The sequence below is a fragment of the Kiritimatiellia bacterium genome (genome assembly GCA_018001225.1).
In the GTDB taxonomy this organism is placed as follows: domain Bacteria; phylum Verrucomicrobiota; class Kiritimatiellia; order CAIQIC01; family JAGNIJ01; genus JAGNIJ01.
On sequence record JAGNIJ010000021.1, the window covers coordinates 1 to 57,671 of the forward strand.

The 57,671-nt window shown below is 67.3% G+C and carries 35 protein-coding genes and 3 tRNA genes (1 of these 38 running past the window's edge); 3 read left to right on the forward strand and 35 right to left on the reverse strand.

All coding sequences use genetic code 11. The features are described from left to right. The 5 genes from KA248_08420 to KA248_08440 all read right to left on the reverse strand — a co-directional run. Positions 1-2,913, reverse strand: a 2,913-nt coding sequence (locus KA248_08420) for a PAS domain S-box protein (protein ID MBP7829927.1), incomplete at its 3' end; no start/stop codon positions are given. A gap of 17 nt (positions 2,914-2,930) precedes the next feature. Beyond that, on the reverse strand, positions 2,931-3,866 hold the full coding sequence (locus tag KA248_08425) for a PAS domain S-box protein (protein ID MBP7829928.1): 936 nt from the start codon (positions 3,864-3,866) through the stop codon (positions 2,931-2,933). A gap of 13 nt (positions 3,867-3,879) precedes the next feature. Further along, complete coding sequence (locus tag KA248_08430; GenBank protein MBP7829929.1) at positions 3,880-4,323, reverse strand: response regulator; 444 nt, start codon at positions 4,321-4,323, stop codon at positions 3,880-3,882. 891 nt (positions 4,324-5,214) lie between these two features. Then, positions 5,215-9,954 carry a PAS domain S-box protein gene (locus KA248_08435; GenBank protein ID MBP7829930.1) on the reverse strand — a complete coding sequence of 1,580 codons (4,740 nt, stop codon included), beginning with the start codon at positions 9,952-9,954 and terminating at the stop codon, positions 5,215-5,217. Between the two features lie 464 nt (positions 9,955-10,418). Continuing rightward, a complete protein-coding gene (locus tag KA248_08440; protein MBP7829931.1) occupies positions 10,419-11,138 on the reverse strand; it encodes an NERD domain-containing protein in 720 nt (239 codons plus the stop codon). A 170-nt stretch (positions 11,139-11,308) separates the two neighbouring features. Here KA248_08440 and KA248_08445 point away from each other — a divergent pair. Then, positions 11,309-11,381: transfer RNA gene (locus tag KA248_08445), tRNA-Lys, on the forward strand. Positions 11,382-11,422: 41 nt separating this feature from the next. Here the strand turns inward: KA248_08445 and KA248_08450 are convergent. Together KA248_08450 and KA248_08455 are read right to left on the reverse strand one after the other, a co-directional pair. Further along, positions 11,423-13,480: a transporter substrate-binding domain-containing protein gene (locus KA248_08450; GenBank protein MBP7829932.1), complete on the reverse strand. Its 2,058-nt coding sequence runs from the start codon at positions 13,478-13,480 to the stop codon at positions 11,423-11,425. Positions 13,481-13,584: 104 nt separating this feature from the next. Further along, positions 13,585-14,979, reverse strand: a complete 1,395-nt coding sequence (locus KA248_08455; protein MBP7829933.1) for a DUF1570 domain-containing protein — start codon at positions 14,977-14,979, stop codon at positions 13,585-13,587. Between the two features lie 80 nt (positions 14,980-15,059). Here KA248_08455 and KA248_08460 point away from each other — a divergent pair, with 80 nt between their 5' ends. Further along, a complete protein-coding gene (locus KA248_08460) occupies positions 15,060-21,803 on the forward strand; it encodes a hypothetical protein (GenBank protein ID MBP7829934.1) in 6,744 nt (2,247 codons plus the stop codon). A 10-nt stretch (positions 21,804-21,813) separates the two neighbouring features. Here the strand turns inward: KA248_08460 and KA248_08465 are convergent, their stop codons facing one another. The 28 genes from KA248_08465 to KA248_08600 all read right to left on the reverse strand — a co-directional run bounded on the left by KA248_08465 (position 21,814) and on the right by KA248_08600 (position 56,324). Continuing rightward, positions 21,814-25,005, reverse strand: coding sequence for a hypothetical protein (locus KA248_08465; GenBank protein MBP7829935.1), 3,192 nt, complete (start codon positions 25,003-25,005; stop codon positions 21,814-21,816). Between the two features lie 69 nt (positions 25,006-25,074). Beyond that, positions 25,075-25,169: transfer RNA gene (locus KA248_08470), tRNA-Ser, on the reverse strand. Positions 25,170-25,240: 71 nt separating this feature from the next. Further along, positions 25,241-25,873 carry a biotin--[acetyl-CoA-carboxylase] ligase gene (locus KA248_08475; protein MBP7829936.1) on the reverse strand — a complete coding sequence of 211 codons (633 nt, stop codon included), beginning with the start codon at positions 25,871-25,873 and terminating at the stop codon, positions 25,241-25,243. Between the two features lie 4 nt (positions 25,874-25,877). Then, the gene (nadC, locus tag KA248_08480; protein MBP7829937.1) at positions 25,878-26,732 is read right to left on the reverse strand and encodes a carboxylating nicotinate-nucleotide diphosphorylase; all 855 of its coding nucleotides are present in this window, start codon (positions 26,730-26,732) and stop codon (positions 25,878-25,880) included. 65 nt (positions 26,733-26,797) lie between these two features. Then, a complete protein-coding gene (gene uvrB / locus KA248_08485; protein MBP7829938.1) occupies positions 26,798-28,876 on the reverse strand; it encodes an excinuclease ABC subunit UvrB in 2,079 nt (692 codons plus the stop codon). Between the two features lie 14 nt (positions 28,877-28,890). Beyond that, positions 28,891-30,000, reverse strand: a complete 1,110-nt coding sequence (locus tag KA248_08490) for a glycosyltransferase family 4 protein (protein MBP7829939.1) — start codon at positions 29,998-30,000, stop codon at positions 28,891-28,893. Next, complete coding sequence (locus KA248_08495; protein MBP7829940.1) at positions 29,997-31,502, reverse strand: hypothetical protein; 1,506 nt, start codon at positions 31,500-31,502, stop codon at positions 29,997-29,999. The genes KA248_08490 and KA248_08495 overlap by 4 nt, the downstream gene beginning before the upstream one ends. A 29-nt stretch (positions 31,503-31,531) precedes the next feature. Beyond that, on the reverse strand, positions 31,532-32,572 hold the full coding sequence (lpxD, locus tag KA248_08500; GenBank protein ID MBP7829941.1) for a UDP-3-O-(3-hydroxymyristoyl)glucosamine N-acyltransferase: 1,041 nt from the start codon (positions 32,570-32,572) through the stop codon (positions 31,532-31,534). 19 nt (positions 32,573-32,591) lie between these two features. Continuing rightward, positions 32,592-33,215, reverse strand: coding sequence for an OmpH family outer membrane protein (locus tag KA248_08505; GenBank protein ID MBP7829942.1), 624 nt, complete (start codon positions 33,213-33,215; stop codon positions 32,592-32,594). Between the two features lie 30 nt (positions 33,216-33,245). After that, positions 33,246-35,552 (reverse strand): outer membrane protein assembly factor BamA, encoded by a 2,307-nt coding sequence (gene bamA / locus KA248_08510; GenBank protein ID MBP7829943.1) that lies wholly within the window; start codon positions 35,550-35,552, stop codon positions 33,246-33,248. Beyond that, positions 35,549-36,964 (reverse strand): replicative DNA helicase, encoded by a 1,416-nt coding sequence (gene dnaB / locus KA248_08515; GenBank protein ID MBP7829944.1) that lies wholly within the window; start codon positions 36,962-36,964, stop codon positions 35,549-35,551. The genes bamA and dnaB overlap by 4 nt, the downstream gene beginning before the upstream one ends. 1 nt (position 36,965) lies before the next feature. Beyond that, positions 36,966-37,409, reverse strand: a complete 444-nt coding sequence (rplI, locus tag KA248_08520; GenBank protein MBP7829945.1) for a 50S ribosomal protein L9 — start codon at positions 37,407-37,409, stop codon at positions 36,966-36,968. Positions 37,410-37,433: 24 nt separating this feature from the next. After that, positions 37,434-37,682 carry a 30S ribosomal protein S18 gene (locus tag KA248_08525; GenBank protein MBP7829946.1) on the reverse strand — a complete coding sequence of 83 codons (249 nt, stop codon included), beginning with the start codon at positions 37,680-37,682 and terminating at the stop codon, positions 37,434-37,436. Between the two features lie 24 nt (positions 37,683-37,706). After that, positions 37,707-38,171: a single-stranded DNA-binding protein gene (gene ssb / locus KA248_08530; GenBank protein ID MBP7829947.1), complete on the reverse strand. Its 465-nt coding sequence runs from the start codon at positions 38,169-38,171 to the stop codon at positions 37,707-37,709. Further along, positions 38,158-38,511: a 30S ribosomal protein S6 gene (gene rpsF, locus KA248_08535; protein ID MBP7829948.1), complete on the reverse strand. Its 354-nt coding sequence runs from the start codon at positions 38,509-38,511 to the stop codon at positions 38,158-38,160. Before rpsF ends, ssb begins: the two co-directional genes overlap by 14 nt. Positions 38,512-38,521: 10 nt before the next feature. Beyond that, positions 38,522-39,094 (reverse strand): aminoacyl-tRNA hydrolase, encoded by a 573-nt coding sequence (locus KA248_08540; GenBank protein MBP7829949.1) that lies wholly within the window; start codon positions 39,092-39,094, stop codon positions 38,522-38,524. Between the two features lie 21 nt (positions 39,095-39,115). Continuing rightward, entirely contained in the window at positions 39,116-39,898 is a 783-nt protein-coding gene (locus tag KA248_08545) for a 50S ribosomal protein L25 (protein MBP7829950.1), read from the reverse strand. 18 nt (positions 39,899-39,916) lie between these two features. Continuing rightward, a complete protein-coding gene (locus tag KA248_08550; protein ID MBP7829951.1) occupies positions 39,917-40,843 on the reverse strand; it encodes a ribose-phosphate pyrophosphokinase in 927 nt (308 codons plus the stop codon). A 25-nt stretch (positions 40,844-40,868) separates the two neighbouring features. Further along, positions 40,869-40,939 (reverse strand) — tRNA-Gln (locus KA248_08555). 182 nt (positions 40,940-41,121) lie between these two features. Continuing rightward, positions 41,122-44,406, reverse strand: a complete 3,285-nt coding sequence (locus KA248_08560) for an N-6 DNA methylase (protein ID MBP7829952.1) — start codon at positions 44,404-44,406, stop codon at positions 41,122-41,124. A 37-nt stretch (positions 44,407-44,443) separates the two neighbouring features. Further along, positions 44,444-44,860, reverse strand: a complete 417-nt coding sequence (locus KA248_08565; GenBank protein MBP7829953.1) for a type II toxin-antitoxin system VapC family toxin — start codon at positions 44,858-44,860, stop codon at positions 44,444-44,446. Further along, positions 44,850-45,083, reverse strand: coding sequence for a type II toxin-antitoxin system prevent-host-death family antitoxin (locus KA248_08570; protein ID MBP7829954.1), 234 nt, complete (start codon positions 45,081-45,083; stop codon positions 44,850-44,852). Before KA248_08570 ends, KA248_08565 begins: the two co-directional genes overlap by 11 nt. 193 nt (positions 45,084-45,276) lie before the next feature. Beyond that, positions 45,277-47,964, reverse strand: coding sequence for a valine--tRNA ligase (locus tag KA248_08575; GenBank protein MBP7829955.1), 2,688 nt, complete (start codon positions 47,962-47,964; stop codon positions 45,277-45,279). Continuing rightward, positions 47,957-49,555, reverse strand: a complete 1,599-nt coding sequence (gene cimA / locus KA248_08580; GenBank protein MBP7829956.1) for a citramalate synthase — start codon at positions 49,553-49,555, stop codon at positions 47,957-47,959. The genes KA248_08575 and cimA overlap by 8 nt, the downstream gene beginning before the upstream one ends. Before the next feature lie 98 nt (positions 49,556-49,653). Next, on the reverse strand, positions 49,654-51,003 hold the full coding sequence (locus KA248_08585; GenBank protein MBP7829957.1) for an aspartate kinase: 1,350 nt from the start codon (positions 51,001-51,003) through the stop codon (positions 49,654-49,656). Positions 51,004-51,085: 82 nt separating this feature from the next. Beyond that, positions 51,086-52,372, reverse strand: a complete 1,287-nt coding sequence (locus KA248_08590) for a homoserine dehydrogenase (protein ID MBP7829958.1) — start codon at positions 52,370-52,372, stop codon at positions 51,086-51,088. Between the two features lie 203 nt (positions 52,373-52,575). Then, positions 52,576-53,556, reverse strand: coding sequence for an alpha/beta fold hydrolase (locus KA248_08595; GenBank protein ID MBP7829959.1), 981 nt, complete (start codon positions 53,554-53,556; stop codon positions 52,576-52,578). Further along, positions 53,553-56,324, reverse strand: a complete 2,772-nt coding sequence (locus KA248_08600) for a PAS domain S-box protein (protein MBP7829960.1) — start codon at positions 56,322-56,324, stop codon at positions 53,553-53,555. The genes KA248_08595 and KA248_08600 overlap by 4 nt, the downstream gene beginning before the upstream one ends. A 126-nt stretch (positions 56,325-56,450) precedes the next feature. On the opposite strand from KA248_08600, the gene KA248_08605 reads away from it, so the two are divergent. Then, positions 56,451-57,671, forward strand: partial view of an NAD(P)/FAD-dependent oxidoreductase gene (locus KA248_08605; protein ID MBP7829961.1) — the 5' portion only. Its footprint extends 30 nt past the window's final position; only the first 1,221 of its 1,251 coding nucleotides appear in the window; it begins with the start codon at positions 56,451-56,453; its stop codon lies beyond the right edge, outside the window.

The window sequence follows — 57,671 nt, forward strand, 5'->3', positions numbered from 1 at the left end:
GCCGTACACCGTGGAGAGGCCCATGCCGGTCCCCTTCCCCGCCGCCTTGGTGGTGAAGAAGGGCTCGAAGACGTGACGCTGGATCTCCTCCGACATGCCGGTGCCCGTGTCGGCCACCGAGATCTGAACGAAGCGTCCGACCCGCGCGTCCGGGTGCGCGGCGAGATCCTCCTCGGCGAAAGTCCGGTTGGCCGTGGAGATGTTCAACGAACCGCCCTCCGGCATGGCATCGCGCGCATTCACCGCCAGGTTCAAGATCACCTGTTCCATCTGGCCGGGGTCGGCGCGGATCGGCCAGAGCCCGGGCTCCATGTTGAGGTTCAGCGCAATGTCCTCGCCGATCATGCGCCGCAGCATCTTGCCCATGTTTTCGATCAACTCGTCGAAATCCACGGTCTTCTGCTCGAGAACCTGCTGCCGGCTGAACGCAAGCAGTTGCCGGGTGAGCGCCGCGGCGGACTCGGAGGCCTTCCGGACCTCGAGCATGTCCTCGCGCCGGACGGATTCGGGCTCGTCCGCGGAAAGCGCCAGGTCGGTGAAGCCCTGGATGGACTGCAGCAGGTTATTGAAGTCATGCGCGATCCCGCCCGCGAGGGTGCCGATCACCTCCATCTTCTGGGCGTGGGCCAGCCGCTTTTCGACGTCGAGCTCGCGCGTGACATCTCTTTTCACGGCCACGTAGTTGACGATCTTTCCGTTGGCGTCGTGGACGGGCGAGATGGAGGCGTCCTCCGTGTAGAGCACGCCGTCCTTTCTCCGGTTGACCATTCGTCCGGTCCACACGGCGCCCCTTGAAATCGTGTCCCAGAGCTGCCGGTAGAAGTCCTCGCCCTGGCGGCTGCTTTTGAGGAGGCGCGGGTTCTTCCCAATGGCCTCTTCCCGCGCGTAGCCGCTGACCCGCGTGAAGGCCGGGTTGACGTACTGGATGTTGCCCTGGACATCCGTGATGACGATGGCCTCGCCGGCCTGCTCGATGGCGGACGCCAGGCGCGCCCTTTCCGCCTGGCCCCTCCGCTCGTCCTCCAGGATGCTCAAGAGCACGGTCCGGGCGCGGTCGCTCTCGGCCGCCAATTGAACGGCTTTTTCCTCGGCGCGTTTCCTTTCCGTGATGTCCATGTCCATGCAGAATACTTCGCTGACCTTCCCTTTTTCGAAGACCGGGAACATGACGGAGTAGAGCCAGCGCTCCTCCCCGTTCCTCGCGGTCACCCGCCATTCCGCCGGCGGGGAAGACTGTCCCGTCCGCCAAATCTCGGCGATGGTATTCTGGCAGCCGGTCTCGGGGTCTTCCCGGAGCAGGTCCTGTATCCGTTTCCCCACGGCCTCTTCCCGCGTGAATCCGAACAGGCGGGCCGCGGCCTGGTTCCACTGCAGGATCGTCCCGTCAGGCGTATAGCTCTCCACGGCCACGAGGGGATTGGATTCCACCACTGTGGAAAACCGGGCCAGGGCTTCCCGGACCATCTCCGAGGCGTGCTTCTGCTCGGTGATGTCATCCAGGGCAAGGACCGCGCAGCGCTGCTTGTTCATCACGACGGAACTGGCCCGGTAGCTCAACCAGCGCGGGGCGGCATGGGATTCCACGACGACCTCGGCCTCGCCCTGCCGATTCTCGCGATGCTCATCCCCCGCCAGTGCGCTCCGGATGGCCTGGTTCAGACGGCAGGCCGGGCACAGTTCGGTGCTTCCGCAACCCCGGGGGTCCCTTGCCCGGTTTACGCACCGTATGAAATCGCCGCACTTCAGCCCGGCCAGGGAGCCTTCGTCCCGTCGGAACATCTGCTCCGCGATCGCATTGGAGAAGAGGATTCGCTCATCGGCGCCGAAGACCAGCATGCCGACGGGCGACGAGGTCAGCACTGATTGCAGGTTGTCGCGGCTTTCGATCAATTCCTGTTCCGCGCTTTTCTGGGCCGTCACGTCCGTTGCGACTCCGCACAGGGCCACCGGCGTCCCCTTCGAATCCCGAACCAGGGTGGTCCGGCAGTCCAGAATCAATGCGGTCCCGTCGGCCGCCCGGTTCAGCACCTGCCCTCGCCACTGGCCCTCTTCCAGCGTGCGGCGGATGATTTCCTTCTGCGTGGTTCCCTCGCGGGGGTCCTCGCCGTAGGATTCGACGGACTGCCCCAGCAGTTCCGCGCGCGACCGTTTCAGGATCCGGGTTTCGGTGTCGTTGACGTACGTAATGCGGCCCTCCAGGTCCGTCACCGTGATGGCATCGGCGATCTGGTCCAGGACCATCCCCTGGAGCCGAAGCTGCTCCTGGCCGCGCCGGACCCGGCGGTTGGCGCGATGCAGGCCGATCACGCCCAGGCCCAGCAGGAGCGCCAGGGCGGCCAGCGCGGCCGGCCACGCGGCCCGCGCCATCACGCTTTCTCTCCAATGCCGGGCCTCGATATCCATGCCGAAGACCGCCAGGAGGCGGCCGGTGTCCGGCTGTACCAGGGGGACAAAGGCGCTGATCCAGGTGCCCCATCGGTCTGTAAACGGCCCGTCGGTGCTTTCCTCCGCGCCGTCGAAAACGGCCGTGACGAATCGGCTCACTTCGTCATACGTTTGCCCGGGCGGTGAATAGTCCGGCGAGTCCGCGGGCTCGGAATCCACGAGGAAAAAGACCATCCCGTCCGCCCGGCGGCCCATCAGGTACAGGAACCGGCACCGCTCGTTGGCCTGCCGCATCCTGGCCAGCTGTTCCTTGAGCCGAACGTAGTCGGTTGAACCCAGGTCGGCCTCCGATCCCTGGAGGACGCGGATTCGATCGAGATTGATGGAGAGGGCGGCAATCCGCGCCCGTTCCAGAAGTTCCCGGCGCAGCAAACGGTCGGCCCGGCGATACGCCGAGACCGTGGCGCCCGCGATCAGGACGATCGCCGGGAGCGCCAGCAGCCACGGCATGGGATGCCTGAATTTCATCGACCCGGGGCCTTTCTTCAGCCGTTTCCCTCGTTCCCGTACTTCGGTTTCTCGCCCAGCCGCTTGAGCAATTCGTTCACCTCGGCCTTGAGCTCGATGACGCGCCCCTCCCTCCCCAGCGTCGCCGATTGCCACCGGCGCAACTCATCCAGCTGTTGCCGCAATTGCTCCTCCGCCTTTTTCCGCTCGGTGATGTCGTTGATGCTGGAGAGGATGTACTTCTCACCCCGGAAGGTGATAAGCCGGGCGGAGAAAAGGCCCATGACCGTGTCGCCGTTCTTTTTGCGGAACTGGAATTCCCAACCATCCACCCGTTCCCCGCGGGCCACGGCGCCGACCACGCGCTCGCGGTCCTCCTTCCGCACCCACAGGTTCATATCCAGCGACGCGCGGCCCAGGGCTTCCTCGCGGCTATACCCGGTGATGGAACAGAACCCGTCGTTCACCTCCGTGAACCGGCCATCCTCAAGGCGCGTGATCGTGATCGCGTAGGGCGACGTCTGGAACGCGAGGGCGAATTTCTCCTCGCTCTCCCGCATGGCCGCCTCGGCCCGGTCCCGGGCCTCCCGGACCTCCTTTTGCTGCAGGGCCTCCTTCACGGCGAACGGAAGGCGGGTCATGTTGTCCTTGAGCACGTAGTCCGCCGCGCCGGCCTTCATGCACTGGACGGCGGTTTCCTCGTTGAGCGAGCCCGTCAGCAGGATCAACGGCGGACGGGGATCCCACTGGAGCGCCAGTTGAAGCGCCCTCATGCCGTTGAAGCGCGGCATGGAGTAATCGGAGATCACCGCGTCCGGCCGGAATTCATCCAGGGCCTTCAGGTATTCCTCCTCCGTATCCACGCGCTGGAACTCGAAATCCAGGCCGCCGCGGCAGAGTTCCCGCTGGGCCAGCTCGGAGTCCGCGGGCACGTCTTCCACGAACAGGATGCGAATGCGCGAGGCCGCGTTCATGCCGGTTCCTCCATCAGCCGTTCGGCGGCTGGTTCAACAGGAGCCAGTATAACCCCAGGTCCCGCACGGACTCGAGAAACTTGTCGAAATCCACGGGCTTGACGATGTAGCTGTTGACCCCGAGCCTGTAGCTTTCGACAATGTCCCGCTCCTCCTTCGACGACGTCAGCACCACCACCGGGATCGTCCGGGTGCGCTCGTTGTTCTTGACGGCGCGCAGGACCTCCAGCCCGTCCACTTTCGGAAGCTTGAGGTCCAGGAAGATCACCCGGGGCCGCTTCTCGATATCCCGGTCCTTGAATGCGCCCCGCGCGAACAGGAAATCGAGCGCCTCGGCGCCGTCGCTCACGTGGGCGATATGGTTGGCCAGTTTGTTCTTTTTCAGCGCCCGAAGGGTCAACTCCGCGTCACTCGGGTTGTCCTCGACCAGGAGGATTTCGACTTCGTTTTCTTTCATGTCAGCGCCCTTTCATTCGCTCGGCGGTCGGGGCCGACCGCCCTCCAATCCTCGTTCATGCCCCTGATTCCGGCGGCGGGGGCCCGCCGCCCTCCATGTATGACACCCACGGTCTGGAGGGCGGCAGGCCCCTGCCGCCGTCCCTGGATCACCATCGAATCTCATGAATCACGCCTCGATATGGCCAGCCCTCCCATGTCGGCACCAATCCCTTGCGTACGGGATTCTGCCTCATGTAGGACAGTTTTTCGTCATAATGCTCCACGTCTCTCATCTGTGTGTCCCATACGTCCATTTGCCATCGACCCTTCAACGGCGGGTGGCATTGACTCGCCACCCGTTTCCAATATCGGCACCAGTGCTTGATGCTCTCCGGATGCACAACCCCGGGCGTACAGAAGAGATGAACATGGTCGGGCATGCACAGGAACTCGCCCACGCTCCATTGCGTGGCCTCCTGCCATGCCGCCCAGAGTGCGGCTACGGCCTCCGGGTTGTCGAGGAGATGTTCCCGGCCCAGAATACACGCGGTGCAGAGCGCGACGACAGGTTGATGGAACCGCTCGACAGGCGGAGGATGCGCCGGGTAGCACCGTTGGGGCAATGGGATCGCGTCCTTCATTGTCGTTCGTGTTGGAGGGCGACGGGCCTCCGTCGCCGCATCTTCGGCGGCAGGGGCCTGCCGCCCTCCATTATGCCTTTCATTTCGCTCGCTGTTTCCGTCGGTCAGGGCCGACCGCCCTCCATTACCCCTATTTAAGGCCCATGCCTTCTGGAGGGCGACGGGCCTCCGTCGCCGCATCTTCGGCGGCAGGGGCCTGCCGCCCTCCATTGTGCCTTTCGTTTCACTCGCTGTTTCCGGCGTTCGGGGCCGACCGCCCTCCATTACCCCTATTTAATGTCCATGCCTTCTGGAGGGCGACGGGCCTCCGTCGCCGCATCCCCCGCTACCCTCGGTACCGCAAAGTAAAACGTCGCGCCCTCGCCGACTTTTCCTTCCGCCCACACCCGGCCCCCATGCCGCACCATGATGCGCTGCACGATGGCCAGGCCGATGCCCGAGCCCTCGAACTCGGACGCCTTGTGCAACCGCTGGAAAATGCCGAACAGCTTGGCCTGGTACTGGGGATCGAACCCCACCCCGTTGTCCTTCACGAAGTAGACCTGCTCCCTGTTTCCCTCGCGTGCGCCCACTTCGATGCGTCGATTCTCGCGGGAGGCGCTGTACTTGAGCGCGTTGCCCAGCAGGTTGAACCAGACCTGGCGCAGGAGCGTAGGATCGCCGTGTGCCGACGGCAGATCGGGCAGTATGAACTCGCTCCTCGCCGCCTCGCCGGGAGGAACCAGTTCCCGGTACACCGAACGGGCCAGGCCCGTCATGTCCACCGGGACGGATCTCACCTCGGTCCGCGTGGCGCGGGACAGAGCCAGCAGGTCGGTGATGAGCCGGTCCATTTGACGGGTGTTTTCGCGGACCACGTTCAGCAGGCGCACGGCCTCGGCGTCCATCTTGCCGGTAAAGTCCTCCATGACGATGCGGGAGAAGCCGTCGATCGCCCGCAGCGGGGCGCGCAGGTCGTGCGACACGGAGTACGCGAAGGCTTCCAGCTCCTTGTTGGAGGCCTCCAGTTGGGCGGTGCGCAGCCGGACCCGTTCTTCCAACTCGGTGTTGAGCTGGCGGATTTCCGCCTCGGCCTTTTTCCGCTCGGTGACGTCCCACACGGTGGAGATCATCAGGGGCTTGCCGGGCACCGGGATATTTCTCGCGGTGACGTAGGCGGTCTCCCGGCCGGCGCGGGCGATCGGAACGTCGGTCCAGTACATCCGTTCCGGCTGACCGCTGGCGCAGTCCTCGATGATTTTCTTCCTGATCGCTTCGCGGAACTCCGGGTCCTCGTAAACGGCGCTCCAGAACCCGTCCGGCTTCGCCAGGGCCTCGCGCGTGGTCCGGTAGAAACGCGGAAAGTTGTCGTTCATATAGTGGAAGGACACGGAAGGGTCCACGGAATTGACGGCCACGCCGACCGGCAGGTTGTCGAGGACCGCCGTGGTGAAGGCCTCGTTCTGGCGCAGCGCCTCCGAGGCGCGCCGGAGTTCCGTGATGTCGGAGAGGATGCCGTTGATGCCGGCGGCGGGGTCGGCCTCGCGGCGGCGGCGGCTCGTGGAGCGCACCCAGCGCTCCGAGCCATCCCGCGCCAGCACCCGGAACTCCGAGGCGTAGTAGCGGCCCGCCAGCGAGTCCGCGAAGGAAGCCTGGACCGCGGACAGATCCTGCGGGTGAATGAATTCCGCGAACGAATGTCCGACGACCTCCTCCGGCGCAAAACCGAACAGTGCTTTCGCCGCCGGGCTGACATAGGTAAGGAGGCCTTCCGCCGAGACACTGAAGACCATGTCACTCAAGTTCTCGACCAGTTCCCGGTATCGCTCCTCGTTCGCGCGCAACGCCTCCACCATCCGGGTCCGCTCCGTCTCGGCCTCGATGGCATACAGGGCGAACCCGATGTCGCCGATGAGTTCCCGGAAGAGCGACTGTTCTTCCGCGTCGTCCGCCACGCCGCGCGGCAGCGCCACGACGATGACCCCGTAGTGGCGATCCCCGTGCCGCAGCGGGCCCGCGAGGGCCGCTGTGTCGCGGTAGGTCTGGGCCATCGGGCAATGCGCGCAGTTTCGCTCCGTGTTGTGCACGACCACGATGTCCGACCGGGCGAGGACCAGGCGGCAGCATTCGGGGGACTCTCCCTTCTCCATCTGCGTCCGCACCGCCGTGAACCCGTCCCCCAGGCCTGACTCGGCCGCCGCGCGCAGCCGTCCGTCCGAATCGGCCAGGCTGATCCAGGCGGAGCGGTACCCCCGGGTTTCGGTGAGGATGGCACACGCCTTTTGCACCAGGGCCTCCGGGTCCTTCTCGTGCGTGATCAACTGGTTCACGTTGCGGACCGCCCGGAGCACCTCGGTCAGGTGCCGGATGCGCTCCTCCACCTGCTTGCGCTCGGTGATGTCCCGCACGATCCCCGCCATGCGGCGAGCCTGCCCATTTTCATCGCGCTGGTGCCCCCCGATCGCCAATATCCACCGGATTTCGCCATCCCGGCGCCGGATACGACACTCAACACTCCAATCCTTCTGCGCTGCGATGGCGTCCTGAAACCGCTGGTTCACCCCGGCCCGATCCTCCGGGATGACATGTTCGAGGAACATCTCATAAGTCCAGTGCGGAAGGAGTTCCGGGTAACCGAAAATCCGATCATGCTCTAACGAGCGAATGGCGGCATGATTCATCAGATCGAGTTCCCATCCGCCCGTGTGGCTCTTTTCCAGCGCGAAATTCAACCGATCCCGGCTCTCGCGGAGCTGCTCCTCCGCCTGCTTACGCGCGATCGCGATACCGAGGCTGGCCGCCAGGCCCTCGAAGAAGTGAACCGTATCGGCCGTGAACAGGCCTTTTTTCCGGCCAGCCAGATGAAGCAACCCGATGATTTGGCCTCCTACGCGGATGGGGATCAGCGCCACCGACTGGAATCCTACGTGCAGACACCGGTCCCGCGGACGCCGCCGCGGGTCGTTCTCGTGCAGCGACGCGGCCAGGGACACGGCGTCGGCGGTCCAGAAACTGCCCGCCGGCGTGACCGAATCGCCGGACGGGCCGCACTTCTCCGAAAGCACGAGACCGCAGGTGCATTCCAGGCAGACCTGCCCGTTCTCGTCGCGGCAGAACCCGCCGTCATCCGATCGGGCCGCCAGGAAATTCTCCGCGACGACGAATTCGTCGGAGAGACCATCCGTGCCCAGGTATGGGAAATCCTCGCCCTGCTTCAGACGGATCCCCGCGGCGTCCAGCCCGGTCTCGCGCCTGATCAGGGCCATGACGCCGGCGGCGGCATCCTGCAACGGCATCGTCCTGTTGAGGATCTCCAGGACCCCCGCCGATAGGAACTGCAACCGCTCCGCCTGCTTGCGCTCGGTAATGTCCGCGGAAAGAACAAACACACCCTCCGGCGCGGGCTGCAGGCTCAACTCGAACCAGCCTCGGTCCCCATCCGGGTAGACGAACTCATTTTCCATCCGAATGGCGACCTGCTCGGCGCGGCAGCGTCGTATCTCTTCGAACAAGGGTGTTTGTTCGATGCCGGGATACAGCTCGGTGATGAGGTGGCCCTCCAACTCGGCGCGCGGCCGCCGGCCGTGGCGCGCCGCGGCCTCGTTGACGTACAGGTAGCGCCCCTCCGGCGAGAGGATCTGGCACCCCTCCATCATGCTGTCCAGCGTTCGCCGATAGCGCTCCTGGTGCCGCCGTTCCGCCTCGGCGGCTTCGAATTTCCGGCGATAGCGCAGCGCCTCCTGCCGCCGCCAGAGCGAGCCCATGACCGCGCCGGTTGTCACAAGCACCACGCCGATGATGGCCAGAAGTTCCCACAACCTCCACCGCAGGGACTCGACGAGTTCCGACCGGTCCATGCGGGCCACCATAAACCAGGGGGAATCGGGGATGGCGCGCACGCAAGCGATCACGGGCACGCCGCGGTAATCCCGGCCATCGATGATGCCTTCCTCGCCGAGGACTGCCCTGACCGCCGGCACAACGGTATTGGTGATCGAAAAGCGAAGGCGCAGCGCGGTGTTCGTGGCAAAGCGGAGCTCGTTCAGAAAGACCGCCTCGTCTTCCTCGCGGCGGACAAGGAGCGTTTCCGCCGTCCGGCTGGGATTGGGCCAGCGCGTCACGAGCGGGTACAGGTACGTCCGCGGATCTACGCGCAGCACAAGAAGCCCAAGGGGCTCGCGTTGAGTGGCATCAGCAAACAGCGGCACCAGGACCGACAGGTGCACGGGCTCGTCCGGCGAATGCCGGTGAAAGTCCATGAATCCCGGGGAGCCCCGGCGGAAGGCCTCCGCGACCGGCGCTTCGAAATCCGGCATGACATCTGGCGTCGGGCCGGGCATGGCCAGGCGCGGCCGGCCTTCGGCATCCAGCAGAAATACGCTTTCGTATTGATAGGCCGATTGCACGTGGTCCAGCCAGGTCTGCAATCGGATCTGCGAATCGCCCTCCGCGGGATTCTCCAGGTAGCGCTGGACCAGGCCGGAGAAATTCGGATTGTTGTGCAGGACGGCCGCATCACCGAGCCGTTCGCGGCGCCACTGTGCGATGTCAGAGACCTTCAGGTCGGCGATAGCCGAAAGCTGCTGCTCGATGGTTACACGGAACTGCTTTTCCAGCTTCCGGTAGTACTGCAGCCCGGCAAAGATCACGCCCACGGACAGCGCCAGAAAAACCGCCAGGAAGTGGCGGGCGGAAGGCTTCGCCTCGAGGGACGGCGGAGGAGACGGAGGCACGGCCATTCTCATCAGCGCCAAGCCGAGCCCGATGAAAGCCAGGCTGGTTGTCATGGCGGGGGGAATTGTCATCCCCCCGTACAGAACCGGCGTGCCGTACAGATAGGCCAGCAGCCAGACCAGGCTTATGCCTGACACCGCGCACGCCAGCCACCAGGCGGCCGCCAAACAAACGCGGGGTTCGGGTGCGGAGGTCGAATGGCACAGCAGGGCCAATGAAACCAGAAGGAAGCATGCCGCGGTGAACGAGGACATGTGCCCGATCGGAATATTCCCGAACTGGACGTCCAATTGCATTCCGAGGCGTTCCGCGGCGCAATGGATACCGAGCGAGGACAAGACGAGCAGCGCGCCCGAGACGACAGCGCCCACCACGGCGAGAGCCCTGCTGATCGGCAAGCGGCGGGGAAACGCTCGCCCGCGCAGGCCTATGGCTGCCGCAAACAGGAGAAATAGAACGGCCGTGCTGGGGGCCATCGGAATCCGTTTAACACCCAGGGAGGCCAGACGGGGCCGGCCCGTCACCCAACCGGCCAGCGCCATAAAGGCCAAGGCGGCCGCCAAGCCCGCACCGGCCAATTCCCATCGCCGGATTACGGGCTCTTGCGGTTGTTCATCGCCGGCCATGATCGAGCCCTCCCGCCGAGGCTGACAGCCATAGCACTCGGGCTATATCGTTTATTTTGGGATTCGATCCGTGGCGTGTCAATTGCATCCGGCACTTTTACGTAATGCTTCACTCATGTACGCGCTTCGCTTCATTACAGGGCTTCGCGCAGGCGGGCGGTGGCCTGGTCGATCTTCCGGCTCGAGTAGGTCCGCCCGGCCGACCACGTCGCCACGTGCCGGACCGCCGCCTCCGGGTCCAGGATGGGCATGGACGCCGCCGCGACCCGCCACTCCGTGCCCGGCGAATCGAGGACCAGGAGGGGCCGGATGTCGGGCCATTCGACGCCGCCCCGCTGGAAGTACCGGTCCACCGCTTCGACCTGTTTCCGGAGATCCGCCAGCGGATTGGACACGCGGAACGGCTTGCTGCCCGGCGCCGAGGTCACGGTCCACCAGGCGTCCTGGTCGGCCCCTTCCACCGCGCCCCGCCAGAAACGCACTTCGATCACGAAGAGGCCGCGGGGCGTGATCACCAGCAGGCGCACCGGCACTCGCCGCCCGCCCCACGGCAGCCCGATGTCCTCCAGGATGAAGCACTCCTCGCCCAGCGCGGTCTTCAGCCGCTCGGATAGACCCGGACCTTCATGCCACCGCGCGTCGATGGCCCGCCTTTGACTCTCCAGCTTCTGTATCCTCACGGCGTGCCCGACACAGAAGAAAGCGGCCAGGCTGCCGATGACCAGCAGCCCCGGGCCGTGGGATCTGAAAAGAAGAACGCCGGCCACAAACAGGTTGAGGGCCACCAACGCCTCCGCCATGAGCATGGCGTGGACAGGCCGGAAACGCCCCCGGGGAACGCGATGGCGTCTCACGATAAATTCATCGGTCAGGACGCGAGCCATAATCTCCCCCACGCCGGATCGCTGTTTTCTTTTTACACGGCGGCGACGTGCGGGTCAATCGCGGGCCTCTGGACATCCGACACCCAAATGATATTTTGACAGGCAGAAGCGATTGCCCTATTTTCCGCGACGATTTGCGGGGGCCGGTAGCTCAGTTGGTAGAGCACGAGCCTTTTAAGCTTGTGGTCGTGGGTTCGATCCCCACCCGGCTCACTTCCCTCCAGGCGAGTTCGCAAGGACGGCACACCCGCGTGTCAGCGGGGCGTTTCGGCCGGCGCGGCCAGGGCCTCGGCAATGGCCCGGTTCAGGTCCGCCAGCGAAATGGGCTTGCGGAGGATGGGAATCACGTCCTCGGCGAATTGCTGCGCCACCTCGGGCGTGCCCGAGAGGATCAGGCAGGGCAGCGTCCACCCGCGATTCCGGACCTCGTGCAGCAGGTCCATGCCGGTCATGTCGGGCATGGACAGGTCGGTGAGCAGGATGTCGGGCCGGTCCAGTTCCATCCGCTCCAGCGCCTCGCGCGCCGACGAAACGACTTCGACCACGTGGCCCACCGACCGCAGCATGGCGGACATGGTCTTCAACACGCGGGGATCGTCGTCCACCACCAGGATTCTCCGCGGGCCCGGACCGGCCACGGGGCGCGGCGCCTCGGCCGGCGCCGCCGCCCGGGCGGCGATGGGCAGCAGGATGGTGACGGTGGTCCCCTTCCCCGGCTCGCTGTCGATCACGATCTTGCCCTGGTAGTCGCGGACGATACCGTGCACCATGGCCAGCCCCATGCCGGTGCCCTTCTCGCCCTTGGTTGTGAAGAACGGATCGAGACAGCGCGCCTTGACTTCGGGCGTCATCCCGCAGCCCGTGTCCCGGACCTCCAGCGCCACCCATTCCCCGCGCGCCGAGGTGGTCAGGTTCAACGTGCCGTCCCGCTCCATGGCGTGAACGGCGTTGATGATCAGGTTGATCAGCATGTCCCGCAGCTCGGACGGCGAGCCTTGGACGAAGGGAATCTGGCCGAGGCGGGTTTCCACGGCGATCCGTATGCCGGCGGATTCCGCCTGCGTCTTCCAGCTCGGGCGGCTCAACTCCACGGCGTCGCGGACCACCGAGTTCAGGTCCACGGGATCGTGCCGCGTGTCACCCTGCTGCGCCCGGTAGAAGGCCTGCATGCGCTTGACGATGACCGCGGCGTCCTGGGCCGCCGTCCGGATCATCTCGAGGCTGTGCTGCACCTCCGCGCGATCCCCGCCGCCGGCCGGCTTGAGCAGCATCAGTTCGGAATAGCCGAGGATGGACAGCAGGCAGTTGTTGAAATCGTGGGCGATCCCGCTGGCCATGCGCCCCAGCGCGTGCAGGCGCTCCTGCTTGATGGCCTCCTCGTGGGCCTTGGCCACCTCGTGGAGGGCCTCCTCCAACTGCCGCGTCTTCAGGCGGAGGTCGCGGGTATAGATGCGCACGACGCGGCGCATGCCGAAGCCCAGCAGGGCCAGCAGGAGCACGAGCAGACCCAACCCGATCAGCGCGTTGCGCATCCAGGCCGGGTAGCGGGGCGCGGCCCCCGGCTCTCCCAGCCAGGCGCCCAGGATCTGGTAGTAGATCGACGAGCGATCCTTCTTCAGGCGCGCGAGCCGCCGGTCCAGGGCGTCCAGCAGCCGGCCGTCCGACGAGGCCGGCGCGGCAAAGACCAGCTTGGTGGGCTGGAAGATGATGGCCGTGGGCGACACCCGGTAGCGGCCCGCCTCGCGCCCGCCGAAGAACCGGTTGACGATGCCGGCGTCCGCTTTCTTCTCCTGCACCGCGGCCAGCACCTCGTCATGGCTGGCCAGGACCGTCATCCGGACTTCGATCCCGAGATCGGGCAGCAGTTCGCGGACCACCTGCTGCTGGATGCTCTCGTCCAGGACCGCCACGTTCAGGCCGTGCAGGGCCTCCAGGTCCTGGATCGCGAGGCCGGGCCGCGCGTACACCTCGAGCCATGAGGAAAGGACGGCCACCTGGCTCAACTTGAACCGAGCCGCGCGCTCCGGGGTATACGCCACGTCCGGCAGAAGATCCAGCCGCCCCTCCTCCAGCGCGCGGACATGGTCCGCCCAGTTACCGACCATGAAATCCAGTTGCCAGTTCTCCTGGGAGGCCACGTGTTCCAGGATATCGACGAAGAGGCCGTCGGGCTTGCCCTCCGGATTGATGAAGATCTTGGGGGGATTCTGGTAGACCCCCACGCGCACGGTGCGGGCTTCCTCCGAACGGCTTTCCGCGCCAGACAGGGCCATCGCCAGCGCCACGACGGCCCATCCCCGTCTACCCGGCATGCTTGGCCTCCATGCTTCCACCTCCACCCTGCCCTTGCGGGCGCGCGCCGGCGCCCGGTTACAGCCATCCCTGTTTTGGAGTTTAAAGCACGTCCCTCCGCCGATCAAGATTGCTTTTCCAGGACGAAGGCCAGCCATCGCTCCCACAGTTCATTCGGCTTGAGCCGCAGGAAGCGGCAGAGCACGGCCAGCTGCCCGGCCTTCCGGATCGCCTGGAAATTATTCCTGTCGCGCAGATAGCGGAGATAATCGAAAAACGAATTCCGGTATTCAGGCTGCATGAGGAAATAGACCAGGCCCCAGGACTGGTCGTAGGCGAGCCCGATCCGCTCGTGGACGCCGAACGACATGAGGCCCGCGTCGTCGCGCAGATCGACCAGTTCCTCCAGCCCGATCAGCCTCCCCTCGTCCAGCGCCTCCCGCAGCGAGCGGAGCCGGAGGGGATCCTCCGCCCCCAGCGGCAGGGTTTCGCAGAAGGTCGCCAGCCCCTCGATCAGCCACTCGCCCTCGATCCCGTGCCGCGAGTGAATGCCGTAATCGTAGAACAACTGGTGCGCGCCCTCGTGGCGGATCGTCGTCCGCGTCTGGGTCTCGGCCAGCCGTTCGATGTCCTGCTCGGTTTCCCGGCGCCACTCGCGCAGCCGGGCCTCGACCTCCGGCGAGAGGCGCCCGGCGCGGTGGCGCGCCTCTTCTTCCTCCACCTGGCGGCGGAGGTCGGCGACGCGCTCCGAGGCGCGCTGGTTGAAGAGCACCAGCCGGTCCAGGCGCGGGCTGTAGAACCCGGCCGTGCTTTCCATGCGGGGCGCGTGCTCCCGCTGGTAGGCCCGGAAGGCATCCTGCCGGGAAAAGAACAGCACCTGGATGCTTCGATCGCGGCGGGTCTCGACCATCAGGCCCCGCCACACCTCCACGAACTGCCCGTGCAGGACTTCCAGGATTTCCACCATCTGCTCGACGCGGAAAAAGGACTCGTCGGTCAGGAGGCTGAACGGGGGGCGCCGGTAGAAATTCAACTCCGGGAAGTCCATCTGGAACCGCACGTCCCGGTAGGAGATGTCCGGGGCCGGCGGTTCGAGCTGCTCGATGGATTCCAGCCGGCGGCGGGGGATCACCGCGGTGACCTCGGCGCTGTCGCCGTAGGTGCGGACGAAGACCAGCTCGTCCCGGCGCTCCTCCACGATCCGGCCGCGGAGCGTCTGCCCGTCGGTGAAGACCAGTTCATGGGTCGACTGCTCGGCCCGGACCCGCTCCTCCATGCGCCGCCGGGTTTCCCGTTCGGCGTCCGTCCACCGATCCTCGGGCTTGTCCTCCGGGACGGCTTCGTCGCCTTCGCCGTACCAGCGGAAGGCATGGGCCATCCAGCGCCCCGGATCGGTTTCCAGGAACTGGTAGAAGCGCGGATCGCCTACCCGGTTCCAGTACAACAGGAGCAGCGAGCCGCCGAGCAGCCCGGCCAGGACCGCCGTCCGGACCCACCGCCATGGATGCCTGCGCCGCATAACTCGTACAATGGAGCAGGATTCGTTCCGGTTCAACTCCCGGCTTGCGGGCCCGGCGCCGACCGCCGTATGCTGTAAGCATGAAGGCGCGATGGCCACGCGGGGGCGCCCGGGCCTTGGTCCTGCTGTCGCTTTTGGCCGCGGCCAGGCCGAGTTTCGCCGGGGGCCGCGTGGTCTACGAGAAGACCATCGTGGTGCTCGATCCGGCCGAACGGCTCGGCGAGGCCACGGACCGGTCGAACGAGCCCGGCGCGGTGGAGGACACGGAGGAACTCGTGGCGGATGTCCCGGGCGGGACGGCCTGGACCTCCGCGACCGAAGCGCCGGGCGCGGACAACCTGTTTTACGAGGACTTCGAGGGCGACTTCCCCGGCGCCCGCTGGTCCCTGTCCGGGAACCCGACGTGGAACGACACCAGCTTCCGGTCGTACGAGGGAATCTGGAGCGCCTGGTGCGCATCGGGCGGCACGAACGGGCTCAACCCCTCCGGCCCCTACACGAACAGCATGAACGCCTGGGCGACGGCCGGGCCGTTCGACCTGTCCGACGCGGCCAGCGGGCAGGTCTCGCTGTGGTCCTGGATCAAGACCGAGAGCGGCCAGGATTATTTCAAGTACATGCTCTCCACGAACGGCGTAAACTACTCGGGGTACCAGATCGCGGGAGTCGCCACGACCTGGACGGAGCGCACGATCCCATTCACCAACGTCCCCACCTACGGCAACATCCTGGGCTGTTCCAACGTCTGGCTCGCCCTGATCTTCACGAGCAACGCCGCGACGAACGACGCGGGTGTGTTTGTGGACAACGTATCCATCGAGGCCGCGCGCCCGAACATCACGCCCTACCAGCCAGCCGGCTGGAGCGATGGGATCGTGGTCTCCGCCGTCAGCGGAACGACGACCGGCAGCGCGATCTATGCCGGCGACATCGCCTACATTGACTATGCCTACATCAACCAAGGCGGCGCCTCCGTCCAGGGCCGGGTCTATTCGGAGTTCTACGTCAACGGAAGCCGGGTCCGCCGCTCGTACTACGACAACCAGCCGACCAACGTATGGGTCGCCGCCTACGACTTCGAACACACCTTCCCCGCCGCCGGGACGTACACGCTGGAGCTGGCCTGCGACGCGGACAACGACGTGGCGGAATCCGACGAGGACGACAACCGGTACGCCACCGGCGCGACGGTCCAGGGCAACGAGCGTCCCAACCTCACGCCCTACCAGCCGGCCGGCTGGAGCGACAAGCTCGTGGTCTCGCCCGTCACGAATACGACGACCGACGGCCCGCTCTTCTCCGGGCAGACCGGCTACGTGGACTACGCTTACATCAACAACGGCAGCGCGGACGCGGCGGAGACCTTCTACGTGGAGTTGTACGTCAACACCACGCAGGTCCGGCGCGCCACGAAGGACGGGCTTAAGGCGGGTTACTACGCCGCCCGCCTGGACGTGAGTTACGTGTTCCCGACCGCGGGCGCGTACACGGTGCGGTTTATCGCCGACGCGGACAACGACGTGGACGAGTTGAACGAGGGCGACAACCAGTACCAGCGGTCGGCCAGCATCTCCGCCTCGGGCCTGCCCAACCTCCGGCCCTACCAGCCGGCGGGCTGGAGCAACATGATCGTCGTCTCCTCCGTGCCCGGGACGTCCATCGACGGCGCCGCGCTGTATCCCGGGCAGACCTCGTACATAGATTACGCCTACGTGAACGATTCCCAGGTGGACATCACGAACACGTTTTATGCCGAGCTTTTCGTCCACACCACCCTCGTCCGGCGCGCGAGCCGGTCCGGCCTGCTGCAAGGGAACTACGCCTACAAGACCGATTTTGAGCACGTGTTCCCGACCGCCGGCACCTACACCGTCAAGCTCGTCGCCGACGCGGACAACCATGTCCCGGAATCCAACGAGGGCGACAACGAGTTCCAGCGCAACCGGTCCGTCGGAGCGGATCTGCGCCCCAACGTGACGCCCTACCAGCCGGCCGGTTGGAGCGACAAGATCGTGATCTCCAGCCGGAGCGGCACCTCGACCGACGACACGATTTACGCGGGCAGCGAAGTCTTCGTGGATTATGCCTACATCAACAACGGCCAGAGCAACATCACCGGGACCTTTTACACCGAGTTGACCATCGGGGGGAATCTCGTCCGGCGCGGCTCGATCGGCGCGCTGAACCAGGGCCAGCACGCCTACAAGCAGGACGTGAAATATACGTTTGCAAGCGCGGGAACCTACACGCTGCGGGTGGTCTGCGACGCGGACGGCGACGTGGCGGAATCCAGCGAGGGGGACAACGCCTACCAGCGCAGCGCGACCGTCTCGGAGCCCCTGCGCCCGAATCTCACGCCCTACCAGCCCTCCGGCTGGAGCGACAAGATCGTGGTCTCCGGCGTGGCGGGGACGCACACCGACGGCGCCGTGACGGCGGGCGCGCCCGCCTACGTGGACTACGCCTACATCAACAACGGCACGGCCGACGCGACCAACATGCTGTACGTGGAACTGTTCGTGGACGGGGCCCAGGTCCGACGGGCCTCCGTCAGCGGCATCAAGGCCGGGTACTACGGCTTCAAGGACGACTTCGCCTACACGTTCACGAACGGCGGGACCTACACGCTAAAGCTCGTGGCGGACGCCGACAATACCGTGGCGGAATCGAACGAGGCCGACAACGAGTACGAGCGCGCCGCGCCGGTCTCCGGCGGGGCGCCGGCGATCCGCGTGGAGCCCGAGAGTTTCTACTTCACCGGCCCGGGCGCGACGGCCGCCGCGGCGGCGGCCGCGCCCCGGCCCGACCACTGGATGGCCTTCGGCCGCGAACCCGACGCGGATTACCAGCCGGCCGTTTCCCTTGCGGCGTCTGACGCCGACGGGCTGGAGATCCAGTTCAGAACCCCGGGCGTGACTGCCGCGCGGACGACGGAACAGGGCCGCGATTATCACGTGCTGCAACTGGGCCGTTCGCATGGGGATATGCCGACCGGCCATCCGGATCTGCCCGCGCTGCGCCGGTTCATTCATGTCCCCAGGGGCCGGGCCGCCGCCGTGGAGTACACGCTGGGCGATCGGGTTGAACTGGACAACTGCGAGGTCTATCCCGTGCAGGAGCCGCAGTACGATACCGCGGGCGCGCGGGAGCCGGCGTTCGTCCGGGACGAGGCAGCCTACGCCCGGGACGCCTGGCTGCCCGCCGAGCCGGTCCGGCTGGACGAGCCGGAAATCCTGCGCGGGGAGATCCTGCAGCGGCTGACTGTGTATCCCTTCCAGTACAATCCCGCCCGCCGCCTCCTGCGGGCCTACCCGGATATCGCCGTCCGCGTGACGTTCTCGGGCGCGGAGCGGACCCGCGACGAGCGGCTCCGGTCGCCGGCGTTCGACCGCCTCCTCGCGCGCTTCGCGCTCAATCCGGCCGCGGAAGACGCCGCGCCGGAGCGGCCCGCGGCAACGACGGCGGCCCGGGTTGGCGCGGACTACCTCATCATCAGCGCGCCGGCTTTCGCCACGCAGGCCCAAGCGCTGCGCGACCACAAGATCGGCCGGGGCATCAGCGCCACGGTCAGGACCACGGCCGACACGGGGGCCACCAGCGCCCAGATCAAGTCCTACATCCAGAACGCCTACAACACCTGGTCCCCCGCCCCGACGTACGTCCTGCTGCTCGGCGACGTGGAGACGATCCCCACGACGTACCAGACCACGAGCGAGCGCGGGACGGATCTCTACTACTCGACGGTCGACGGCTCCGACTACGTGCCGGACCTGTTCCTCGGGCGGATCTCCGTGGACACGGCCGCCCAGGCCGACATCGCGGTCCGGAAGATCATCGCCTACGAGAACGACCCGCCCACGCGGGCCTCCTTCTACCAGAAGGCCGCCATGGTCGGCTATTTCCAGGACGACAACAAGGACGGGTACGCCGACCGGCGGTTCCTGCAGACCTGCGAGGAGACCCGCGCCTACCTCGCGGCGCAGGGCTACACGGTGCAGCGGATCTACTACACCAAGAGCACCGTCACGCCGCGCTACTGGAACAAGGGCACCTACGCCAGCGGGCAGGCGATCCCGGCGGAACTGCTCCGGGCCAACGGCTTCGCCTGGGACGGGGACGCGGCGGACATCGCGGCGGCGATCAACGGCGGCGCGTTCCTGGTCATGCACCGCGACCACGGCATGGACCGCAACGGCGGCTACTCGGCGACGGGCTGGGGCGATCCCCGCTTCACACAGGCCGAGGTGGCCCAGTTGGCCAACGGCGAGATGCTGCCGGTGGTCTTGAGCGTCAATTGCCAGTCGGGCTGGTTCGACGGCGAGACGGACCACGTCGGCGACCGGAACTACGAGAGCTTCTGCGAGCTGTTGCTCCGCCGGGAGAACGGCGGCGCGATCGCCGTCTTCGGCTCCACGCGCAACAGCATCAGCGGGTACAACGATTTCATGGCCATGGGCTTCCTCGATTCCGCCTGGCCCGGGTTCCTGACCGGCGCGGCCAATGCCTCCGGCGCGGACCGGCGGCTCGGGGCGATGCTCGTGCACGGGAAATTCGCCATGGACCAGCTCTGGGGCGACCGGTGGGGCAACCGTAAGATGGAATACGAGCTGTTCCATCTCCACGGCGATCCGAGCCTGTCGATGCGCACGGAGAACCCGTCGTCGGACGACTCGTTCGTCATCTACAACGACGGGGACGCCGACCTGCTGATCACCAACATGGTCAAGCGCGACGGCCAGGCCTGGCTCTCGTTCGACCCGGGCGCGCCGATGACGATCCGGCCCGGCCAGGCGCAGGCCGTGCAACTGGCCGTGGACTGGGGCGCGGCCCTGGTCGGCGGAACCAACGACCGCATCGTGATCTACCACAACGACCCGGCCCGGAATCCGTATCCCTCGGGCGTGGACGTCGGCATCCCCGGCCGCCCCCCCGTGCTGCGCGTTTCCGAGCTGAGCCTGGCCCCGTCCGTAACGGCGGGCGCCAACGCGTCGTCCCTGTACTTCCAGGTCTGGAACGACGGGCTCGGTACGATGAACTACACGGTCGCCAGCAACGCCTCCTGGCTTGCTGCCGTGCCTTCCTCCGGCAGCAGCACGGGCGAAGCCGACACCCTCGAGGCGCGGTTCCAAACGGCCGGCCTGGCCGCCGGCAACTACGAAGGCACACTGACGCTCGCGGCGTCGGGGGCCGACCGTTCCCCGGCCGCGGTCCAGGTGCACCTGACGGTGCACCCGCCGCAGCCCGCGATCCAGCGCGACCCGGTTTCCCTGTCGCGGACCATCCGGACCGGCGAAACGGCCGGCGATGACAGCTTCGAAGTCTGGAACTCGGGCGGCGACGCCATGTACTACACCGTGTCTAGCAACGTCAGCTGGCTGTCTGTGGAGCCGACGTCGGGACTCAACACCGGAGCGCGCGACACGATCCTGATCCGCTTCCACACCGCCGGCCTGGGCACGGGGCTGCATACCGGCGGCGTGATCGTAGCCTCCGCCGGGGCGACCAATTCGCCCCAGGCCGTCGCCGTGCAGGTCACCGTCGTCGCGGCCGACGACGTCTACGAGGAGAACGACTCGCTCGCGACGGCCTACGACTGGACGTACGACGGGGCGGGCGCGCCGCTGAATGCCGAGCGCACCTGGTTGAGCGGCCGGGAAGGCCCCGCCCTCCAGGCCGACGAGGACTGGTACCGCATCCGGGTCGAGCCCGGCTACGAGCGGGTGTCGGTCACGTGCCTGTTCGTCCACGCCGACGGCGACATCGACCTGGCCCTGTGCGACGACGCGGGAACCGAACTGGCCGCCTCCCGCGGGTCGGCGGACGGCGAAAGCCTGTCGCTCACGGTGCCGGCGCCCGGTTATTACTTCCTGCGGATCTTCGGCGCCGGGACCGGCAACGAGTACGACCTGTGGTGGAACGGGTTCGACGCACAGGCGGTGCTCGCCGCAGGCGTCTCCAGCCTCGCGCGGACGGCGGACCAGGGCGCGGACGCGGACTCGCAATCGTACGAGACCTGGAACGGCGGCGGCGGGGACCTGCCCTACGAAATCCTGGAGAATTGCCCGTGGTTGAGCGTCATGCCAACCAACGGGAGCAGCGCGGGCGAACGCGACGAGATCCAGGTGCTGTACGCGACGGCCGCGCTCGGCGCCGGCGCCCACGCCGCCGTGATCACGAACCGCGCGCGGGCGGGCGCCAGCAACGAGGTCCTGCTCTCCGTCCTCCTGACGGTCCGGCCGCCGGACGACCCTTACGAGACGAACAACGCCTGGACGACCGCCTACGACCTCTCCGCCCAGCCCGCCGCGTGGTTGAGCGGCTTGGGCGGTCCGGGCGTCCAGCGGGACGACGACTGGTACCGCATCGCCGTCCCGCCGGGCTACGAGAACGTGATCATCACCTGTCTCTTCACGCACGCCGAGGGGGATATCGACGTCGGCCTCTACGACGCGGCCGGGCAGCGGCAGTTTGTGGCCGAGGGCGTCGCGGACAACGAGATTCTCGACGGCGACGTGCCCGCCCCCGGCACGTTCTACATCCGCGTCTACTACGACGACGCCGGCAACACCTATGACCTCTGGTGGAACGCCGCGATGAGACAGACGCCCATCTCGACCCTGGGCCGCACGGGGACCGCGACGGGTGTGCAGTTGCAGATCGAGACGCAGCCGGGTTGGCGCTACGACCTGCAGTATTCCACCGGCCTGCTGCAGGGCGCCTGGAACACGCTTTCCACGAACGCGGGAACCGGCGCGCCCATCGCGCTCCCCGACACCCACGCCGTCCCGCCGAGGTTTTACCGGGTGCTGATCCGTTCGCCGTGAGAAGCGCCGTTTAGCGGAAGCTCACGTCGAACCAGCGCTGGAGCACCGCCGCGCCTTCGGACTTGATCTCCACGAAGATCTCCCCGGCGCGGGCTTTCTTCCTTTCGACCGGCAGGGAAAGCGTACGGACGGAATCCGGGGCCAGTTCCTCGACCCGGCGCCCGCCCTTGTGATCGCCCTGCCACTCGATCTCCAGGGGACGCGGGCGGTTGGAATAGTTCTGAACCCGGATACCGATCGCGGCCCGGTCCCCGCTTCCCTCGACCCGGCGCGCGGGCGGGTCAAACACCAGCGCGTCGGCAATCCGCGGCTTGAACTGGCGCACGCAAACCTTCCGCTCGGCGCCGCGCGAAAGAGTCCATTGGACCTCCAGCCAGGGATCCTCCGCCAAGTCGTCGGCTTCGAAATACCCGGCCAGGCGCTGCGCCTCGCCGGTCGCCACCCCGGCGGCCGCGCCATCCAGCGGCCGGTACGCGCGGCTGGAGAGGACCTTGAGTTCAGCGATGTCGAGCGGCGCCTCGCCCCGGTTGGCCACTTCGACCCGGACCTCGTTGCGGTCGCCGCGGACGGCGGGCCCGGGAAACTCCACGTTGCAGTACGCGCCCCACTCGAGTTCCGAGCGAATCGAGGCGAGATTCGTCAGGCCGGCCGACGCTTCCCTTCGGCCTCCGGACCAGGCGCCGAGGAAGTCCAGTTCCTGCTGCATGTCCGACGCCGTGAACCCGTCGAGCGCCGTGATCTCATAGGGCATCAGAGCCACGGGCGCGGCGGTTTCTCCGGACGGAATAACCCGAACATACCCGTTCCGGGGGTCGAGAAGAAGGCCCGGTTCCTTCGCCGCGGGCCAGTGAATTGTTCCTCGCACGCGTTCGGCCGAGGTGTTGCGCAGCGTGACGTGTCCCGACGGCTGGCGCACGTTGCCGAAATACTCGCTCCACAATTCCTCCGGCCCGGCCTCCACGGGACCGGATGGACACCAGCCCGCCGTCGCCAGGCGCCGGATCAGAGGAAGATCGCGCTCCAGCACGGCGCGGAGCGCCGCGTCCGACCGGGCCTCCTCCCAGATCCGGTCCGTACCGCGCGCCCGCTGGAAGAAGCCTGGCAGAAAGCCGCGGAACATGCACCATGCCAGGTGCCGCGCGAGTTCCTCGGAGGACAGGGACGGCGCGGGCTCCTTCCGCGCGGCCACGACGGGCTTCCGGCCGGCCATCGCCCGGATCGCGTTGGCGGCGCCCTCCCGCGCCGGATCGCACTCGATACCCGGCCACGCGGCGAACTCCGCAACCACCACGTCCAACAACGGCGCCGCAAACGGCGGGGGGATGTCCGGCAGACGCCCGGCGACATAGCCGCCGGACGCCCGGACCGCGGCCGACCAGAAAGCCAGGTCGGCGCAGCAGGCCAGCGGCGAGGCCAGTCCCGGCAGCCAGCGGCCGGACGCGCAGGTCGCGGGATGATCCGCAATCCCTAGCGCGGCCGCATTGAAGTCGAGGGTAGCGGGCGCCGGGGGCGGCTCGAAGAACAGGCCATGGACCGGCGCGGTGTGCATGACCGAGCGATAGAGCCGCCAGTCGGCCATGGCGCGGTTCAGCGGGGCCGCGGCATTCGGCGCGAGGCGCGGATCCGCGCTGACGCGGAGGAACAGGCCCGTGGCGCCGCCCCGCCCCGACTCCTGCCAATCCAGCTTGCCGTCCGGGCGCCGCGATCCGCCGACGAGCGCGGCCGAGGCCAGTTCGCTTTCACGTCCCGATCCCGCCGTCAGCATCTTCAGGAGACCCTCGCTGCGGTTTTCATCTTTCGCCAGGCGGGCCGGGACATTCAGTCGGTAGGACCAGGGTTCCAGGCGGAGGAACGACAGGCAGCCGGCCGGCGCGCCTTTTTCGTCGCCGCCCACGTCGCGGAGCAGGTCCGGCTCCTCGCAGGCCAGATCCAGCGTTCGGGGGTCGGTCGCGCCGGAGAACGGCCGGCCGAACCCGCATACCGGGGCCTGCCGCAGGAAGAATCCGGGATGCTCCTGGTAAAACCGGGTCAGCGCCTTCCGGAACCCGTTGGTCGCCTGACCCGGGAAGACGCGGAATGTGCAACGGAAAAAGGCCCGGCCGGGAAAATTGGATGTGCGCGGCGTCAGGGCCAGGTCGTAGGCGATCCCGAAGAACGGCCTCGCGGGATCGGCCACGATCTCAAAGGACCGCGGTTCGGCGGGATCGGTTTCCGCCATGAAGCACTCTTCCTTCCGCGTGACCACGCCGAAAGGAAAAGCGGACAGGCGCGCGGGGCCGGATGACGAAGACAGTGCGCGCCGGAAGCGGAAGTCCTCGTGCCACACCGCCTTTTCCAGGTCGGTGCGGAGCCCCATATCGAGGCGCAGGCACCGGGTGCGGTCGGCCTGAAGCCAGCCCGTCGCGGAGATTTCGCGTGCGGCATCCTGCTGGAGGATCAGCCCCCACTCCACGTCCAGCGCGCGGCCCGTCCAGCGCACCCGGTTACTGCTGGCCGTCACTTCGGCGGGCTGCAGGTCCGCCTCGCGGCCCGTGGCGGCATCGGTCAGCCGCGCGACCAGGACCGCCCCGCAGGATTCCGGCAGCGACACGGGGCCGGGCCCGTCGACGGGTTGCCCGTCCCAGGAATCCAGCAGGGCCGGCAGCGTACGGGACAACGTGGCGGGCGGCGGCCGGAGCAGGTCCGCGATGTCCTCGGGCTGCAGCGCGGTGGTCCATCGGAAAGGCGGCAGCGAATCGAAATCGCACGGCTCCATGTCGGCCATCGGGTAGCGGTCCTCCGCGGCCCAAGCATCGGAGAGGATCTCGACGGCCCAGGCACCCTGCCCCTTCGCCGCGCGCAGGGGGATGAAGCAGGTCAGGGTATCGGCCTCGACGAAAGAAACGGCCGGCTCCACGGCATCCCATTTCCAGCCCTGGGCGCGGGGGGGATAGCGATAGAGCACTTGGTTTTCGAGCATGTAATCCGCACCCGTCGCCATCTCGCCGCGGACCGGCCCATCGATGTCGAGCAGGATGCGCACGCGGTCCGGGGCCACCGGCCGGGTCAAGGCCAGCTTGAAAACCAGGTCGCCTTCCTCGCCTCGCATAACTTCGACGGCCTGCACCCGGGGCGGTGCAGCAAGGAGTTCCTCCCCGGCCCATACCGTTCCGCCCTCCGCCAGGACGGCGGCCAGTATCCAGGCTCGATTCAAGGCGATCATGAGCCGCCTTTTCTCACATTTTGCGGCCAGCGGCGAATGAAAAACAGCATCGGAATGAATACAACATACTGGCGGAGAGGGGGGGATTCGAACCCCCGATACCGGATTTGGTCCAGTATGACGGTTTAGCAAACCGTTGCTTTCAGCCGCTCAGCCACCTCTCCCATTGCGGGGCCGCGTACTTCGTCGTGGAACTTACCGGAGGTCCCCCACGTGCGCAAGCGGCTTTTCGCCGCTATTCCAGCACGGGCATGACGGAGGTGCCTGTGCGAAGGCTCCAGTCCCGCAGGAGCGGCTGGCGGCGGCCGGCGCGAAAGCCGGCGTACACGCGGCCCAGCGACTCGAGGACCAGTCCGGCCAGCCGCCGGGGTTCCGTATCCACGCCTTCCAGCCGGCAGGACGTGGCCTTGTTCCTCAAGTCCTCCGGCCAGTCGGCCCGGTCCTGCGTGACGTTGATCCCCAGGCCGATAACGGCAAATTCCACGGACTCGGCCTCGATCCGGGGTTCGACAAGGATGCCCGCGATCTTGCGCCCGCGCGCGAGGACGTCGTTGGGCCATTTCAGCGTGAGGCTCCCCACCCCGGCCCGCTCCAGCGCTTCGGCGACGGCCAGGGCCCCGATGACGCCCAGCCAGTTGGCTTCGTACGCGGGGATGGCGGGCCGCAGCAAAACAGAGAGGTAAACGCCCTGCCCCTCGGCCGATAGCCACGTCCGGCCCTGCCGTCCCCGGCCTTTCTCCTGCCGCCGGGCGAGGATGGCCAAGCCCTCCGGGGCGCCCTGTTCAGCCTCCCACTTCGCCACGTCGTTGGTGGACGTGACGGAATCGAATTCCTTGAAGATAAAAACGAGGGGCGGACGCTCGGCCATCGCGCTATGCTCCGATCGCGAACTCGAGCGAGAAATCGGCGGCGGGCGCGGAATGGGTCAGCGCACCGACGGACACGGCGTCCACCCCGGCGCGCGCGACGGTCTCGACGTTTGCCAGGGTGATTCCTCCCGAGGCCTCGATCCTACAACGGCCCTTCGCCAGGTCCACGCACCGCCGCAGGCGTGCCGGGTCCATGTTGTCCAGGAGCACCCAGTCCGGTGCGGCGGGCAGGACCTGTTCGAGTTCGGCTTCGCTCTCCACCTCGATCTCGATCACGAGGCCCGGGAAGCGGCGGCGCGCCTCTTCCACGGCCCCCGCCAGCCCGCGGCCGCCGCGGCGCGCCCACGCCGCGCGGTGGTTGTCCTTGATCAGCACCCGGTCGTACAAGCCGACGCGATGATTGACCCCGCCGCCGCACCGGACGGCGTATTTCTCCAGGAAGCGAAGCGTCGGCGTCGTCTTGCGCGTGTCCAGGACCTGCACGCCGTACGGCGCCGCCTTGCGGGCGAACTGCCGGGTCAGCGTGGCGATGCCCGACAGGCGTTGCAGAAAGTTCAGCGCCACGCGCTCGCCGGCGAGGATGGACCGCGCGCGGCCCCGCAGGACGAGCGCCTCCTGGTCCCGCTCCACCGGATCGCCGTCCCGGGCCTTCGGCCGGCACTCCAACCCGGCATCCACCTGCCGGAAGACCTCCACGGCCGCCGGGAGGCCCGCGACGACGTACGAGCCGCGGGACAGGATGGCTGCCTCGGCCGGTTCCTCCGCGCCGACCAGGGCCTCGGACGTGCAATCACCCGGGCCGAGGTCCTCCTCCAGCGCGCGGCGGACGAGGTCCGCGAGGCGCGGATCGGAAGCCAGGTCTGGAAGTTCAGTGGTCACGGTCGAAGGGTATCATCGGGCGGCGGGCGTCGCAAGCGACGCCCCTACTTCTTCCGGCGCCTGCGGCCGACGGTATATTTCGTCAGGGCGGGCGCCTTATTTTCCTTTCTCGAGACCCCGGGAACGGATGAATCGCCTGTCTCCTTTTTCTTCTGCGCCGCCTTGAGTTCGTAAAGCTGGTCGCGCAGCAGCGCGGCGCGCTCGAACTCCAGCGCCTCGGCGGCCTCCATCATCTCGCGCTCGATGTCCGCCATGACCTGCGCGGCGTCGTACTCCACGCCGGCCTCGCGGATCGCCTGCGACTCGACCTCCTTGGCGGCCTCCTGCTCCGCCAGGCTGTCCTGGATGGCCTTGACGATGCTCTTCGGCGTGATGCCGTGCTCCCGGTTGTAGGCCATCTGCTTCTCGCGGCGCGCGCGCGTGATGTCAATCATGCGCTGCATGGATTCCGTCACCTGCTCGGCATACAGGATCACCTGCCCGTTCACGTGGCGCGCGGCGCGGCCCGCCGTCTGCACGAGCGACGTCTCGGAACGCAGGAACCCCTCCTTGTCCGCGTCGAGGACGGCGACGAGCGAGACCTCCGGCAGGTCCAGGCCCTCGCGCAGGAGGTTGATGCCCACCAGGCAGTCGAAGTCCGCCTTGCGCAGGCCGCGCAGGATCTCGACGCGCTCGATGGTGTCGATCTCCGAGTGCAGGTACTTCACGCGCAGGCCGATGTTGTGGAGGTACTCGGACAGGTCCTCGGCGGTCTTCTTGGTCAGCGTGGTAACGAGCGTGCGCTCGCCCTTCTCCGCGCGCTTCCGGACCTCCTCGATCAGGTCGTCGATCTGGCCGGCCAGCGGCCGGACCTCCACGGGCGGATCGAGCAGGCCGGTCGGGCGGATGACCTGGGGGACCGGCGGCCACCCGACCTGGCGCTCGAACGGACCCGGAGTGGCCGACGTGAACAGGATCGGCCCGGTCGCGGCCATGAACTCGTCGAAGTTCATCGGCCGGTTGTCGAGGGCCGACGGCAGCCGGAACCCGTGCTCGACGAGGACCAGCTTGCGCGACCGGTCGCCGTTGTACATCCCGCGGATCTGCGGCACGCTGACGTGGGACTCGTCGAGGATGGTCAGGAACTCGCCCTGGAAGAAGTCCAGCAGCGTCGCCGGCCGCTCGCCCGGCGAGCGGCCGGACAGGTGGCGGGAGTAGTTCTCGATGCCGCTGCAGTAGCCGACCTCGAGGAGCATCTCGATGTCGTATTCCGTGCGCATGCGCAGCCGCTGGGCTTCCAGCAGCTTTTCCGCGGCCTCGAACTTCTTGACCTGCTCCTCGAGCTCGGCGCGGATGCCGGCCAGGGCGCGCTCGATCTTGGCCTGGGGCATGACGAAGTGGCGGGCGGGCGAGATCATGACGCCCGGCAGCTCGGCGAGCGTGTGGCCGGTCAGCGGATCGATCCGCCGGATGCGCTCCACCGAGTCGCCGAAGAAGTCGATCCGCACGCCGTCCTTGCGGTAGGACGGGAAGACGTCCACCGAGTCGCCGCGCGCGCGGAACGTGCCGGGCTCGGTGGAGAGATCGTTGCGGCTGTACTGGATGTCCACGAGCTTGCGCAGCACCGCGTCGCGGTCCGCGGTCTCCCCGCGCCGCAGGTTGACCAGCATGTCGCGGTAGTCCTCGGGCGAACCCAGGCCGTAAATGCAGGAGACGGAGGCGACGATGACCACGTCCCGCCGGTTCATCAGGGCGTCGGTCGCCGCGAGCCGCAGGCGCTCGATCTCGTCGTTGATCGCCGAATCCTTCTCGATGTACGTGTCCGTCTGCGGGATGTACGCCTCGGGCTGGTAATAGTCGTAGTAGCTGACGAAGTACTCGACGGCGTTGTCCGGGAAGAAGCCTTTCAGCTCGGCGTAGAGCTGGGCGGCCAGGGTCTTGTTGTGCGAGATGACCAGGGTCGGCCGGCCCCAGCGCCGGATCACGTTGGCGATCGTGAACGTCTTGCCGGAGCCCGTGACGCCCTCGAGCGTCTGGAAGCGTCGCCCGTCCGCCAGCCCGCGGCAGAGGGCCTCGATCGCCTCCGGCTGGTCGCCGGTCGGGTCGAACCCGGATTTCAGATGGAAGACGGGAGCCGTGTCCATGCGGGCATGGTAGCCTAAACGGCCGCCGCGTACAAACGGCAGAGCCGTTCTCCGAGTTCCCGCTCCACCCCGGCCCCGTAGCGCCGCTCGAAGGCCCGCCGCCCCATGGCCCGCCGCTCCTCCGGATTCTCGAGCAGGGAAACGAGAGCCCCGGCCAGCCGGGAAGGATCGCGGGATTCGACCAGGAGTCCCGTTTTACCGTGCTCCACGGCCTCGGCCAGCGCGCCCACACGCGCGGCGACGACCGGCCTGGCGAAGCAGGCGGCGATCGGTTCTACCCCGCTCTGGCTGGCCTCCACGTACGGGAGCACGACCACGGCGCATCGCGCGAAGAAGCGGGCCAGCTCGCGGTCCGGGATGAAACGGTTGTGCAACTCGACGCGGTCGCGCACCGGCGCCAGGAGGCCGGCCCAGCGGTCCAGCGAGCCCTGCCCCGCGATGACCAGGCGCGCCCGCGGGACGCGCCGGAGGATCTCCGGCATCGCCGCGAGCATCACCCCGACGCCTTTGTACTCGTGGATCCGGCCGAACAGCAGGATGTCGAACGGCTGCTCCGCGGCGTCCCCCGCCCAGGCGCCGATGCGCGAGGACATGATCACCGGCAGGACCTCCACCCGGTCCGGGGCCAGGCCCCAGCGCCGCACGGCCTGCTCCTTCAGCGCATGGCCGTTCACGATGAAACGGCGGGCGTGCCGCAGCAACGCGGACAGCTTGAACCCCTCCACCGGCCGGCGTTCGCCGAGATGCGGGTAGACGTCGTGCAGGGTGGCGATCACGGGTACGCGCGCGGCGAGGCCGGGGACGAAGAGCGGGTACGTGATGTGGCCGGAGTTCACGTGCAGGACGGTCGGGCCCCAGGCCAGGATGTCCCGCCGGACGCGCCGCGCGAGCCAGGGCAGGCGGGCCAGCGCCGGCGCCGCGCGCCAGGCCAGTTCCTGGGGCGCCTCGTAGCGGAAGCAGACGACACCGGGATCGAAGAGGTCCGGGTCGCTGTCCGCCGGGCCGAAGCTGGCCACCGCCGCGTCCGGCCGGGCGCGCCGCACGGCATTGGCGATGCCGGCGGCGTAGTGGGCCATGCCGCCCCGGTGCAGGCTTAGCACGGCCAGGCGGAGCGACTTGCTCATCCGGGCTCCTCGGCGGGGCACGCGCCGGAACGACGTAACGCCTGCCAGATATCCCGGGCTTCGTAGCCGCGCAGGCTGCGCGAAACGAACACGCTCCACGCGAACAGGACCGCCCACACCGCGAGCGCCGGCCAGGCGAAGTCCGGCCCCCTTTCCCAGCGGATGAAGGCTCCCAAGCCGGCCGTGATCAGCAGCGGCGCCGCCAAGCGCCGCGCCCGGAGGGAAACCTGCCATTGCCGCCACGCGGACGCGATCGCGTAGGCCATGAAGGCCAGCGTGCCGCCCAGCAGGGCCAGGACGGTCTCCACGCCGGACCCGCTCCGCCCGTACGCCAGGAACAGCGGGACAAAGACCGCGTACATCCAGAAGGACGCCTTCAACACCACTCCCGGCGTCTTCATGAGTTGTCCGACCAGGGCGTACCGCATGCCGACCCAGAACGCCAGGGTCATGCCGAACCACAAGCTGATCACGGGGATGGCCGGGATGAAATCGGGGCCCCAGGCCCACGGCACGGCCCAGTCGGCGACGGCTAGGAACAAGCCCGTGACCGCGAGGATGAGCACGCCCCCGAGGCGGCAGAACAGGCTCTGCCAGACGACGCTGCGCTGGAGCCCTTCCGTCTCGTGCATGAGCGTAATCGAGGGCCAGAGCGCGCCGCCCGCGGTGCCGAGCAGGCCCAGCAGGATGTTTTGCAGACGCACGGCCAGGCCCACGCGCCCGATCAGCAGACTGCTCATCCCCGCCAGGCTCATGAAATACGGCGCCATGGTGACGTAGGCCATGGACGCGGTGTGGGCGAGGGCAAGGATCGCCCCGAAGGACGTGATCTCCCGGAGCCGGCGCCCCGGCAGCCAGCCCCGCGGCCAGCGGATACAGGGCGCGGCCAGCAGCCAGGACGCGGCCGCGGAGAGGCCATCGCCCAGCGCGCAGGCGGGCGGCACGAGCCGGAACCCGCCGAGCGCGTATCCCGCGGCTACCAGCGCGGGCACGAGGGCCGTGAACAGGATGTTGAGGACCACGATCCGGCCCGTGCGCCGCTCGGCGTACAGCAGCAAGTAGGGCGCGAGGCCCGCCACGCGGGCCAGGACGCTGAAGGCCAGGTACGCCGCCGCGGGCGTGTTCATGACCGCGCTGCGGCTCGCCATGATGAGCACGAAGCCGGCCGCGGCGGAGACGGCCCCGACACCCAGCCGCATGACGGCCACGGACTTGAAGATCAGGCCGGCTTCGAGTTCCTGCCCCCGCGCCCGGGCCTCCACGTAGTATTGCGAGAGGACCGCCGGCGTGCCGAGGGTGCACAGCAGCGCGATGAAGTCGATGACGCTGCGGAACACCGCCCAGTTCCCGTAGTCGCGCGAGCCCAGGAGCCGCGGGACGGCCAGGGCCAGGACAAAGGATAGGACGGTGCTGACCACCTGCCCGGCCCCGATCAGCGCCACGCCGCGCGCGGCCCGGGAGGCTTCGCGCGCCCGCTCCGGGCCCGGTTCAGGAATGGGCATGCCCACGGAAGCTCCCCGCCCCGGCCGGCTCAAGCGCCGCGCGTTTCCAGGGCCTTCAGGCGCGCCTCGAGTTCGACGACCTTCTTCTTCAATTCCGGCAGCCGCGCCATGTGGGCGTGCAGTCGTTTTTCCTCGTCGTGCGGAATGGCCGGGAAGCCGGACACGAACGACTGCGGCGGAATATCCTTCGTGACCACCGACCGGGCGCCCACGATGCAATCCCGGCCGATCTGTATATGGCCGACCACCCCGACCATGCCCGCCAGGATCGTCCGCTCGCCGATCTCCGAGCTGCCGGAGATGCCGACCAGGGCGACGATCACCGCGTTGTCGCCGATGACCACGTTGTGGCCGATCTGCACGAGGTTGTCGATCTTGACGCCGTTCCCGATGCGCGTGCGGCCGAATCGCGCGCGGTCGATCGTCGTATTGGCGCCGATCTCCACGTCGTTACCGATCTCGACGATGCCGATCTGCGGGATTTTCTCGCGGACGCCTTTCTCGTCGACGCTGTAGCCGAAGCCGTCGCTGCCGATCACCACGCCGTTATGCAGGATGACCCGGTCGCCGAGGCGGCAGGCCTCGCGGACGGTCACCTGCGGATAGAAGCGGCAGCCGGCGCCGACCTTGGCCCCGTGGCCCAGGTAGCAGCCGGCGAACAGGACGGTCCCCTCGCCGATTTCCGCGCCGGGCTCCACGACCACGTACGGCCCGAGGCTGACGTTGGCGCCAAGTTTCGCGTCCGGGGCGACGATGGCCGTCGGGTGCACGCCGGGCGGCGGCACGATCGGCGCGGGGGCGTACTCCATGGCGATCCGGGCGAACGTCTTGTCCGGGTCCTTCGCCCGGAGCACGCACGGCGCGGCACAAGGGCGGTCCCAGTCCTTCGGCACGATGACGGCCGAGGCGCGGGTCGTGGCGGCATCCGGCGCATAGCGCATGTTCGCGAGGAACGAAATCTGGCCCGGCTGGGCCTCGCGAAGACCGGCTACGCCGGTGATCGTGATGGCCCCGTCGCCCTCCAGGACGGCGTTGACGCGCTGCGCCAATTCTGCGGTGGTCCAATTCATGTCCTTCTCCCGGAGGCGTCTACTTGTCGGCCGGCTTTGCCGCCGGCTCCTCCGCGGGCGTGGCGTCCTCGGTCTTGTTGAGCTGCTCCAGGATGATGTCGGTGATGTCGCTGCGCACGTCCTGGTAGAGGACCATCTCGACGCCGTTGAAGCTCTGGCCCGACGAATCGATCACCGTGCTCAAACCCTGGGTGCGGGCGTACGTCTGGATGGTCTGCTGGATTTCCTCGACGATCCGCTTGCGCATCCGGCGCGTCTGGTCGTCCAACTGCTTCTGGCGCGCCTCGTCGAACCGGCGGATCCGGGTCTCCATGTCGCGGGTCTCGATCAGTTTTTCCTCCGCGGCGTTGCGCTTCGCGGCCCGGGCGTCCTCGCTCAAGGCCGTGTTCTGGGCCTCGTCGCGCAGGGCGTTGAACTGTTCCTGGAGCTTCTCGAATTCCGTGGTGAGCTTCTTGCGCTCCTCGTTGAATTCCTCCGCCTGCTTTTTGAGCTGCTCGTCCGCGAGCTTGGTCTTGTAGAACTCGCTGAAGGCGCGTTCCATGTTGACGAATACGATCGGCGGGGTCTCCGCCCGCGCCGCCAGGTTCAGGCCCCAGCCAAGGGCCAATCCGATCGCCGCCAGTCTCCGCATCGCGCTGCTCATGGTTCCTCCGTGGTGTGAAAGGGCCTCCGCTCAATACTGGTATCCGAGCCAGAAACTGAAACGCCCGCTGCTCCGGTCGTTCACCGGGTCCGCGTCGATCGGCCAGGTGTAGTCGAGCTGGATCGGGAAGCCGGGCAGGTCGAACCGCACGCCGAACCCGAGCCCGGAATTGAGGTCGGGAAGTGTATCGTCCTGCCGATCCGTGGACCAGGAATCCGGCCAGACCATGCCGACGTCGTAGAAGAACGCCAGGCGGACCTTCTCGGCCACGGGCATGGTGTATTCCGCCGTGAGGTAGGCGGCGGTGTCGCCGCCGATCGGGTCGCCGTTCTCGTCGTGCGGGCCGACGTCGCGGTACTTGAAGCCCCGGATCGTGCGCGGCCCGCCCAGGAACTCCCGGTCGAACAGATGGACCTTGTCGGAGTCGCCGTATTCCTCGACCACGCCCGCCCAGCCGCGGAGGTTGAACACGTGGTCGAACCACAGGGGGAAGTATTGCGAACTGCGGGCCTCGAAGCCGTACATGTCCGTGTCCGCCCCCAGCAGGCCGCCGGCGACCGTCCCCGAGATGCTGCTGCGGTTGCCGCGGCTGGGGAGGAAGGGATGATTGCGCGTGTCGCGGACCAGTTCGAGCGTCAGGGAGCTCTTCTTGTAGATGCCCTCTTCATCCCGGATGATCTGGGAGGCGTTGGTGGAGACGTCGTAGATGTCGATCTGCTGCAGGCCGTAGGAGAGGTTGACGCGGCTGAACGACCCGAGGGCGTGGCCGAGCGTGATGCGGCCGCCGATGTTCTTCTGGTCGTAGAGGCTGCTGTCGTAGCTGTTCTCGTGCCGGAAAAGGTCCAGGCCCAGCGAGAGGCGCCGATTCAGGAACCACGGTTCGATGAACGACATTTCGTAGTCGGAGCGCTTGGTCCCGACCTGGGCGCGCAGTTTCAGCTTCTGGCCGCCGCCGGTCAGGCCCGGCCAGTCGAACAGGTCGAAGTTGCCCTGCGAAAGCTCCACGAAGCCGATCAGGTCGTCCACGCTGGAGAAGCCGGCCCCGGCCATCAACTGGCCCGTCCGCTGCTCCTCCACCTCGATGTTCAGATCGTACCAGGCCGGGTCATCGGTCGGCGACGGGTAGCTGTTGACGTACTCGAAGTAGTTCAGGTTCTGCAGGCGCCGCTCGCTGGTCCGGACCTTGACGGTGTTGTACAGGTCGCCCGGGTACACCGCCAGCTCGCGGCGGATCACCTTGTCCTTCGTCCGCGCGTTGCCGCGGATGCGGATCTCCCGGATGCGGACCTCGCGCCCCTCCTCGACCGTGAACCGGACATCGGCGACATGGGTCTTCGGATCGGCGAGAATATCGGCGTCCACCGCGGTCCGGATGCGGCCCCGGCTGCCGTACCAGTCCTCGAGGGCCTGGGCGTTCTTGCCGATCTCCGTGCTGGAGGCCGTGTCGCCGGGTTTCAGGCGCACCGAGGCCTCGACCTCGGCCGGCGGCGCCGACGTGATCCCGGCATAGTCGATCTTCCCCACCCGGTACGTCGAGCCCTCGTCCACGCCGATGCGAACCCGGAGCCCGCGCCGGCCCAGCGGCGTGACCTCGGGCTCGCCGATCCCCGCGTCCAGGTAGCCCCGCCCGCGGTACAGCTCCCGGATCCCCTCGCGGTCCGTCTCCAGCGCGTCGGGATCGTAGGTGCCGGCCCCCGTGATCCAGGAAAGCCAGTTCGCGCGCCGCTGCTTCATCACCTTCAGCAGTTCCCGGCTCTTGACGTGCCGGTTGCCCTCAAACTCGATCCGCTTGACCGTGGCGCGGCGGCCCTCCTTGACGGTGATACGCACGTTGATCCAGCCCGGCTCGTCGGCGGGCGCGATCTTCCACGTCAGCCGCGCGTCCGGGAAGTACTTCTTGCGGTACGTCTCGATCACCTTCTGCGAGCGCACGGCCAGCAGGGAATCGTCCGCCGCGTCGCCCGGCCCGAGTTCCATGAGGGTCCGCACCTTGCGGTTCCCGAGATCGTCCGCGCCCTCGATGTCCAGGTCCCGGATGCGGGACCGGCCCTCGACGACGAAGAACACGGCGACCCCGCCGGCCCCCGGCTCCGCCTCCACCGACACGCTGGAGAACATGCCGCTCTGCTGCATCGCGCGCAGGTCGCGCCCGACGGCCATGGCGTTGTATTCCTCGCCGGGCCGGAGCGTGGAGAAGGCCATCACCGCGTTCGTGTCCACCCGCCCGTGCCCCAGGACCCGGACGCCCACCTCGCTCACGTTCGCGGCGCGGGTCACCCCGCCCGCGAGCAGGAGGCCGAGGACCGCGATCCAGCGCTGCCGGGAAAACCGTCTCATGGGGGGGCCTCCCTGTCGCGCGCGCCCGGGGCTTCCTCCTGGTCGACCCCCGCCGCGCGGGTCTCAAAACGCGTGAATTCTTCTACGAAATTGAGTTTCACGATCCCGGTGGGGCCGTTGCGGTGCTTGGCGACCTCGACGACCGCCAGGAGCTGGTCGTCGTGGTCCGGGTCGTCCGGGTACTTGCAGGGGCGCCGGAGCAGCAGGACCACGTCGGCGTCCTGTTCGATCGAGCCCGAATCGCGCAGGTCGGAAAGCTTGGGGATCGCCGTGCTGCTCCGGGTCTCCGGGGCGCGGCTCAACTGGCTCAAGACCAGCACCGGGATCTTCAGTTCCTTGGCCATGCCCTTGAGCGCGCCGGAGATGGCGGCCGTCTCCCGCTGCCGCCCCTCGGAGGCGAACTGCGGGTAGTTGAGCATCTGCATGTAGTCCACCACGATCATCTCGATGCCGAAACGCCGCTTCATCCGCCGGGCCCGCGAACGCAGCTCGAGGACCTCCAGCCCGGCCGTGTCGTCCAGCAGGATCTTCGCCTTGTTCAGCGCCGACGCGGCGTTCATCAGCCGGCCGTGGTGCTCGGTCGAGAGATAGCCGCCCGCGAGCTTGTGCCCGGGCACGTCGGCGTGGGAGCAGATCATGCGGCGCGCGAGCTGTTCGCGGGACATTTCCAGGCTGAACACCGCGACCGGGCGCGGCTCGTGGTCGCCGCCCTGCCCCAGCGCGATGTTCTGCACGATGTTCAGCGCCAGGGAGGTCTTGCCCATCGAGGGCCGCGCGGCCAGGATGACCATGTCCGTCGGCTGCAAGCCCAGCAGGATCCGGTCGAGGTCGTGGAAGCCGGTCGGGATGCCGGTCAGCCCCTTTTTCAGCGCGTAGATCTTCTCGATCTCCTGGACCGCCTGCTTCATCAGGTCGGGCCACGGCGTCACCTGGCCGCGCTGGGCCTCGCCGATCTCGAAGAAGGACTGCTCGACCTTGCCCAGGATGCTGTCCGCGCTCTCCTCGGAGCCGTAGGTCGAGTCGATGGCCTCGCGCGCCCGGTCGATGATCAGCCGGAGCAGGTGCTTCTGCCGGACGATCTCGATGTAGTACTCGGCGTGCGCGGGGGTCGGCGTGGCGTCGACGAGCTGCTCGAGGAACGCGGCGCCGCCGATCTCCTCCAGGCGGCCGCGGTCGCGCAGGCGGTCGCCCGCGGTCAGCAGGTCCACCGGCCGCCCCTCGTGGCTCATCTCGATGAAGAGCTCGAAGAGCGCCTGGTGCGCCGGGACGTAGAAAGACTCGGGGCGCAGCCCGCGTTCCACGGCCAGGTCCACGACCCGGCCGGCGTCCAGCAGCGTCGACCCCAGGACTCCCCGCTCGGCTTCCTCGCTGTACGGCGGGATGCGGTCGGTCCTGGCGGCGGGCGCAGCCATACTACTCCTCGACGATCCAGACCTTCAGTGTCGCTTGGACCTCGGGATGAACCTTGACGGGCACGTTGAACACGCCCAGTTCGCGCAGCGGCTCCGGCAGTTCGATCTGGCGCTTGTCCAGTTCCAGCCCCTGGGCCTTGAGCGCCGCGGCAATATCCGCCGACGTGATCGACCCGAAGAGCTTGCCGCCCTCGCCGGTCTTCGCCGTCAGCGTGCAGGAGGCCTGTTCGATCGCCGCCGCCTGGACCCGCGCCTGCTCCAGTTCCTTCTGCTGCTGCGCCTCGCGCGCCTTCCGCCGGGTTTCGAGGCGGCGCCGCGTCGCCTCCGTCACCGGGGCGGCGAGCTTGCGGGGCAGCAGGTAGTTCCGGGCGTAGCCCTCCGCGACCCGCACCACGTCGCCTTCGGCGCCCAGGCCCTCCACGGTCTCCGTCAGAATCAGTTCGATAGCCATGTCGTCATCCCTTTCCGTTCAGGGCAGCAGGCCCATTACCCGGGCGCGCCGGATCGCGAGCTTGATCTGCCGCTGCTGCTTGGCCGTGGCGCCGGTGAAACGCCGCGGCATGATCTTGCCGCGCTCGGTCATGAACTTGCGCAGCAGCTCGTAGTCGCGGAAGTTGATCGTGTCGTCCGCCTTCAGGTACCGCGTCCGGCGGATGGGGGCCGCGCCGCTGCGGGACGGCTTCCGGGTTTCCTTGTCGCTCGATGCTCGTCTCTTCATTCGCGTGTCCTTTTTGTCGTCTCTCTAGAAGGGCAGGTTCTCGTTGTCCGTGTGCTCGTCCGGGCCGGCCGGGGGCTCGTCCGCCGGCGGCGGCGGGGCGGCCTGCCTCCCGCCGCGCGGGGGCGGTCCGCCTTCCGGCGCGTCGCCCATCTCGCCGCGCTTGGGGCGGCCGAGGAACTGCACGCGGTCGGCCCGCACGCGCAGGCGGCTGCGCTTCTCGCCGGCATCGGTCTGCCAGGTGTCGTACTGCAGGATGCCTTCCACGAGGATCGGCGATCCCTTGCTCAAGTACTCGCCGCACAGCTCGGCGGTCCGGCCCCAGGCCACGACGTTGACGAAGCAGACTTCCTCCTTCTGCTCGCCGCCGCTGGTGTAGGTCCGGTTGATGGCCATGTTGAGGTCGGCCACGGCCGTGCCCGTCGGCGTATAACGCACCTCGACGTCGCGCGTCAGGTTTCCCGCCAGGAAAACTTTGTTAAGGCTGGCCATCGCGCTCTCCCCGGTCGCCGTATTCGCCCGGCACGGTGATCTTGCCCGGCCCGCCGGGCAGCGCCTCGACGATCTGGACGCGGAAGATATTTTCGTCCAGGCGGTAACGGGCGAGCAGCGGCGCGACCTGTTCGGCCGGCAGCCGGATGAAGGCCAGCACGTAGTAGCCCGCTTCCTGCTTCTGCATGGGGCGGGAGAACCCGCGCTTGCCGAGCTGGTTGACGCTCTCGATCTCGCCGCCCGCGCGCTTGATTTCCTCCTGGGCCTTCGTCAGGGCGGCCGCGAGCGCGTCGTCCTTCAGGGCCTCGGGGAAGATGAACATGGCTTCGTATTTCTTCAATGGCATCTCCTCATTTCGTTTCGCTGTTAAACTGGTTCATCGCCTGCTCCACGCCCGACTCGACCAGCCGCCGGACCGCTTCGCCTGCCTGCCGGACGGCCTTCGCCACCGGGTCTCGCTCCGCGGCACCGAAGCGCGCGAGCACGTAGCCCGTCAGGTCCTCGCCCACCGGCCGCGGGCCGATGCCCAGCCGGACCCGCGGGAAGTTCTCCGTCCCGAGCGTCGCGAGCACCGACTGCAGCCCCTTGTGCCCGCCCGCCCCGCCCCGCTTCCGGATGCGCAGGCGCCCGGCCTCCAGGTCGAGATCGTCCAGCACGACGACCACGTCCTCCGCCGCCAGGCCGTGCTTCCGGACCAGCGGCCGGAGGGCGGCCCCGCTCCGGTTCATGAACGTCATCGGCTTGACCAGCAGCACCCGCTCCCGGCCCATCGCGATCTCCGCGGATTGCAAGGGCAACAGCCATTTCTTCCGGAACCGCGTCCCGGCGCCCGCCGCCAGCTCGTCGAGCACGTCGAACCCCACGTTGTGCCGCGTGTGCGCGTACTTCCGGCCCGGATTGCCGAGTCCCACCACGATCTTCACCGGATGGCTCCCCCCGCCGCGCTACTTGGCTTTCTTGCCTTCTTCCTTCTTGGCGGCTTCCGGCTTCTTCCCGGCCTCTTCCTTCTTGCCTTCCGGCTTCTTGGCCTCGCCCTTCTTGCCGCCTTCCTTCTCCTCGCCCTCCGCGCCTTCCTCGCCCTCTTCCTTCTTCGCCGTGATCACCTCGGGCTCCGCGGCGGCGCCCTCGCCCGCGGCGGCCTCCGCCGGGGCCGCTTCCTCTTCCGCGCGCGGCGCGGCCACCGTCGCGACGGCCACTTCCTTCGCGGTCAGGATCGTGTACTTCGCCGGGTCCAGATGGATGTCCGCCACGGTCAGGCTCTGGCCGATGTTCAGGGCGCTGACGTCCAGGTCCACGTGCTCCACGATGTCCGCCGGCAAACACTCGACCGCCAGCTGACGGATCAGGTACTCCAGCACGCCGCCCTGCTGGGTCACGCCGACCGGCTCGCCGACCAGGCGGACCGGCAGCTCGACGCGAAGCTTCTCGGTCATCGAGATCTCGTTGAAGTCCGCGTGCGTCATCTTGCCCGAGACCGGGTGATGCTGGACCTCCTTGAGCAGGACCTTCAGCGTCTTGTCGCCCTCGACCTCCAGGTCCATCAGGATGTTCTCGCCCGAGTGCCCCCGGAGGATCTGCTCGAAGTCGTGCAGGTTCAACTGGACCTTGCGCCCCGGCTTGCCGTCGCCGTAGACCACCGCGGGCAACAGGCCCTGGCGGCGAAGGCGGCCGGCCTGGGCGCTGCCCTGGCCCTGGCGCGGTTGGACTGTGACTTTCAACGTTATCATCGCTGTCTCCCTTGCTGGCTATACGTTAAAGAGCGAAGTGACCGATTGGTTGCTGTGGATGCGCAGGATGGCCTCGCCGAGCAGGTCGGCGACGGAGAGGGCTTCCACGGAAAATCCGTTCCAGTTCTTGGCCGGCACGCTGTTCGTGGTCACCATGAACTCGATCGGCGAGTTCTTGAGGCGCTGGATCGCCTGGTCGGCAAGCACGGCGTGCGTGACGGCCGCGAAGACCCGCTTCGTGCCGCGCGCCTTCAGCAGGTTCGCGGCGGCGCAGAGCGTGCCGCCCGTCGTGCACAGGTCGTCCACGAGCAGCGCGTTGCGGCCGGCGACGTCGCCGACCAGGTTCAGGGCCTCGACCTCCGTCGCGCTCTGGCGCTGCTTGGCGACGATCGCCAGGCCCGCCCCCAGCATCTTGGAATAGGCATAGGCCATCTTCAGCCCGCCCGGGTCCGGCGCCACCACGACGAGGTCGGCGATCTCCTTCGCGCGGATGTGCTTGACGATCACCGGCGCCGCGAACAGGTGGTCCACCGGGATGTCGAAAAAACCCTGCACCTGCTGCGCGTGGAAATCCATCGCCAGCAGCCGGTTCGTCCCGGCCGCCACGAGCAGGTTGGCGACCAGCTTGGCCGTGATCGGCACGCGCGGCTGGTCCTTGCGGTCCTGCCGGGCGTACCCGTAGAACGGCATCACGGCCGTGATCCGGGCCGCCGACGCCCGCCGGGCCGCGTCGACCATGATCAGCAGCTCCATCAGGTTTTCGTTCGGCGGGTTGCAGGTGGGCTGGACGATGAACACGTCCTGCCCGCGGATGTTGTCCACGATCTTGACGCCGATCTCGCCGTCCGGGAAGCGCGTGATCTTCACGTCCCCGAGCGGCTGCTCCACGTACGCGGCGATTTCCTCCGCCAGCGCGCGGTGCGCATTCCCCGAAAATATTCTCATGTCCACTTTTCGCCACCCCGGGCATTTGCCCGACCAGGACTCGAACCTGGACTCTGGCCTCCAAAGGGCCGTGTGCTGCCATTACACCATCGGGCATCCCGTCGCTGCCCACAAAAAATCCGGCGGCGCCCGGCATCCTGACCCCTCGAGGCCGCCGTCGGGTTCCCGCGTATATATAAGACGGCCCTTTTCCCGCGATCCCGCCCCTCCGAGCCGTAACAAGTGCGACAGAGTATGGACCGCCCCGCCAAAAGTCAAGGTAACTTGAAGGGAATCCGCTACCCGATCGGCCAGCCCGGGATCGCCCGGTCGATCTCGGCCATCAGGCGCAGGGTCTCGGAAAGGGCGACCACGATCTTCTGGTAGTGCCGCACGTCCTCGTAGGACAGCGCCCGGCCCTTCCGGTCCTTCAGCCACTTTTCGCAGACCTGGTAGCCGCCCACGTGGAAGTTCCAGACGGCCTCCGGCACGCCGTCGAAATACTGGGTTGAGTTGATGTGGACCCGGCCTCCCGCATAAGACACCTTCTCCACCGTGTTGTCGCCCTTCTCGGGGAAGGAGGTGATGAAATCGTTGAGCTTCGGCGACTCCATCAGGTGCAGGCCCGCCAGTTCCGCCCCCAGCCCCGCCAGCCGGAAGAACAGCTCCCGGTCCGCCGTCAGCGGCAGCCGAGGGAAATCGATCTTCAGGAACTCCGCGTACCGCGCGCGGTACGTCGGCGAATGAAAAACCGCGTAGGCGTAGTGGAACACATCCTCGGGCGTGAAGACACCCCCCTCCGCTGTAGCCGCGCCTCTGCGAGGCGCGTCCGGCACGGCTACAACCATCTTCATCCCCAGCGCCCCCTCCACCGCCGAGACGAAGGAGGGGGTGAAGTTGGGGCGGGGACCAGTACCAAGCTTCAATTCATTTGTCTCATCGTAAACATAAAGAGGGAAAACGCTCAATATACCTTTGCTGCTGTAAAAAGCCCTATTGTCCGTCATAAATCTGGCGATGCTAAAGTGATTATAATCCTCGCCAACTGAAACTTGACGCATAGCCAGAAAAGCCAAGTTGTTTCCGGCGATCATGTGCTTCATGCAAGGGAAGCCAGGAGTTCCAACAAACCCTCTGGTCCTTCCGCTATACCAAATGACACGAACATCAAACGGGCGATAAAGAACTGGGTGAATTGGATTCGCGGAATTGTTCTCGCGAAGATCTGTAATCGCTTTTTTAAGTTTCCAGTCTCGGCTGTCCTTTTGGAGTCCATACTTACGACGAATCTCTCCCTCCTCAAGGTCAAGAAAATCAGATACAGTGGAAACTAAACTTGCTCTTTCAAAATGGATAGACAGTGAATCCCTTTCTGTTTTGACACCAGAACCCGACACGACAAAGGCATCTTTCAACGAAACACCTTGCCCGTACTCCTCCTGTGCCTTCGTATCCTTCGGCACGAAGAACCAGTACGGCTCCGTGGGTTTTAGTTCCGTCCATTTCGTGGACTCCGCGTCGTTTCCGCCGAGCCATTCGTATTTCTGTTCGCGCCGCCCCCACAGGTCGGCGTGTAAGACTTTGGGTAGGGCGCGACCGCCGGGCGCGCCGCTCTTTTCCGGCGTCGCGGGAGCTCCGCCCTCCACGGACCCGTCCGGTAAACGGGCACTGGAGGGTCGAGCTCCCGCGAGACCGTCTTCCGCCCTACCCTTTTTCACCGCCAGCAAAATGGACACGCCGACGGTGATGTCGAAGACGTTCTCGTCCTTGCCGCCCTCGGGCGTCTTCTCCTTCTTCTTCGAGCTGCCGTGGAGGTTCAGGACGTAGAGCTCGTCGAAGGCTTCCATCAGCGATCGGCGCAGCCGGCGGTGCGTGATGCCGTCGAGATACGTGTTGTTGGTGATGAACCCGATCAGCCCGTGCCCCGTCCGCTCGATGCGCCACTGGGCGAACCGCAGGAACTTGATGAAGTCGTCGTCGAGGTTGAGCTTCTTCTCGTTCAGGTCCTTCTTGTAGTCCTCCAGCAGCTTGAGAATCCACGGGTTGCGGTTCATCCGGCCGAAGTTGGCGTACGGCGGGTTGCCGAGCACAACCATGATCGGCGCCTTGGACTTGACCTCCGAGGCGGCGTCGGCCTCCTCGGAGATCCAGCTCGCGTAGAGCTGCTCGCTCTTGTGAGCGGCCTGTTCGAGGGTGTTGGTCAGGAAGACCCCGAGCCGCCGGTCGCCGCCGAAGCCGTAGCCGGTCTCCTCCAGCCGCATGCCGAGCTTGAGGTGCGCGATGGCGTACGGGGCCATGAGCAGCTCGAAGCCGAAGAGGCGGTTGAGGAGATGGTTCTCCACGTAGCCGTCCCACGCGCCCTTCTGCTTCGCGAACCGGGCGTACACCTCGTTAAGCACGGAATACAGGAACGTCGCCGTGCCGGCGGCGGGATCGAGGATCAGGGTTTTCTCGTCCGCCAGGCCGCCGGGCCGATCGAACTTCGACTGGAGGAGCCGGTCGAGCGAGCGGACGATCCAGCCGACGACGGGCTCGGGGGTGTAGTAGACGCCGCGGCCCTCGCGCAGTTTCGGGTCATAGGCGGCGAGGAAGGTTTCGTAGAAGTGGACGATCGGGTCTTCCCGGCCCTTCCCCTTTCCGAAGTCCCGCAGGATCTCGTGCATGTCGGCGTGCCGCAGCAGGTCCACGAGGTCGTCCACGGCCCACGCGATGGTGTCGGGCATGTCCACGCCGGCGATCTCGTGGAACAGTTTGCGCAGGAAGGGATTTGTTTTCGGCAGCCGGTAGGCCGCCATCTCGCGGGTGAATTCCTTGTTCGCGGGGGTGTGGATGCGCGCCGCGAAGAGGCCGTAGGCGAGCGTCTGGGCGAACATGTCGGCGAAGTCGGCCTCGGTCAGGTCGGGGATCAGCGTCTCGCGGAAGGCGGAGAGCCAGGCGTGCAGCCACGGGCCGCGCGGCTTCCCGGCGCCGTATTCGGCGGCGGCCTCGCGGAGCCTTGTTTTCTCCAATTCTTCCGCCTCGTGGCGGAAGGTGGCGTTAATGAGGTCCCGCAGGATGCGCGTGAGCGCGGCCATGCGGACGGCGAGTTCGCGGGCGGTGCCGATGGTCAGGGCGGGCTGCTCGTAGAAGGCGTTGAGCAGGGCGGCCAGTTGGGGTTCCGCGTCCGGGAGCGGCCGGAGTTTTCCCCTGGCGTCCACCTCCGCCACGCGCAGGGCCAGGCGCGGCTCGCCGCCGACGAACCACCGGAACTCGAGGTAGTCGGTCAGCATCCAGTTGGCCAGCCCGTCGCGGTAGCGGACAAACTGCTCGCCGTGCGGGCCGCGCCCGCGGGCCATCTCGTCGAGGTTCGTGCCGATGTCCTTGGTCTCGACGTAGCCGAGGGGCGTTTTCTTCCGTGTGACAATGAAGTCGGGGGCGCCGCAGGCGATGCGGCGCGGCTCGTTGGTCGCGTCCACGTCCTTGCCGCAGGCTTCCAGGAGCCGTTCGAGGAACGGCCGGTAGGTGTGCTCGGTGGCGATCCCCTTGTCCAGGTTCCGCTTGAGTTCCGCGAGATAGTCCCCCAATGGCGTCACGCCCGGGAGCATAGCAGAGCGCCGCCGAGCATCGCAAGGCCGCGTTCCCTCAGCCCAGGAGGGGTGTTTCAAAACCGGCCTCGCGGAAATGGCGATCCTTGGTCAGGGCCGTTCGAAGCTTCAGGCGCCTCATGACGGTAAAGCTGACCCCATCCGTGAAGGACCAGTCCTGATCTTCATGCTTGGCCCAGAAGGCGAAGGCATCGCTGAAGAGTTCGGGGTCCATCCAGACCACACGGCAGGACGCGGATTCCAGGATGCCGGCCAGGAAAGCCGAAGCCACCGGGCCGTGCCCGCGTGCCTTCAGGAGCGTGGCGGTCTCATCGAGGACATAATCGGTCGTCACAAAAAGCCGGCGCTGCCGGGCGGACTCGCGCATGTACCCCTCCATGCGTTCGTGCGCGTCGTCCTTTTTTACCAGCAGCGCGTAAAACGCCCCGGTATCCAGGAATACTTCACGCCCCATAGATCCCCCGGTCCATCTCGGCGTTGGACAGGGACACGCCGTCTTCCGCCGCCAGGTCGGCCAGCCGGTACAAAGGATCTTCCGGGCCGGCCTTTCGTTTCACCGGCTCGAGGCGCGCCACCGGTTTGCCGCGAACGGTCAGCAACAGCGACTGGCCGCGACGCACGCGATTCAACACCCCCCCCGCATCCTTCCGGAACTCCAACAGCGAAACCGCGGTCATGTTGATCTCCAAGTTGAACTTCAACTTGAATATAAACCGTGTCACGGGAAACGTCAAGGACAACGGGGAGGCGCCCCGCCGCGCCTCCCTATCCGCGTCCACCCGCGTGATCCGCGGTTTCTCTCCCCTTGTTTGACCACGCCAGCGCGACGCCTCGCGGGACGGGGGCGTCCCGTCTCCAGCGGCTCGAGGGTCAGGCTGTCTTGAGCATGTCACGGAGCTTGCGCAGCTTCTCCAGCTTCTCGACCAGCTCCGCCTTGCGGGCCTTGTGCTGCTCGATCACCGCCGCGGGCGCGCGGGTGACGAAGTCCAGGTTATCCAGTTTCCGGGCCAGTTTCTGGATGCCGTCCTCGGCCTCCTCAATCTGGCCGTTGAGCTTCTCGACTTCTTTCGCGGCATCCACGAGGCCCTCGAGCGACAGGAAGATCGTGCCCAGCGGGCTCAAGCCGCTCGGCATCGCGCCGACCGGCGCGAAGGCCGGGTCGATCGCCAGGGTCTCCGCCTTGAGCAGGGAAACGATCGCCTCGCGGTCGGATTCCAACTGCCCCGCCACGGGGGGGCTGACCGGCCGGACGGTGAACTTCACCCGGGTGCCCGGCGGAATACCGTAGTCCGCGCGCAGCGTGCGCCCGATGCGCACGAGGTCGTGCCGGGCGTCCACGTAGGCGACCAGCTCCGGCGTGATCCCCCACGCGTGCAGGTCCTCCTCGGGGCGCGGCTCGGGCCACTTCTCGGTCATGAGGTACGAATCGCCGTGCAACGCCGCGTAGCCCATCCCGTGCCACAGTTCCTCGGTCAGGAACGGCATCAGCGGGTGCAGCAGGCGCAGCGCGCGGGAGAAGACGTAGTGCATCACGCCCAGCACGTCGCTTTTCCGCTTCTCATCCGTGCCGTACAGAACCTGCTTGGCGTACTCCACGTACCAATCGCAGAACTGGTGCCAGAGGAATTCGTACAAGGTCTTGGCGTAGTCGTTGAGCCGGTAGCGCGCCAGGTTGTCATCGCAGGCGGCGATGGCGGCGTGGAGCTTGGCCAGGATGTGGCGGTCATCCGCGGATAGTGTCGCGGCGTCGAAGGCCGGCTCGTCGGAGGCCGCCGGGCCCTTGGTCTGCATCTGGATGAACCGCGCGGCGTTCCAGATCTTCGTGCCGAAGTTCCGGCCGATCTCGAACTTGTTGTTGGAGAGGAACACGTCCTGCCCCGTCGCCGTGAGCATGATCAGGCTGAAGCGCAGGGCGTCGGCGCTGAACTGCTCGGTGATCGCCAGCGGGTCGATGGAGTTGCCGAGGCTCTTGCTCATCTTGAGCCCCGACTCGTCGCGCACCGTTCCGTGGATATAGACCTCGCGGAACGGGAGGTCGCCCATGAACTCGAAGCCCGCCATGATCATGCGCGCGACCCAGAAGAAGATGATCTCCGAGGCCGTCGAGAGCGTCACGGTCGGGTAGTAAAACGAGAGGTCGGCGCCCTTCTCGGGCCAGCCGAACACGCTGAACGGCCAGAGCCACGAGGAGAACCACGTGTCCAGCACGTCCTCGTCCTGCCGGAAGTCCGCCGAGCCGCATTTCGGGCAGGACCCGGGTTTCTCGCGGGCCGCCCATTCGTGGCCGCAGGCGTCGCAGTAGAACACCGGGATGCGGTGCCCCCACCAGATCTGCCGCGAGATGCACCAGTCGCGGAGGTTCTCCATCCAGTCGAGGTACACCTTGGTCCAGCGCTCCGGGATGAAACGGATGCGGCCGTCGCGCACGGCCTCGATAGCGGGCCGGGCCAGCGGCTTCATCTTTACGAACCACTGCGGCGACAGCCGCGGCTCGACCATCGTGTGGCAGCGGTAGCAGTGCCCGACGGCATGGTCGTGGTCTTCGATCTTCTCCACCAGCCCGGCGTCGCGCAGGTCCTCGACGATGTCCTCGCGGCAGGCGAAGCGGTCCATGCCCGCGTACGGCCCCGCGGCCTCGTTCATCGTGCCGTCGTCGTTCATCACGTTGATCGGCGTCAGGCCGTGCCGCTGGGCGATGGCGAAGTCGTTCGGGTCGTGCGCGGGCGTGACCTTGACCACGCCCGTGCCGAACTTCGGGTCCACGAAGTCGTCCTCCACCACGCGCAACTCGCGCTGGAGGATCGGGAGGACAAGAGTTTTGCCGACCAGGTGCCGGTATCGCTCGTCCCGCGGGTTGATGGCGACGGCGACGTCGCCGAGCAGGGTCTCCGGCCGAGTCGTGGCGACCAGGACATGCTCCTTTTTCTTCGCGTCCTTGACCGGGTAGCGGATGTAGTAAAGCTTGCCGCCGAGGTCCTCGTGCTCGCTCTCCTCGTCGGACAGCGCGGTCCGGCAGCGCGGGCACCAGTTGATGATGTACTCGCCCCGGTAGATCAGCTTCTTCTCGTAGAGCCGGATGAACACCTCGGCGACGGCGCGGCTCAAGCCCTCGTCCATTGTGAACCGCTCGCGGTCCCAGTCGCAGGAGGCCCCGATCTTCTTGAGCTGCCGGATGATCGTGGCCCCGTACTGCTCGCGCCACTTCCAGACGCGCCGGATGAACTCCTCGCGACCGAGGTCGTCGCGGGTCTTCTTCTCCTCTTTCTTCAGCGCGCGCTCGACGACGTTCTGCGTCGCGATGCCGGCGTGGTCCGTGCCGGGCACCCAGACCGTGTTGAAGCCCTGCATCCGCTTCCAGCGGATCAGGATGTCCTGGATGGAGTTATTGAGGGCGTGGCCCATGTGCAGGATGCCCGTCACGTTCGGCGGCGGGATGACGATGCAGAACGGCTTGCCGCCGCGCGAGGCGTCGGAATGGAACAGCCCGCGCTCGGTCCACTCGCGGTACCAGCGCTCTTCGATCGACTTGGGATCGTAGTGCTTGGCCAGGTCAGCCATCTTTCTTCCCCGCTTTCTTCTCCTCGAGGAACAGCTTGTACTCCACGCTGTCCACGAGCGCCTCCCAGGAGGCCTCGATGATGTTGCCGGACACGCCCACGGTGCCCCAGGTCTGGCGGCCGTCGCTCGACTCGATCAGCACGCGGGTCTTGGCCGCGGTCGCCGTCTCGGGGTCGAGGATGCGGACCCGGTAATCGGTGAGCACCACGTCGGCGATCTGCGGGTAGAAGCGCGTCAGCGCGTTGCGCAGCGCCGAGTTCAGGGCGTCCACCGGGCCGTCGCCCTCGGCGACGGTGTGCTCCGTCTCGCCGTTGACCGTCAGCTTCACCGTCGCCTCGGACAGGCACGGCTCGCTGCGGTGCCGCTTCTCGACGATCACGCGGAAGCCCTCGAGCGTGAAGAACGGGCGGTGGGCCTTGAGCACCTTCTGCACCAGCAGCTTGAAGGAACCCTCCGCCGCCTCGAACTCGTAGCCTTCCTTCTCCTGCCGCTCCAGCTCGTGAAGAATCTCCTTCACCTCCGGCGAGGTCTTGTCGAGGTTCATCCCCATCTCGACCGCCTTGAGGAAGATGTTCGACGCGCCGGACAGCTCCGACACCAGCACGCGCCGCTCGTTGCCCACGACGGCCGGGTCGATGTGTTCGAAACTGCGGGCGACCTTGCGGACGGCGTCCACGTGCATGCCGGCCTTGTGGGCGAAAGAGCTGTCGCCGACGAAGGCCGCCTTGCGGTTCGGCCGGACGTTGGCGATCTCGTCCACGAACAGCGAGACCTCGCGAAGCTGTTTCAGGCTCCCTTCCCGCAGGCAGTCGCAGCCCATCTTGAGGACCAGGTTCGGAATGATGGACGTCAGGTTCGCATTGCCCGTCCGCTCGCCGTAGCCGTTCGTCGTGCCCTGGACCTGCACCGCGCCCGCGCGGACGGCCTCGAGGCTGTTCGCCACGCCGGTCTCCCCGTCGTTGTGCGCATGGATGCCGACCTTGGGCCCGACCTGGCGGATCACCTCCTGGATGATCGCGAATACCTCGTGCGGCAGCGTGCCGCCGTTGGTGTCGCAGGGCACGACCAGGTCCGCCCCGGCGTCCAGCGCGGCCCGCAGGGTCTTGAGCGCATACTCGGGATCATCCTTGTACCCGTCGAAAAAGTGCTCGGCGTCGTAGATGACTTCCTTGCCGTGCTGTTTCAGGTACCGCACGGTGTCGGCGATCATAGCGAGGTTTTCCTCGTCCGTGGTCCGGAGGACCTCCTTGACATGGAGCCGCCAGCTCTTGCCGAAGATCGTGCAGGCCGGCGTGTCCGCTTCGATCAGCGCCTGGGTGCCGAGATCCTCGGCCACGGGGGTATTCGCCCGCCGCGTGCTGCCGAACGCCGCGATCTTCGCGTGAACGAGCTTCTCCTTCCTGATCTCCTTGAAGAAGGCCATGTCCTTCACGTTGGAGGCCGCGAATCCGCCCTCGATGTAGTCCACGCCGAAGGCGTCCAGCCGCTTCGCGACGCGGACCTTGCCCGCCACCGAGAACGAAATCCCCTCGCCCTGCGCGCCGTCGCGCAGCGTGGTGTCATAGATCGCGATGCGTTTGTTTGTCTTCATGGCCTTACCATCCTGTCCTTTTCACCGCGGATGGCGCGGATAACGCGGTTTGAACCATCCGCGCAATCCGCGTAATCCGCGGTTTCTCCGTCCTGTCTTCAATTGAAAAACGCGTGATATAAAGCCTTCACGGCCTTTTTACGGTCGTCCGCTTTCACGCCGAACATCATGCTGATTTCCGAAGAGCCCTGGTTCATCATCTCGATGTTCACGCCGGCGTCGGCCAGGGCCCGCGTGGCGCGGGCCGCCAGGCCGACGGTATGGCTCATCCCCTCGCCCACGACCATCAACAGCGCCAGCCCGCGTTCGACCTCGACGTCGTCCGCGCCCAATTCCTTTTGAATCCGGCCGACCACGTGGCGTTCCTTCTCCGGCGTGAACTGGTGGTCGCGCAGGATGACGCTCGTGTTGTCGATGCCGGACGGCGCGTGCTCGTAGGAGAGGCCCTCCTCCTCGAGGATCTGGAGCAGTTTCCGGCCGAACCCAATCTCGCGGTTCATCAGGTACTTGCTCAAGAACAGCGTGCAGAACCCGTCGCTGCTGGAGATGCCCACCACGCCGCCGGTGTGCGCGGGCCGCTCCGGCACGACCATCGTGCCCGGCGCGGACGGGCGGTTGGTGTTGCGGATGTTGATCGGGATATTCGCGTGGACCGCGGGCAGGATGGCCTCGTCGTGGAACACGCCGAACCCCGAGTAGGCCAGCTCGCGCATCTCGCGGTAGGTCAGCAGCTCGATCGGCCGGGCGTCGGGCACGATCCGCGGGTCCGCGGAATAGACCGAATCCACGTCGGTGAAATTCTCGTAGGCGTCCGCCTTCACGGCGGCGGCGAGGATGGCGCCGGTGATGTCCGAGCCGCCGCGCGGGAAGGTGACGATCCGGCCGGCCCGCGTATAGCCGAAGAACCCGGGGAAGATCGTCACGCCGGGCCGGCCGCGCAGCGCGGCCAGCCTGGCGTAGGATTCCGGCAGCACCTGGGCGTTGCCGGGCTCGTCGCTCAAGACCATGCCGGCCTCGCGGGGGCAGGCATAGGCCGCCGGCACGCCCTTCCGCGCGAAGGCGGCCGCGACGCAGCGGGCGCTGTAATCCTCGCCCGCGGCCTTGACGGCATCCGTGAACAGGCCCTTGTGGCTGCGGTCGGCGGACAGCCGACCGCGCAAATCCTGTTCGATCTCCGTCAGCAGGGCGGACGGCAGGTCCAGCTCGCGGCCGATCTCGGCGAAGCGATGCACCACGAGCGCCAGTTCCGCCTCGGCCTCGCCGCGCGCCAGCATCGCCTTCGCGCAGGCGATCAGCAGGTCGGTGACCTTGGTGTCGTCCTTCGACCGCTTGCCGGGCGCGGAGACCACGACGATCCGCCGGTCCGGGTCGGCCCGGACGATCTCCAGCACCTTGAGAATCTGGCCGGCGTCCGCCAGCGAGGTCCCGCCGAATTTAGCCACTTTCATGAGCTCGTCATCCTTCTTCCGTCTGTAGCTCCGGCGCTCCGCCGCCGGAGATTTCCGCCGACGGCGCGGCGGAACTACAGGATTAAAAGTCCTCGATCCGTATCCTCACGGTCGGCGCGCCGACCACGTCCAGTGTGTCGATCTCGGCCAGCGCGGCCCGGAACGCGCTCTCCGGCGCGGCATGGGTCACGACCAGCACGGGCACATGCTCGCCCTGCCGGGTCTCCTTTTGCATCACCGACGCGATGCTGATCCCGTTGCGGCCGAGGGCCTGCGCCACCAGGGCCAGCACGCCGGGCTTGTCCAGCAGCGAGAGGCGCAGGTAACAGCGGGTGACAATCTCGCCGATCGGCCGCAACGCGCCGGACGCCTGCCGGAGCACGGGCGGGCGGCGCGCGCCGGACGCCAGGTCGCGGGCCGCGTCGGCGAGGTCGGCCAGGACCGCGCTCGCGGTCGCCCGGCGCCCCGCGCCGCGGCCGTAGTACAGTGTGTCGCCCACGATGTCCCCGGACACCAGCACCGCGTTGAACACACCGCTGACCGCGGCCAGCGGGTGGGCGTGCGGGACAAGGGTCGGGTGCACGCGTACCTCGACGCCGTTGCCGCCCTGCTTGATCACCGCCAGCAGCTTGATGCGGTAGCCCATCTCGGCCGCGTAGGCGATGTCCCCGGAGGAAATGCTGCGGATGCCCTCGACGTGCACGGCGCTCATGGGCACGGGGAAGCCGTGCGCGAGCGAGGCCAGGACGACGGCCTTGTGGGCCGTGTCGCGGCCGTCCACGTCCAAGCTCGGTTCGGCCTCGGCGTACCCGGCCTGCTGGGCGGCCTTGAGCACCTGGTCGAAGGGCATCTGCTCCTCCTCCATGCGCGTGAGGATGTAATTGCAGGTGCCGTTAAGGATACCGTACACGCTCGCGATCCGGTTGGCCACCAGGCCTTCACGAACGGCCTTGATGATCGGGATGCCGCCGCCCACGCTGGCCTCGAAATAGAGCGCCGTCTTCTTTTCCGCGGCCAGCCGGTGCAACTCCGCGCCGGCCTCCGCCAGCAGGGCCTTGTTGGCCGTGACCACGGGCTTGCCGAGTTCGAGCGCCTGCCGGATGAATTCCTTCGCCTTGGTCACGCCGCCGATGAGTTCCACGACGACGTCCACCTTCGGGTCGCGGATGACCTCGCCGGCGTCGCGGGTCATCAGGGCCCGGTCGACCTTCACGCCGCGGTCCGAGTCCAGATCCAGGTCGGCCAGGCGGCGCAGGACGAGCCGCAGGCCCAGGCGCTCCTCGAGTAACCGGTCGTTCTGCTGCAAGCCTTCCACCACCCCGGCCCCGACGGTACCGAAGCCGAGCAAGCCTATGCCGATTTCTTTCATGTCCATCCATCCTGTTGGCCGATACGAAAAACCCCCTCACGCGAGGGGGCCACAGCGAAAAAGGTATCCGCCGGCGGCCCTCTCAAGAGCCTCCCGTGATCGTTACACTAACGATGACCGATTGGTTCATAGGGTCAAAATCTACAGCGTTTGACCCCGGTTACAAGCAGAAAGATGGAGCCGCCGCCACGCCCTCGACATCGTCATTCGGCCGGCGCGGCCGCTTCCTCCAGGCACTGCCGTACGGCTTTCCGCCATTTTTCCGAATCGGCGGCAAGGCAGGAAGAATGTCCGGCCGAGGAGAACCTGACCATGAAGCGCGGCCCGACCAGGCGGCCGAACAGGCGCTGCGCCTGTTCGGTCGTCACCCGGGGATCCTTCTCCCCATGCAGGACCAGGGTCGGGACCTTCGTCCCGGCCGCGTACTCCGCCGGGTTGTGCCGAAAGCCGTTAAATCCGCACTGCACGCCGCCCCAGAGGACCAGCGACTCGGCGGCGGGAAAGGCCGGCCAGCCCAGGGCCCGGAAACGATTCCGCACGGCGTTGAGCATGGTATCGAAGACCGCCTCCACGACTATGCCGTCGGCCTCGACCCCGAGGACGGCCACGGCGCGCAGCACGGCGGCGCCGCCCATGGACTGGCCGTAGAGGAAGAGGCCGTCCCGATCCGGCAGGCGCCCGCGGATCCACTCCGCGGCGGCCTGCACGTCGAAGGCCTCGCGCACGCCCAGCGTGGTCCGGTTCCCGGTCGAACCGCCGCTGCCGCGCAGGTCCACCAGGAGCACGGGGTGGCCCATGGCCCGGACGGCCGCGGCTTCCTCCAGCAGGCTGGATCGCGAGGTGCCGTACCCGTGGAAAAAAAGCACGGGCCAACGGTCGCCCGGCGCGGGGATGAACCAGGCCTCCAGATCCGCGCCGTCGGCAGCGCTGAATGTGACCGTTTCGAACTCCAGGCCGAACTGCGCCGGCGATCGGTCGTTCACGGGGCGCGCCCGCGCCGCGCCGCGGAACAGGATGAGGATTTTGTCCCCTGCGGAGAGAGCCTCGATTGCCGCCGCGGGACCGCCGGCGCGGTAGTTCAGAAAGGAGCGCGCATGGTTCCACGCCGCCACCTGCAACAGGAGCAGGGCCGCGGCGCCCAGGCCGAGCACCGGCCGAAGCCGCCCGCGGGCGCACGCCTTCACGGGGCGGAGCCCGGCCGCTGGTCGGGGCCGTCGAGAACCTGGCGGACCAGGCGCGCCAGTTCGCCCGCCTCGAAGGGTTTCCGGAGGAGGGGGATCATGAACAAGTCCGGGTCCTTGCTCAAGTGTTCCTGCGAGTAACCGGAGGCGAAGAGGGCGCGGATTCCCGGCCGCATCTTGAGCACCTCGCGCGCCAGGCTCACCCCGTCCATCCCCGGCATGACGATGTCGGTGAGGAGGAGATGGATGTGTTCCGCGGTCCGGGCCATCAGTTCCAGGGCGCTCTCGGCGCAGTCGGCCACATGCACCTTGTAGCCGAGATGGGTCAGGATGCGGCCGGTGACGTCCCGGACCGAGCGTTCGTCCTCCACCAGCAGCACGGTTTCCGTCCCTCCGGCTACCGGGGTGATGGCGCCCGTGGCCGACAGCTTGGCGGGCGGCACGTACGCCGCCGGCAGGTAGATCTTGAAGGTGCTGCCCTTGCCCACTTCCGTCTCCAGGGCCAGGCGTCCGCCGTGCTGCTTGACAATCCCGTATACCACGGAGAGGCCCAGGCCGGTTCCCTGCCCCGCCGGTTTGGTCGTAAACAAGGGCTCAAATATCTTCCGCCGGATTTCCTCGGATACGCCGCTGCCCGTATCCTGCACGGAAATGCGGATATGGCGCGCCCCGGCCTCGAAGTCCGGAGGCTCGACGAACTCGGAGGCCGGCTCGTTGTCCAGCTTCACCATCGCGGTGCCGATGGTGACCGAGCCCTGGTTGTGGATGGCGTCCCGCGCGTTCATCGCGAGGTTGGCGAGCACCTGCTCCAGCCGGCCCTTGTCCACCTGGGCGATGCAGGGCTCGCGCGCCAGGCGGACCTCCAGCCGGATGCGCTCGCCGAGGATATGCTGGAACATGCCCTCCATGCCCGCGATGATCTCGTTGACGTTCAATGCCTTCAGCTCGATGGGCTGCTTCCGGCAGAAGGTCAGCAACTCCTTGGTCAGTTGCGAGGCCCGCTTCGCCGTCCGGAGAATCTCCCCCGCGTCCTTGCTCAACTTCGCATCCTGCGCCACGGCATCCGCCAGGAACTGGGCGCTGCTCAAGATGACCGTCAGCATATTGTTGAAATCGTGGGCGATCCCCCCGGCGATCTCTCCGACGGTTTCGATCTTCTGCGTCTCCATCAACTGGTTCTCCAGGGCGACGCTGTCCGTCACGTCGCGCCGGATGGCCAGGTAATGGACGGCCCGGCCCGTCCCATCCTTCACCGGCGAGATCAGCACGTCCTCCTCGCGCACGGAGCCGTCCTTGCGCCGGGTCCGCATGCGGCCCCGCCAGTTCTCCCCGTGGAGCAGCGCTTCCAGCACCTCGCGTACCTGGCGCGTATCTTCAGGCCGGCCGAAGAACCGCGCGCTCTGCCCCAGCAGTTCCGCGGACGTGTACCCGGTCATTTTCTCCAGGGCCGGGTTGACGTAGCAGACGACGCCCTGGGTGTCGGTGATGACGACCCCGTCGGCCAGCTGCGCCACGGCCGCGGAGAGCCTTACGCGTTCCTGTTCGGCATGTTTCCGGTCGGCCATTTCGCGCAGCAGTTGCTCGTTGGCGGCCTGCAGGGCATGCTGCGCCTGCAGCCGCTTGTTCACGTTGATCCCGTACCCCAGGACCAGCAGGCCCAGGATCCCCACGCCGCCCAAAACCAGCCAGACCGTCTGCTTCCGGAACCGGTACATGGGCTCGGACCGGTGAATCACGAGGCTCCCCGCGGGCAACGCCGCGAGATCGATCCCGAAACGCTGCATCTGCGCGTGATCGAACATGTACTGGTTCGGGCAGCGCTGGATCACCGGGATGCCTTCCGCGCGCTCCCCGGCCAGGATCCGCAGGGTCATTTCCGCCGCCGCGCGCCCGTGGGTCTCCCCCCGCGTCAGCATGCCCCCGACAATCCCGTCGCCGAGGTAGAACGCCCACACGCCGTAGACCGGAAGCGGGGTGGCCGAGCAGACCAGTTGCGCGGCGTCGCGGTAACGGAACACCTGGCCCAGCCGGTCCTGATTGAAGGTCATCAGAAGTACCACCGTCTTTTCCGGCAGCCCGCGTATTTCATCCAGGAGTTCCGCCATGCTGGCCGGGCCGGTGAAGCGGAACGACACCCGCCCCGCGTACTTCGGCATGATCTCTTCGACCCTCTTGTTGTTGGCCTTGCCGGTGGAACTCTGGTCGTTGATCACGTACACCTGCCGCGTGCCAGGATGAAGCTGCAAGGCGGCATCCAGCGTGGCCTCCAGGTCGTAGGACTCCACCACCCCGGTGATATCCGCCTGCCCCTCCAGCATCTCGGGCCGGAAGTAGTTCACCCCGCAAAACACCACCGGCGTCGGGCCGAAAAGCCGGGCCCGGTACTGGAGGAGAAAACGCAGCGCGTCGTCATCCGAGGCAATGACCGCGCTGAACTCGTTGGTCCGGAATTTCATGGAGAAAAGCCGGGCGAGCTCCTCGAAGTACTCCGGCGAGGAGATCCGCTTGGCGTCCATGAACTCGAATTGGAGCACGTGCCATTTGCCCTCGGGGCTGTCGAACACGGACTGGATCCCGTCACTGATGGCCGTCGCCCAGCGCATGCCGTAATGATAGGAATGGAGAACCAGGACTTCCTTCCCCTGGGGGATGCCGTCGGATCCGCGGGCCGCGCAGGCCCCGAGAAGGCCCAGGCACACCAGGCCCACCTGCCGCCACGCCGATACCGAACCCCGGGGCGGGCGATACGATGTCGAATTGGGCGTTTTCATTCGGCGCCGTGTCTTCTTTCCTTCTTATATACCCAAAAAGGGAAAGCAACAAACGCAAATGAATCGCTAAATGAATCCGCGTCAAGGGACTTCTCCGCGCGGGGCCGAGGGTTTATGCTGGCCGCCATGTCCGACACTTCCAGGGCCGACCGCGACGTGGCCGTCGTGGGCGGCGGGCCGGCCGGATTGACGGCGGCCTGGATGGCGGCCCGGCATGGCGCCCGCGTCACGGTCTTTGAACAACTCCCGCGCCCCGGGCTCCGGCTCATGGCCAGCGGCGGCGGGCGCGGCAACCTGACCACTACACTCGATTTGGAATCCATCATGGCGCGCTTCGGGCGGAGCGGCCGGTTCCTCCAGCCCGCGCTCTCCATGCTTGACCCCGCGGCCCTCCGCCGCTGGCTGGCCGAACTGGGCGTGCCCACCTTCGCCCCGGACGGCGTGCACGTCTATCCCGTCTCCGAATCCGCCGCCGACGCGCAGCAGGCCCTCGTCCGGGCCTGCACGCGGGCCGGCGTGATCTTCCGGCTGGATTGCCCGGTCCATGGACTTTCCTTCCAGGCCGTGGAAACGGCGCAACTGCAGACCGCGCGGGGGCCGTGGCGCGGTCGGAATGTGATTCTCGCCACCGGCGGCCGGAGCTACCCGAAACTCGGCGGCGGCGACCAGGGCTATGCGCTGGCCCGGCAGGCGGGCCACACCGTCATCCCGCCCCTCCCGGCCCTGGTCCCCCTGGTCACGAAGGAGACATGGCCCTCCGCCTGCGCCGGCGCCTCGGTGGCCGACGCGGAACTCTCCCTCGCCCGCCGGGGCCGCGAAGCCCCTTGCGTCCGGGGCGCCCTGCTCTTCACGCACCGCGGCCTGTCCGGTCCCGCGGCGCTCGATCTCTCGGGCGAGGTCAGCGCCCGGCTGGCCGACGGCGCGCCCGTGCCGGCCTTCCTGAACCTCGCGCCCGGCCGCGCGCCGGCGGACTGGACTCGGGACCTGGAACAACTGCCTCGCTCCAATGGGACGCGGCGAGTGGCCGCGTGGCTGGACGGGTTCCTGCCGCGGTCGGTCGCCGGGGCGCTCGCCGCCGCGTGCGGCGTGCCGGCCGACTTGACCGCCTCGCGCCTCGCGGCGGACCAGCGCGAGCGCCTGGCCGCCCACCTCGCCGGCTGGCCGCTGACGATCGTCGCCACGGAGGGATTCGACCACGCCATGGTCACCCGCGGCGGCGTCAGCCTGCGCGAGATCGATCCCCACACCCTCGCGAGCCGCCTCGTGAGGGGCCTCTATTTCGCGGGCGAGATCGTGGACCTCGACGGGCCCTGCGGCGGGTTCAACCTGCAATGGGCCTTTTCCAGC

Excerpts from the sequence above, each read along its gene's own strand:
- KA248_08525 (MBP7829946.1), bottom strand. The coding sequence starts at position 37,682 with ATGAAGAGACGAGCATCGAGCGACAAGGAAACCCGGAAGCCGTCCCGC.
- bamA (MBP7829943.1), bottom strand. The coding sequence starts at position 35,552 with ATGAGACGGTTTTCCCGGCAGCGCTGGATCGCGGTCCTCGGCCTCCTG.
- KA248_08460 (MBP7829934.1), top strand. The coding sequence starts at position 15,060 with ATGAAGGCGCGATGGCCACGCGGGGGCGCCCGGGCCTTGGTCCTGCTG.
- KA248_08455 (MBP7829933.1), bottom strand. The coding sequence starts at position 14,979 with ATGCGGCGCAGGCATCCATGGCGGTGGGTCCGGACGGCGGTCCTGGCC.
- uvrB (MBP7829938.1), bottom strand. The coding sequence starts at position 28,876 with ATGGACACGGCTCCCGTCTTCCATCTGAAATCCGGGTTCGACCCGACC.
- KA248_08435 (MBP7829930.1), bottom strand. The coding sequence starts at position 9,954 with ATGCAATTGGACGTCCAGTTCGGGAATATTCCGATCGGGCACATGTCC.
- lpxD (MBP7829941.1), bottom strand. The coding sequence starts at position 32,572 with ATGAATTGGACCACCGCAGAATTGGCGCAGCGCGTCAACGCCGTCCTG.
- KA248_08560 (MBP7829952.1), bottom strand. The coding sequence starts at position 44,406 with ATGCTCCCGGGCGTGACGCCATTGGGGGACTATCTCGCGGAACTCAAG.
- KA248_08575 (MBP7829955.1), bottom strand. The coding sequence starts at position 47,964 with ATGGCTGACCTGGCCAAGCACTACGATCCCAAGTCGATCGAAGAGCGC.
- KA248_08475 (MBP7829936.1), bottom strand. The coding sequence starts at position 25,873 with ATGGCCGAGCGTCCGCCCCTCGTTTTTATCTTCAAGGAATTCGATTCC.
- KA248_08570 (MBP7829954.1), bottom strand. The coding sequence starts at position 45,083 with ATGACCGCGGTTTCGCTGTTGGAGTTCCGGAAGGATGCGGGGGGGGTG.
- KA248_08565 (MBP7829953.1), bottom strand. The coding sequence starts at position 44,860 with ATGGGGCGTGAAGTATTCCTGGATACCGGGGCGTTTTACGCGCTGCTG.
- dnaB (MBP7829944.1), bottom strand. The coding sequence starts at position 36,964 with ATGGCTGCGCCCGCCGCCAGGACCGACCGCATCCCGCCGTACAGCGAG.
- KA248_08450 (MBP7829932.1), bottom strand. The coding sequence starts at position 13,480 with ATGCCGGGTAGACGGGGATGGGCCGTCGTGGCGCTGGCGATGGCCCTG.
- KA248_08505 (MBP7829942.1), bottom strand. The coding sequence starts at position 33,215 with ATGAGCAGCGCGATGCGGAGACTGGCGGCGATCGGATTGGCCCTTGGC.
- KA248_08425 (MBP7829928.1), bottom strand. The coding sequence starts at position 3,866 with ATGAACGCGGCCTCGCGCATTCGCATCCTGTTCGTGGAAGACGTGCCC.
- KA248_08465 (MBP7829935.1), bottom strand. The coding sequence starts at position 25,005 with ATGATCGCCTTGAATCGAGCCTGGATACTGGCCGCCGTCCTGGCGGAG.
- ssb (MBP7829947.1), bottom strand. The coding sequence starts at position 38,171 with ATGGCCAGCCTTAACAAAGTTTTCCTGGCGGGAAACCTGACGCGCGAC.
- KA248_08600 (MBP7829960.1), bottom strand. The coding sequence starts at position 56,324 with ATGAAAACGCCCAATTCGACATCGTATCGCCCGCCCCGGGGTTCGGTA.
- KA248_08590 (MBP7829958.1), bottom strand. The coding sequence starts at position 52,372 with ATGAAAGAAATCGGCATAGGCTTGCTCGGCTTCGGTACCGTCGGGGCC.
- KA248_08495 (MBP7829940.1), bottom strand. The coding sequence starts at position 31,502 with ATGCCCATTCCTGAACCGGGCCCGGAGCGGGCGCGCGAAGCCTCCCGG.
- KA248_08545 (MBP7829950.1), bottom strand. The coding sequence starts at position 39,898 with ATGATAACGTTGAAAGTCACAGTCCAACCGCGCCAGGGCCAGGGCAGC.
- KA248_08550 (MBP7829951.1), bottom strand. The coding sequence starts at position 40,843 with ATGAGAATATTTTCGGGGAATGCGCACCGCGCGCTGGCGGAGGAAATC.
- KA248_08430 (MBP7829929.1), bottom strand. The coding sequence starts at position 4,323 with ATGAAAGAAAACGAAGTCGAAATCCTCCTGGTCGAGGACAACCCGAGT.
- KA248_08490 (MBP7829939.1), bottom strand. The coding sequence starts at position 30,000 with ATGAGCAAGTCGCTCCGCCTGGCCGTGCTAAGCCTGCACCGGGGCGGC.
- cimA (MBP7829956.1), bottom strand. The coding sequence starts at position 49,555 with ATGAAGACAAACAAACGCATCGCGATCTATGACACCACGCTGCGCGAC.
- KA248_08585 (MBP7829957.1), bottom strand. The coding sequence starts at position 51,003 with ATGAAAGTGGCTAAATTCGGCGGGACCTCGCTGGCGGACGCCGGCCAG.